This is a genomic window from Streptomyces lydicamycinicus (genome assembly GCF_000829715.2).
GTDB classification, from domain to species: Bacteria; Actinomycetota; Actinomycetes; order Streptomycetales; family Streptomycetaceae; genus Streptomyces; species Streptomyces lydicamycinicus.
The window spans coordinates 55,178-111,628 of record NZ_BBNO01000011.1; the positions used below are offsets into that span (position 1 = coordinate 55,178).

Below are 56,451 nucleotides of genomic sequence, written 5' to 3' on the forward strand. Positions count from 1 at the left end.
GCGGCCTTCTTGCCCCTCGTGGCTCCGCCGCGACCGCGCAGGACCACACCGGATTCGCTGAGCATCCGGTGCACGAATCCATAGGAGCGGCCGGTTTCCTCGGCCAGCGCCCGGATGCTCGCACCGGAGTCGTACTTCTTCTTCAGGTCTGCCGCGAGCTTCTCGCGCGCGGCGCCGGTTACCCGGCTGCCCTTCTTCAGAGTCTCGGCCACCCGTGCCTCCTCGTGGGAAGTGCGCTCTGGACTCTCATGATCACCCCTCCCCGGCTTCCTGGCCACCCATTCCGCAAGGTCGATACGACATCGTTTGCCGGCGGAGGCCCGAAAACACGGGCCGGAATGCCTGATTCCGGCGGTTTCTGAGGCCGCCCGCGCGCGGCCGCCCGCGAGAAGTGGCAGGTCAGGTGGTGTGCGACCGAAAAGGTGACGGCCGGGCCCCAAGGGCCCGGCCGTAGGCCGCAGACTCGCCGGTGTACGAGCCGTTCTCACTCAGATGATGGATCACACGTCGGCCGAATGATCCATACGGCATGATCCATCCGCCGCGGTCAGGCCAGCGCGACCAGATCCGCGTAGTCCTGGCCCCACAGGTCCTCGACGCCGTCGGGCAGCAGGATGATGCGCTCCGGCTGAAGCGCGTCCACCGCGCCCTCGTCGTGCGTCACCAGGACCACCGCGCCCGTGAAGGTGTGCAGCGCGCCGAGGATCTCCTCGCGGCTGGCCGGGTCGAGGTTGTTGGTGGGCTCGTCGAGCAGCAGCACATTGGCGGAGGACACGACCAGCGTCGCCAGGGCGAGCCGGGTCTTCTCGCCGCCGGAGAGCACCCCGGCGGGCTTGTCGACGTCGTCACCGGAGAAGAGGAAGGAGCCCAGCGTCTTGCGGATGGCGACCAGGTCCATGTCCGGGGCCGCCGAGCGCATGTTCTCCAGGACCGTGCGGTCCGGGTCCAGGGTCTCGTGCTCCTGGGCGTAGTAGCCGAGCTTGAGGCCGTGACCGGGGCGGACCTCGCCGGTGTCCGGTGTCTCGACGCCGGCCAGCAGCCGCAGCAGGGTGGTCTTGCCCGCACCGTTGAGGCCGAGGATGACGACCCGGGAGCCCTTGTCGATGGCCAGGTCGACGTCGGTGAAGATCTCCAGGGAGCCGTAGGACTTCGACAGGCCCTCGGCGGTGAGCGGGGTCTTGCCGCACGGTGCCGGGTCCGGGAAGCGCAGCTTGGCGACCTTGTCGGCGGCCCGCACCTGCTCCAGGCCGGCGAGCAGCTTGTCGGCGCGCTTGGCCATGTTCTGCGCGGCGACGGTCTTGGTGGCCTTGGCCCGCATCTTGTCGGCCTGGGAGTTGAGCGCCGCGGCCTTCTTCTCGGCGTTCGCCCGCTCGCGCTTGCGGCGCTTCTCGTCGGCCTCGCGCTGCTGCTGGTAGAGCTTCCAGCCCATGTTGTAGATGTCGATCTGCGACCGGTTGGCGTCCAGGTAGAAGACCTTGTTGACGACGGTCTCGACCAGGTCGACATCGTGGGAGATCACGATGAAGCCGCCGCGGTAGGTCTTGAGGTAGTCGCGCAGCCAGACGATGGAGTCGGCGTCGAGGTGGTTGGTCGGCTCGTCGAGCAGCAGGGTGTCGGAGTCCGAGAACAGGATCCGGGCCAGCTCGACACGGCGGCGCTGACCACCGGAGAGGGTGTGCAGCGGCTGGCCGAGGATGCGGTCGGGCAGGCCGAGGCTGGCGGCGATGGTCGCGGCCTCCGCCTCGGCGGCGTACCCGCCCTTGGTCAGGAACTCGGTCTCCAGGCGCTCGTACTTCTTCATCGCCTTTTCGCGGGTGGCGCCCTTGCCGTTGGCCATCCGGTCCTCGTTCTCGCGCATCTTGCGCAGCACGGTGTCCAGATCGCGGGCGGACAGGATGCGGTCGCGGGCCAGCACGTCGAGGTCGCCGGTGCGCGGGTCCTGCGGCAGATAGCCGACCTGGCCGCCGCGGGTGACCGTGCCGGAGGCGGGGATGCCCTCGCCCGCCAGCACCTTGGTGAGGGTGGTCTTGCCGGCGCCGTTACGGCCGACCAGGCCGATGCGGTCGCCCTTGGCGATACGGAAGGAAGCGGACTCGATGAGAATGCGGGCGCCGGCGCGCAGCTCAAGGCCGGAGGCGGTGATCACGGGAAAAGCTCCAGGGTCAGGGAGACGGCGGGTTGGACGGACGGTCCGAGGGCGAGCTGCGCCGTCTAATGAACCCAGGGGAGAACTGCCATGGGAGGCAGTCTAACGGCCCAGTGCAAGTCGTTTTCTCCCCCACGTCTTCGGCTGTCCCGCCGTGGGGGTTGCTCGCCGTTTGGTGCCCGCTGCGCGGTGCACCCGCCGTGCACTGCGCTTTGCCTTCGGCCCGCGTTTTCGGCTTTCTCTCCGTTGCGCCTGCGGCGGGCGTTGCCGCTGCGCGGGGCTGTCGGGGTGCGGTGACGGACCTCCGCGGGTGGGGTGCCGGACTGCTTCGCTTTACGTCCGGCACCCCACCCGCTCCGGCCCGTCCCCTCCCGTTGAAGGGTGGGAAGAAGGCCGGTGGGGGTTGGCGTAGGTGGGCCGGTGCACCTCGTAGGGCCCGGTTATGACTGACGGCGGCACGCCCCCACCCACCTGCAGTCACTCCCCCAACGGGAGGGGACGGGCCGGAGGGGCAGGGTGTCCGGACGTAAAGCGAAGCAGTCCGGACACCCTGCCCCGGAGGTCCGTCACCGCACCCACAAACCACCCCGGCCCGCCGCAGGCGCAACGGCGACCAACAACCACGGCGGGAAAGCCGAAAACGTGGGATTCAAACCCCACCCGTGTGGACTTGGAAGGCCGCCCGCCGCACCGCCTTCGCCAGGGCCGGGTCCGGGTGGGCCGCGGCCAGGGCCACCAGTACCTGAACGGTCCTGGGGTGGCCGACGGCGCGGACCTCCTCCAGGAGGCGCGGTACCGAGCCCTGGACCGCCGAGTCGAGGTGCCGGACGAGCAGCTGGGTCTCGCCGTGATCGGCGACGGCCGCCGCGGTGTCCACCCACAGCCAGGTGGATTCCTCGCGGGTGAGCACATCGGGCGCGGTCTCCGGGTCGCCGCCCTCGTGCTCGACCAGCCACAGCAGGGCGTACGGCCGCAGACCCGGCTCGTCGGCGGCGGCCCGTACGGCGGCCTCGGCCGGGGCGCCGACCGCCCGCAGTGCCTCGAAGGCCAGGCCGCGCAGCAGCGCGTCCTCGCCGCGGGCCACGGTCAGCAGCTCCTCGACGGCCGCGCCGACGGAGCGGGCGGCGAGCCAGGCCCGGTATTCGGCGCGGGCCGGGCCCGGGGTGAGCCGGGCGCAGCCGCGCAGCATGGCCTCCGCGGACTGTTCGATGTGGCCGGCCGGGCTCTGCGCGGCCACACAGATCTGCTCCAGCTTGACCCACACCGACCAGTTGCCGAGCGGCGTCAGCTGCGCCTCGGACGCGTCGTGCGCGGCCTCCGCGCCGTCCGGCGGCACCAGCGCGCCGACGGTCCGCAGCGCGTCCAGCGCCCAGTCCAGCAGCGCGGCCAGCGACGCCCCCGCGGCGTCGCCGGCGACCGCGGCCTCGTCGGCGCCGCCCGGGTCCTGGCCGTAGGGGACCTCGCAGCGTTCGGTGCGCAGTTCGGCGACGCGCTGGTCGAGCATGTCGAGCAGTACCGGCAGCCGCACGGGACCGGCCGACAGATGCAGCAGGGACAGCAACTGCGGCAGCGCCTCGACGACTTCGGCGACTATCGCGGGGCCGGCGCCGGCCGGTGCGGGGCGGGCCAGCGACCAGGCGTCGAAGAGCGCGACCCAGCCGCGCAGCACGGCGGTGTCGTCGCGGTCCCAGGCCCGCAGCCGCCAGCCGGGGCGGGCGAGGCCGTCGTGGAGTTCGACGAGGCCGGCCAGCCGGGCCCGGTCCCAGTCGATGCGGACCTGGTGCGGCGTCAGACCCAGGGCCTCGGCGGCGCGTTCCGCGGCGGCCTTCGGCAGCGCTCCGTCGGGACCGGCACGCAGGCTGCCGCCGGCGGCGCCGGCACCGACGCTGTCGGCCCAGCGGGCGAGCCGGGCGGCGCCGGCCAGTACGGCACGGGCCTGGCGGGCCAGTTCCGCGGGCGGCGGCGTGCCCTCGGGCGGGCGGGGCGCCGGGCGCTTGGCCCGGGTTGTCACCGCCCGGCGGGCGGCCGCAACCGGTTGACGGGGGACGAGTCGGAGCCGGGAGTCGCGCGGAGTACGGGACGTCACAGGAGCAGTGTTGCCGCTGTCGGCCCGAAAGCCCAATCGGAACCCGGCTTGCGATCTGCCACGGCCGCGTCACCTAGCCGACCCATCCCTGATGAGGGGAGTTGTCCCCCCGTATACCCGGGAGACACCCGGAAGCCATCGGGGGCGCCGGGCCCGTTGGAGGGGTGGCCCGCGGGAGCCCGCGTCGGTGACCGGCGTCCGGGCCGGGGGCGGCCCGGGCGGTGCTGCATGAGTGGGGTGCGGTGCTACATGAGCGGGGTGAGGAAGCGCCGCAGGGCTTCCTCGTAGCCCGAGGGGTCGGCGTTCCACATCGCGGCGTGCGGGGCGTGCGGGACCGGTTGCAGCGTGACCAGGTCGGCCCGGCGGGCGGCGAAGGAGCGGGACGCGGTCCAGGGGGCGATCATGTCGTCCGGTCCGTGGAAGAGCAGCGTGGGAATCTCCAGCTCGTCCGGGTCGACGGCGTCGGCGGGATGGCCGAGGGGCACTCCGGTGCTGCCCTCGGCGGCGCGTACCACCAGCGGCAACAGGGCCCGCGGGATCCGCCGGGCGCCGGCCAGCGCACGGACCGTGGCGTTCCGGTCGAGGACCGGGGAGTCCAGGACCAGACCGCTGATCCGGTCGCGGAGCGCGGAGTGGGTGGCGGCGCGCAGTGCCATGGTCGCGCCGGTGGACCAGCCGTGGAGGACGACGTTCCGGGCGCCGTAGCGCAGGGCGTAGCGGATCGCCGCGTCCAGGTCGCGCCATTCGGTGTCGCCGAGGTGGTTGACGCCGTCGGCGGTGCGCGGGGCGCCCAGGTCGTTGCGGTAGGACAGGTCGAGGACCGGCAGCCGGTGGCGGTGCAGGAACGGCATGACCACCATGGGGTGTTCGCGGGTGGTGCCCAGGCCGTGTGCGGTGATGACCCAGGTGTCGCGGACGCCGGGGACGAACCACGCCGGGAGGGCGCCCAGTTCGCCGGGGATGTCGACGTCGGCGCAGTCGAGGCCGAGGGCGTCCCGGGGGTTGCCGAGGTGCACCTGGGGGGTGAGCCGCATCCGGTTGCCCGGCCCGAGGGTGCCGTGGGTGACCCGTACCAGGCGGCGGACGACCGCGTCGGCGGGGTGCGGGACGCCGTGGACGACATCGCCGAGCACCGCGTGGCAGCCGGAGCCGGTGAGCCCGTAGGTGCCGGGCCGCAGGGACGCGAAGCTGCGGGTGAGGGCGATGCGCTCCTCGGTGGCGGAGTGCACGGTGAGGCGGGAGTCGCCCGGGAAGGGCTGGTCCGGCGATGGTTTCAGGGCAATGTCACTGGCGTACCGGCCGACCGCCACGGCGGCCGCCCCGGCACCTATCACGGTGATGGCGGCCACGGCCGCCGCAGTACCCAGGCGCACCTCACCAGTGTGCGCAGCGGTGCCGGGGGCGGCCACCGGGCGGAGTCGGGCGGGTGACCGGGCGGGGCGCCGGGTCGCCCCCCCCCGGGCGGCGGACGGGGTACGGGCCGCCGCCCCGAGGCGGGCGGTCAGCCCTGGTCGCGGCCCGGCTGGCCGTAGCCGCGCAGCCGGCCGGCGGCCGCGTCGAGCTGCCCGGCGGACAGCAGGTTCGGCGTACGGCCCGGTACGGAGCTCGCGGCGAGCCACACCCGGCACATCCATTCCAGCTGGGCGGTGCGGTCCAGCGCCTGGTCGAGGCTGTCGCCGTAGGTGATCGTGCCGTGGTTCTCCAGCAGACAGCCGGTGCGGTCGCGGAGCGCCTCGCGCATGTTCGCGGCGAGCTCGTCGCTGCCGTACAGGGCGTAGGGGGCGACGCGGACGGGGCCGCCGAGTGCCGCGGCCATGTAGTGGACCGGCGGGAGTTCGGGGACCAGGGTGGAGACGGCGGTGGCGTACGGGGCGTGGGTGTGGACGACGGCGGTGGCCGTGGTGGTGCGGTAGACCGTCAGATGCATCGGGAGTTCGCTGGTCGGCCGGAGCGCGCCGATGATCTGGCGGCCTTCGAGGTCGACCGCGGTGGTGTCGCCGGGGCCGAGCCGGTCGTAGGGGACGCCGCTGGGGGTGACCAGGACCAGGTCCCTGATGCGGCGCGAGACATTGCCCGAGGTGCCGACGACCAGGCCGTCGGTGACCGTTCGGCGGGCGGTGGCGACCAGTTCGCTCCAGGCGGCGGCGAGGTCGTCGGGGTGGTCCTTCATGGGTCCTCCGGCGCGGTGCGGCGAAAGCGGATGTGGTGCGCGACACCGTACGAGCGGGCCGGGGCACCGTACGCCGTGGGCCCGCCCGCAGGGTATCCGCCATCGGGGGACACCTGCGCGGATGCCGGGGATTGACCTGATTTGAGCCCTCTTGGGCGGCTCGCCCCTTACCGTCGAGGGGGATTCACGACAAGCAGGACCGCGGGGAGCGGCTCGCCGGCGAAGCGCAGGAAGTTCGCCAACGGGTGATGCGGAAGTGACGCCGGAGGCGCCTCCGCGTGAACACTGCGGTGGTGTCACCGACGCGCCCGTCCCAGTTCATCTTCCGTTCACCCGCTCTCCGTACGGTCCCAGCGACACTGACCTTCGAACTGATTGCCTGGGTGAATGGAACACATCACGCTTCTCATCGGGATCGTGATCGTCACGGCCTTGGTGTTCGACTTTACGAACGGCTTCCACGACACGGCCAACGCAATGGCCACCACCATTTCCACCGGGGCATTGCGACCCAAGACCGCGGTGGCGATGTCGGCAGTCCTCAACCTCGTCGGCGCGTTCCTGTCCGTGGAGGTGGCCAAGACCATCTCCGGGGGGATCATCGACGAGAGCGCCGGCATCAGACCTGAAGTGATCTTCGCCGGCCTGGTCGGCGCGATCGTCTGGAACCTGCTGACCTGGCTCGCGGGTCTCCCCTCCAGCTCTTCCCACGCCCTCTTCGGCGGTCTGATCGGCGCGACCCTGGTGTCCGTCGGCACCAACGGTGTGCACGGCGACGCGGTCGTGATGAAGGTCCTGATCCCGGCGGTGGCCGCCCCGATCGTGGCCGGCCTGGCCGCGATGGCGGCGACCCGGCTCACCTACCGGCTGACCCGCAACCGCGACGAGGCGGACACCGCCAAGGGCTACCGCGCGGGGCAGATCGCCTCCGCCGCCCTGGTCTCCCTCGCCCACGGCACCAACGACGCACAGAAGACGATGGGTGTGATCACGCTCGCGCTGATCACCGGCGGAGTGGTCGCCCCGCACGCCGACCCGCCGCTGTGGGTCATCGCCTCGGCCGGTGTCGCCATCGCGCTCGGCACGTACCTGGGCGGCTGGCGGATCATCCGCACGATGGGCAAGGGCATCACCGACATCCAGCCGCCGCAGGGCTTCGCCGCCCAGACCGGCGCCGCGGCCACCATCCTGGCCTCCTCCCACCTCGGCTTCGCGCTCTCCACCACCCAGGTCTGCTCCGGCTCCGTGATGGGCTCGGGCCTGGGCCGCAAGGGCGGCGTGGTGCGCTGGTCCACGGCCGGCCGGATGGTCCTGGCCTGGGGCCTGACGCTGCCGGCCGCCGGTGCGGTCGCCGCGGGCGCCGCGTTCCTCGCCGGTCAGGGCGACTGGGGCGTGGCGGCGGTGGCGGTCCTCGGACTGGGCATCTGCGGCGCGATCTGGGCCGCCTCCCGGCGCAAGCCGGTCGACCACACCAACGTCAACGAAGGTCCCGCCGCCGAGCCGGTGGGCGTGGTGACCGCCGCGCTGCGCAGCGTCTCCCCGCCCCCGGCGGGCCAGCAGACCCCGGCGGCCGACGCCCCGGAGGCCGACGCCGCTCCTGCCGACGCCCCGGAAACCGCCGGGATTCCGGCTCAGGCGTCCGGCACCGACACCTCCACCACCCCGCGTGCCAAGGCCGCGACGGTCACCCGCTAGCTGTCATCCCTTAAGGAACACTCCATGAGCATCGACTGGGCAGCTCTCGGCCAGGTCTTCGGCGTCACCCTCGTGGTGACGGTCGGGATCGTGGGCCTGTTCACCGTCGGCATCGCCGGCACGTCCCGCAAGGCGGGCCAGGAGGGTGCGGCCGCCGCGGTCGCCGTACCGGGCGCGGGCGCACGGGCCGGCGCGATGGCCGCCTTCGGCCTCTGCGCGGCGGCGGTGGCCTATGGCATCTATCTGATCGTGGCCGGCTGACGCCGCCGCCACGACGGACCGGGCGAGGCGCCCGGCGGATTACGGCATCAGCCGTCGTCCGCCGGGCGCCTCGTTCGTTGTTCGCCCCGGCCGCCGAGCGCGTCATCGGCCTCCCGGGCCAGCCGGTCGGCGATGGCGGTGCCGCCGGTGCCGTTGAGATAGGCGGACACCCCGATCTGTACGACCTTGCTGAAGGTCTGGTAGTGGGCGCTGCGCGGGCGCGGTGCGGCCGCCATCAGCGCCGCGTGCAGGGTGCGGGGGTCGGGCCGGGGCTCCGGGCGGCCCGTGGCGCCGTGCTCACCGCGTTCGGCGTCGTCGGGCGGCAGCGGGCAGTGCGGTGCCGTGGCCGCCTCCCGGTAGGCCGAGTCGCGGGTGGCCGCGAACCCCCGCTCCAGCAGACAGCGTTCGCTGCCGGGGCCGGTCAGCGCCTCGATCAGGGACCGGGCGCCGGCCGGCCGCGTGCTTCCGGCCGCGAGGGCGAGGTTCTGCCCGCCCAGCACGGACATCCGCTTGCCGTCGCTGGGGCGGGCCGGCAGCTGGGTGACGTCGAACTGCTCGCCGGGCGTGAGCTTCTCGGCGACCGAGGCGTATTCGACCGGCCAGTTGCGCATGAACAGCGCGCGGCCGTCGGCGAACCAGCGGCGGCTCTCCGTCTCGTCCATCGTGGTGGCCTCGTGCGGCATGATCGAGTCGAGCCGGAGTTTGAGGTCGGCGATGCCCTGCTGGAGCGCGCCGACCTGCTCGCCCTTGGTGAAGCTGGTGGCGTCCGGGTCGCCGCCGTTGACCCAGGCCGACTCCAGGGTGTTGACGGTCAGCCCCTCGTAGGGCCGCAGCTGGGCGACCATGCCGTACATCCTGGGCCGCTGCTTCTTGTGGCCGGTGGCGGCGTCCCGGGCGGCCTCGCGGTTGTAGGCCTGCGCCACCTCGGTCGCCACGTCCTTCAACTCGCCCCAGTTGGACGGGGCGCCGTGGCCGTACGCGCGAAGGATGTCCTTGCGGTAGTAGAGCAGCCCGGCGTCGGTGTTGAAGGGCACCCCCCACACCTTGCCGTCGTACTCCACCGTCTTGGCCACGCTGTCGAGGAAGTCGCCGTCCAGGGCCGTGGCCCAGGGGCGGATCACGCCCGCCTCGGCGAACTCCGCGGTCCAGGCGACATCGAGGTTGAGCACGTCGTAGCCGCCGCTGCCGGACTGGCCCGCCGCCAGCAGCTGGCTGCGCTGGCCGTCGGCGGTGTCCGGGAGTCTGACGATGCGGACCGTACGGCCGGTGCGCCGCTCCCAGTCGTGGATCAGGTCCTGGCGGACACCGGAGCTGCTGAGGTCGCTGCCGGTGGCGAGGACGATCGCACCCTTCTCCGGGACGAGTTGCTCCCCGGGTGTGCAGCCGCTCGACGCGAGCGTCAGGGCGAGGCAGGCCAGGGCGGCGGGTGCGGCGGTGCGTGGCGCGGTCATCGGTCCCCCTTCGTGGCCGTGCCGATGGAGGCGATCCGTCCGGCCAGGGTGTCGACGGCCTGCGGGCCGCCGGGCACACACTGGCCGTGGGAGGCGTCGGCCAGCCGCTGGAGGGCGAAGGTGTCACAGCCGTTCTTGCCCAGCGCCAGCGCCAGGACGGGCACTTCGGGCCCCTCCTCGACGAGGGTGCCGAGGGTCCGCTCCACGCCCGCCGCGCGCTCCGGGCCCGCGCCGTCGTCCTGGTCGAGGATCAGCACGATGGCCTTGTTGGTGGCCGGGGACTTCTTCATCCGGCGCACCGCGCGGGTCAGCGCCTCCTCCATCGCGGCACCGTGCTCGACCAGTTCACCGCCCGCGATCCGGTCCAGTGCGGCCCGGCCCGGTGCCGGGTCGGCGCTGCCGGGCGGGACGAGCTCGCGCACCGCGTCGGCGTCGGTGGGGTGCGCGCGGTCCGGGAAGGCCCACAGGCCGTAGGTGTGGCGTGCGCCGACCATCTCCAGGACACGCCCGGCCGCGCGCAGGGCGGTCGGCAGCCGGCCGCCGTCGGCCATGGAGGTGGAGGTGTCGAGGAGGATCAGCACCTGACTGGACTTCTGGGCCTTGTCGTAGCCGTCCAGCACCTGGGACACCTGGTCGGGGTGCGCTCCGAAGGGAACGGTGGGGGCGAGGAGGCTGACGTCCGCGCGGCTGTCGAGCAGCGGTGAGCCCGCCCCCGGGCCGGTGCCGTGCACACCGCGGTAGCCCTGGGCGGTGAGGGTGCGCTGGCCGCCGTCCGCGGCACGCAGCCAGGTCGCGAAGCGGGCCACGGCGTCCTGCCGTGGGGTGGCGTCCCTGGTGCCGTGCCAGTCGACCCGGATCAGGGGGTGGTCGAGGGCGGGGGCGTGCCGGGGGTAGTAGGCGACGTAGCGGTTGCGGAGCGGGAGCGGGGCGTCCAGGGCCGGGCAACTGCCGGTGGCGCGGCCGAGGTTGTAGTCGGCGAGGGACTTCTCCGACACCAGCGGCGCGGACTTCGTACGGTCGACGGAGCCGGCGGCGTCCGCGTCGGGGCGCAGCGAACACAGCAGTTCGGTGCTGCCCGCGTACTGGCTGCCGGGGGCGGACAGCCGCTCCTCGGCGTGCCGGGCCAGGGTGGGGTCGGGCGCGCCGGAGGAGGCGGCGTCCGAGCCGTCGTGGGCTAGGTAGAGGCCGAGGGTGTGCAGCAGTCCGGTGCCGGACAGCACCGGGCTCGGCCGCAGCAGCCGGAGGTCGCGGTGGGTGCGGTCGGTTCCGGTGAGCAGTTCCCGCCAGGAGGCGCCGGCCGGTTCGACGTCGTCCAGCCGCCGGTGTGCCGGGATGCCGACGACCAGGGGCGTGTAGGCGACCGGGGCGCTGTAGTGCAGGGTCGCCGGGGAGCCCTTGGCGGGCATCCCGCGGCGGGCCTCGTAGTAGTCGGCGGTGGATTCGGGGATCCAGATGTCGGGCTGGGGTCCGGGCCGGTAGAGGGGGTCGATGCCCTTGTCGTCCGGCCCGTCCTTGCCGGAGCCGTGGGCCTCGCCCTGCCAGCGGTCGGCGGCGGCGAAGCCCTGGTCGACCTGGTCCTTGGCGGCGGAGTAGACGGTGATCTGGGCGCGCCGGCAGCCGTCGGGGAGGTCGCCCTCGCCGTCGAGGGGCCGGGTGTTGGCGGCGGACATCTCGTAGTCGAAGGCCGCCTGGCGCAGCGCGGGTTCGGCCTCGGGGGCGGTGAGCAGCCGCAGTTCGAGGGCGGGCGGGCAGGCTTCGGCGCCGCCCGGGAGGTTCAGCAGGACGACGCCCGCGGTGGCCGGTACGGCGATGATCGCCAGCACCATCAGGATCCGGAACCAGTGCCGGAAGGAGGTGTTCAGCCGGCGCCGTAATCGGATCCGCAGCGGGGTGGGCGGCCGGATCCCGGGGGTGGCGAAGGACAGGATGACGTCGTCGACGGTGTTCTGCTTGGCCGAGCGGGGCTCCCAGACGTCGCCCATCGGGGTGCGCTCGCCGGCCAGTTGGTTCCGCAGCTCCCGGACGAGGTCCTCGAAGGTGACGAACCGCTTGCCGGGGATGCCCTGTTCCAGGATCTGCCGCAGGGCGCGGGTGAAGACACTGCCGCCGGTGGGCTCCTCGCCGCTGAAGATCCGGCGGTTGGGCTGTGCGGCCATCAGCAGCGAGGTGGGGGTGCGGCAGGCGTGGAAGGCCTCTCCGGCGTTGCCGGCGTAGCAGCACTCCAGGACGATCACGATCCGGTCGGCCCGCGCGTTGTCCAGGTAGGACAGTACCGTGTCCTGCCAGGAGACGGTTTTGTGCCGCCGTTCCGAGGCACCGACCATGAGCTGGAGATTGCCGCCGTCCCGGCCCACCCGGCCGTGGCCGGAGAAGTACACCAGCAGCAGCCCGCGGGCCTCCTGGACGACGGCGTCCAGGGCCTGTTCGACCTCCCAGGGCTCCTGGGGCCGGCAGATGACGACCTCGCCCTTGGTGAAGAGGTCGGTGCCGGGGGCGAGCAGGACGCGTTCCAGTTCCCCGGGGTTGTCCCGCACCGCGGGGAGCGGCCGCAGGTGGCGGTAGTCGTCGACGCAGATCAGCAGCGCCCGGTTGACCTTGCCCCGTGCGTCGTATTCGGACATCCGGCTCAGTCCCCGGCGGTGCTGCCGCCCTCGTTCGCCGGGCTGCCGGGATCGGGGCGTTCGGGGGCCGCGGCGCCCGGTCCCGGTTCGCCCAGTGCGCGCAGCTCGCCGTCCCCGCCGCCGACCGCCACGGCGGGCCGTTCGCCGGTGTCGCGTTCCTCCCTGCGGCGGCGCAGCCATTCGCGCAGGGCGATGCCCAGGCTCTTGGTGATCTCGGCGGCGACCGCGCCGACGACGACGAGGATCAGGTCGTCGACGCCGATGGCCATGTCGCCGGGGCCGTCGTCGCGCTCCTGGGCCGGGCGCAGCTCCCAGTCGTGCGACCGCCGGTTCAGCCAGGGCTCGCGCTCCAGCCACGCCTTGAGGTCCTCGACGTCCTGGTCAGGATTGTTCGTGCCCGTGATCCTGATACGGATCTCGTGACGGTCAGCGCGCTGCGGCATCCCCCGGCCCCCTTCCGGCGGCCCCTTCGCCGCCGTGCACCAGATAGTGACGCGGGATCAGGTGCGCGGGCAACCGTCCGTGACCCCTCAGCCACGCTGTGGCGTGCGCCACAGCGCCTGCCACAGGGCAGCGTCGCAGGTCAAGGGTGAGTTGACGGCGTTCGCGGGGCGTGGTGGACTGCCGGAGCCATTCGGCGACAGCAGAGGAAGTCCGGTGCGAATCCGGCGCGGTCCCGCCACTGTCACCGGGGAGCGTTCCTCCAGCGAAGGCCACGGTCCGCCTCGCATACGTCCGATGACGTACGCGGGACTGGAAGGCCGGAGGACACGCCGATCCGGGAGCCAGGAGACTCTGGTCGCCGACACGTCGAGCCAGGGCGCGGACCCTGAGTGAGGACATACCGCCATGCCCGGCCGCCCCTTGAGATCGCCACTGCCCGCCGCCGCAGGGCTCCTTCGGGGCCGGGCGGGACGTCACGGACGCACCCGCACGGCGGTCTGACCCGATGCGCGGCGACCACGCGGGATATGTGTGCGGCGCGGCCCTCGGCTTTCTCGGCGACCTGATCGCGGCGGATCCTCGGCGCGGCCATCCGGTGGCCGCGTTCGGCCGGGCCGCGGGTGCCGTCGAACGCCGGCTGTGGCGTGACCACCGCGGTTACGGGGCGACTCACGCCGTGCTGTGCGCGGGCGGGGCCGCCGCCGGTGCCGCGCTGCTGGAGCGCGCAGTGCGGGGCTCGGCTTCCGCTTCTTTGCTGTCGCTCCGTGGTGGCGCCCGGGTCGCGCTGACCGCGGCAACGGTCTGGGCCGTGCTGGGCGGCACCTCGCTCGGCCGGGAGGCACGGGCCGTCGGCGGAGCGCTGACGGCGGGTGACCTGGACGTGGCCCGGGAGCGGCTGCCGCATCTGTGCGGGCGCGATCCGCAGGCGCTGGACGGGCCGCAGATGGCCCGTGCGGTGGTGGAGTCGGTCGCCGAGAACACCTCCGACGCGGTGGTGGGCGCCCTGGTGTGGGGCGCGCTGGGCGGGGTGCCCGGTCTGGTGGCGTTCCGCGCGGTGAACACCCTGGACGCGATGGTGGGGCACAAGTCGCCGCGCTACCGCCGCTTCGGCTGGGCCGCGGCCCGGCTCGACGATCTCGCCGGCTGGCCCGGCTCCCGGCTGACCGCCGCGCTGACCGTGCTCGCGGGCCCCGACCGGCGCGGTGCGCTGCGGGCCTGGCGGGCGGACGGCGGGGCGCATCCGAGCCCCAACGCGGGCCCGGTGGAGGCGTCGTTCGCGGGTGCGCTGGGCGTACGGCTGGGCGGCACGCTGGCGTACGGCGGGCGGGTGGAACACCGTCCGGTGCTCAACGGCGCGGCGCCGCCGGTGGCGGTGCCGGACATCGAACGTGCGGTGCGGCTCTCCCGCCGGGTGAGCGCGCTGGCACTGCTGACGACGGTGGCGGCGCGGGCGGCGGTCGGCGTGGCACGGGCGGCGGTCGCTCGTGGGGCCGGGGGGCGCGGGTGTGAGGCGGGACCGGTACGCGGGCGTAAGGCGGGAGCGGTATGAGGCCGTCCGTTTTTTCCCCGCCGCCCACCCCCCTTCGGGGGGTGGGCGGGTGTAGTGACCCGAAGCCCAGGAGGAGGACCCGGTGAACGGGCGGTTGAAAGCAGCCGGCGGGGCGGTCGGCGGTGGCCTGTTGGTGGCCGGTACGACGTCCGACGCCGGTAAGAGCGTGGTGACGGCGGGGATCTGCCGCTGGCTGGTCCGGCAGGGCGTCCGGGTGGCGCCCTTCAAGGCACAGAACATGTCGCTGAATTCGTTCGTCACGCGCGAGGGCGCGGAGATCGGACGGGCCCAGGCGATGCAGGCCGCCGCGGCGCGGGTGGAGCCGACCGCGCTGATGAACCCCGTCCTGCTCAAGCCGGGCAGTGACCGCAGCAGCCAGGTGGTGCTGCTGGGGAAGCCGGTGGGTGAGCTCAGCGCCCGGGGGTACTTCGGGGGGACGTCGCAGGGTGAGGCGCAGTACGCGGGCCGCCGGGAGCAGTTGCTCGGCACGGTGACCGACTGCCTCCAGGAGCTGCGGCGTACCCATGACGCGGTGATCTGTGAGGGCGCGGGCAGTCCCGCCGAGATCAATCTGCGGCGTACCGACATCGTGAACATGGGCCTCGCACGGGCCGCCCGTATCCCGGCGGTCGTGGTCGGTGACATCGACCGCGGCGGGGTGTTCGCCTCGTTCTTCGGCACCACCGCGCTGCTGTCCAAGGAGGACCAGGCGCTGGTCGCCGGGTATCTGGTCAACAAGTTCCGGGGCGATGTGACGCTGCTGGAGCCGGGCCTGGAAATGCTGCGCGGCCTCACGGGGCGGCAGACGCTGGGCGTCCTGCCGTTCGCGCACGGCCTCGGCATCGACGAGGAGGACGGCCTGCGGGTGTCGCTGCGCGGCGCGGTGCGCGAGAGCGTGGTGGCTCCGCCGCACGGTGCGGATGTGCTGCGGGTGGCGGTCTGTGCCGTACCGCTGATGTCGAACTTCACGGACGTGGACGCGCTGGCCGCCGAACCGGGCGTGGTGGTGCGGTTCGTGGACCGGCCCGAGGAGCTGGCCGACGCCGACCTGGTGGTGCTGCCGGGAACCCGCGGCACGGTCCGGGCGCTGGCGTGGCTGCGGGAGCGCGGCCTGGCGGACGCGATCGCCCGGCGGGCCGCCGGGGGGCGCCCGGTGCTGGGCATCTGCGGCGGCTTCCAGATGCTGGGCGAGCGCATCGAGGACGAGGTCGAGTCGAAGGCGGGCGTGGTCGACGGGCTGGGCCTGCTGCCCGTACGGGTGCGGTTCGCGGCGGAGAAGACGCTGGCGCGGCCGGTCGGTACGGCGCTGGGCGAGCCGGTGGAGGGGTACGAGATCCACCACGGTGTCGCCGAAGTGACCGGCGGGGACGAGGAGTTCCTGGACGGCTGCCGGACCGGCTCCGTATGGGGCACGCACTGGCACGGGTCGCTGGAGAGCGACGGCTTCCGCCGGGCCTTCCTGCGGCGGGTCGCGGCGGACGCGGGCCGGGCGTTCGTCCCGGCCCCCGACACCCGTTTCGGTGTGCTGCGTGAGGAACAGCTGGACCGGCTGGGCGATCTGATCGAGGAGCACGCGGACACCGCCGGGCTGCTGCGGCTGATCGAGGAAGGGGTGCCGGAGGGACTGCCGTTCGTGCCTCCGGGAGCGCCATGAGGGGTACGCACAGGACGGATCCGGAGCTCGACGGCGACGTGGAGGACGACACAGCATGACGACCGCGCACAACACGACCCCGCAGTACCCCTTCACCGCGGTGGTCGGGATGGACGATCTGCGGCTCGCGCTGCTGCTGAACGCGGTGAGCCCCGCGGTCGGCGGCGTGCTGGTCCGCGGCGAGAAGGGCACCGCCAAGTCCACCGCCGTCCGGGCACTGTCGGCGCTGATGCCGGCCGTGGACGTGATCAGCGGCTGCCGCTTCGCCTGCGCCCCGGCCGCGCCGGACCCCGGCTGCCCCGACGGGCCGCACGGGACGGGCGGCGTCGAGGAGCGCCCGACGCGGATGGTCGAACTCCCCGTCGGCGCCTCCGAGGACCGGCTGGTCGGCGCGCTGGACATCGAGCGGGCGCTGTCGGAGGGCGTGAAGGCCTTCGAGCCGGGCCTGCTGGCGGACGCGCACCGCGGCATCCTGTACGTCGACGAGGTCAATCTGCTCCATGACCACCTCGTGGACCTGCTGCTGGACGCGGCCGCCATGGGCGCCTCGTACGTGGAGCGCGAGGGGGTCTCCGTACGCCACGCGGCCCGTTTCCTGCTCGTCGGGACGATGAACCCCGAAGAGGGCGAGCTGCGGCCGCAGTTGCTGGACCGGTTCGGGCTCACGGTCGAGGTCGCCGCCTCGCGCGAGCCCGACGAGCGGGTGACGGTCGTCCGGCGCCGGCTGGCCTACGACGCCGATCCGGCCGGTTTCGCGGCGGACTGGGCGGCCGAGGAGGACGCGCTGCGCGGGCGGATCGCCGCGGCCAGGGAGCTGCTGCCGCGGGTGACGCTGGGCGATGCGGCGCTCCGGCAGATCGCCGCGACCTGCGCCGCGTTCGAGGTGGACGGGATGCGCGCGGACATCGTGATGGCGCGCACCGCGACCGCGCTGGCCGCGTGGGCGGGGCGGACGGACGTCCTGGAGGAGGACGTGCGGCAGGCGGCGCTGCTGGCGCTGCCGCACCGCCGGCGCCGCAACCCCTTCGACGCCCCCGGCCTGGACGAGGAGAAACTCGACCGGACGCTGGAGGAGTTCGGCGCGGACGAGGACACGGACGGCGACGACGATCCGGAGCCGGACGGTCCGGACGGCGGTCCCGACGGGGGCGGTCCGGACGGCGGGGGCCCGGAGGGCGGCGGGCATCCGCCACAGGACGGCGGGCCGGCGGAGGCGCCGCTTCCGCCGGAGGCCGAACTCCCCCACCAGCAGGAGCGGGAGGCTCCGCAGACTTCGCAGGCCCCCGAGCCCGCGCCCGAGCCGGAGAGCGCGCCTCAGGGGGGCGCGGCCGGGGAGAAGGCGGCGGTCGGGGCCACCGAGCCGTTCCGTACCCGGCGGCTGGATGTGCCGGGCCTGGGCGAGGGCGCGGACGGCCGCCGCTCCCGGGCCCGTACCGCCCACGGCCGGACGACCGGCGCCCGCCGCCCCCAAGGCGCCCTGGGCAAGCTGCATCTGGCGGCTACCGTGCAGGCCGCGGCGCCGCACCAGCGGGCCCGCGGTCGCAGCGGGCGGGGGCTGGTGGTGCGCCGGGACGATCTGCGCGAGGCGGTACGCGAGGGGCGGGAGGGCAATCTGGTCCTGTTCGTCGTGGACGCCTCCGGTTCGATGGCGGCGCGGAAGCGGATGAGCGCGGTCAAGGGCGCGGTGCTCTCGCTGCTGCTCGACGCCTACCAGCGGCGCGACAAGATCGGCCTGATCACCTTCCGCGGCACCGGCGCCGAGCTGGCGCTGCCCCCGACGTCCTCGGTCGAGGCGGGTGCGGCACGGCTGGAACAGCTGCCGACGGGCGGCCGTACGCCGCTGTCCGAGGGCCTGCTGCGGGCCCATGAGGTGCTGCGGGTGGAGCGGATGCGGGATGCCTCGCGGCGGCCGCTGCTGGTGGTCGTCACCGACGGCCGGGCGACCGGCGGCCCGGAGCCCGTCGTCCGGGCCGCCCGCGCCGCCCGGCTGCTGGCCGGTGAGGGCACCGCGTCGGTGGTCGTGGACTGTGAGGCGGGCCCGGTGCGGCTGGGTCTGGCGGGCGAGCTGGCCCGTGAGCTCCAGGGCACCGCGATCACCCTCGACGAACTGCGCGCGGACAGTGTCTCCGCGCTCGTACGGACCGTGCAGGGCAACAGGAAGGCCGCGTAATGCCGCAGGGACAGCCGTCCGTCGTACCGAACGACGGGCTCACCACCCGCCAGCGCCGCAACCGTCCGCTGGTGTTCGTCCACACCGGCCAGGGCAAGGGCAAGTCGACCGCCGCCTTCGGGCTGGCGCTGCGCGCCTGGAACCAGGGCTGGCCGGTCGGGGTGTTCCAGTTCGTGAAGTCGGCGAAGTGGAAGGTCGGCGAGGAGCGGGCGCTGAAGGTGCTCGGGGAGTCCGGTGAGGGCGGCACCGTCGCCTGGCACAAGATGGGCGAGGGCTGGTCCTGGGTCCAGCGCGACATCGCCTCCAGCGAGGACGCGGCGCGCGAGGGCTGGGAGCAGGTCAAGCGGGATCTGGCCGCGGAGACCTACAAGCTGCTGGTGCTGGACGAGTTCGCCTATCCGCTGAAGTGGGGCTGGATCGACACCGAGGAGGTGGTGTCGGTGCTGCGCGACCGCCCCGGTACGCAGCATGTCGTCATCACCGGGCGGAACGCCCCCGAGGCGCTGCTGGACTTCGCCGATCTGGTGACGGACATGACCAAGGTCAAGCACCCGATGGACACCGGCCAGAAGGGCCAGCGGGGCATCGAATGGTGAACAGGGAGCACAGCGCGTGAGCAGCGGGTCGATTCCGCGGCTGGTGATCGCCGCACCGTCGTCGGGCGCGGGCAAGACGACGGTGGCCACCGGCCTGATGGCGGCGTTCGCCGAGGCCGGGCTCACGGTGTCGCCGCACAAGGTGGGTCCCGACTACATCGACCCCGGCTACCACTCCCTGGCCACCGGCCGCCCCGGCCGCAATCTGGACGCCTATCTGTGCGGTCCTGACCGGATCGCGCCGCTGTTCCTGCACGGTGCGGCGGGCGCCGATCTCGCCCTCGTCGAGGGCGTGATGGGGCTGTTCGACGGGGCGTCCGGAATGGGCGAGCTGTCCTCGACGGCGCATGTGGCGAAGCTGCTGCGGGCGCCGGTGGTGCTGGTGGTGGACGCGTCCTCGCAGTCCCGGTCGGTGGCCGCGCTGGTGCACGGCTTCGCCTCCTGGGACCCGGAGGTACGGCTGGCCGGGGTGATCCTCAACAAGGTCGGCTCGGACCGCCACGAGGAGCTGCTGCGGGAGGCGATGGACTCCTCCGGTGTGCCGGTGCTGGGCGCCCTGCGCCGGGACGGACGGGCCGGTACGCCCTCCCGGCACCTGGGCCTGGTGCCGGTCGCCGAACGGCGGGCCGAGGCGGTGGAGTCGGTGGCCGAACTCGCCGCGCGCGTCCGTGCGGGCTGCGATCTGGAGGCGCTGTTGGCGCTGGCGCGTACGGTGCCGGAGCTGCCGGACGCGGCCTGGGACCCGGCGGCGCACCTCGCACCGGCCGAAGGGGCGGCCGCCGCCCCGGAGAAGCCGCTGATCGCCGTCGCGGGCGGCGCCGCCTTCACCTTCTCGTACGCCGAACACGCCGAGCTGCTGACCGCCGCGGGCGCCGAGGTGGCCCCGTTCGACCCGCTGCGGGACGAGCAACTGCCGCCCGGCACCCAGGGGTTGGTGATCGGCGGCGGCTTCCCCGAGATGTACGCGCCGGATCTGTCGGCGAACGCCCCGCTGCGCGCCGCGGTGGCCGCCCTGGCCGCCTCCGGGGCGCCGGTGTCCGCCGAGTGCGCCGGGCTGCTGTACCTCTCCCGGTTCCTGGACGGGAAGCCGATGTGCGGGGTGCTGCCCGCCGAGGCCCGGATGACCGAACGGCTCACCCTCGGCTACCGCGAGGCGGTGGCGCTGCGGGACAACGCGCTGGCCGCGGCCGGCACCCGGGTACGCGGCCACGAGTTCCACCGCACGGCGCTGGAGCCGGGCGCGGGCGCGGACCCGGCGTGGGGGCTGACGCATCCGGAGCGGCGGGTCGAGGGCTTCGTGGCCGGCGGGGTGCATGCCTCGTATCTGCATGTGCACTGGGCCGCCGAACCGTCGCTGGCCGGGCGCCTGGTGGCGAGCGCGGCACGGAGCGCGGGGGTCCCGGGTGGCGGCCGATGACCGGCGTACGGCCGGTGGCCGGCGGCAGGCACCCGGGCCGGGGCACCGGTCACCGGCCGGGGGCCCCGGCCACCGACGGGACGGGCGGGCCCACCGCGCTCCTGGAGGGGCGGCCCGGCCGGATCGCCTCCGGCCGGGGAGCCCTCGCGGTATGACGCGCCGGGTCCCCGACGAGACCGGCGGTGCCGCGGCGCCGCTGGTCGTCGGGGTGGGGGCGCGCCGCGGTGTGCCGCTGTCCGAGGTGCTGGAGCTGATCGCGGCCACCCGTGCGGCGGCGGGGTGTTCGGACCGGCCGGTCGTCGCGCTGGCGACGGTCGCGGCCAAGGCGGCGGAGCCGGGCCTGATCGGGGCGGCCCGCCGGCTGGGGGTGCCGTTGCGGTCGTTCCCGGCGGCGGCCCTTGCGGCGGTGCCGGTGACCGGTCCGTCCAGCGCCGCGGCGGCCGCCGTCGGGACGCCGAGCGTGGCCGAGGCGGCGGCGCTGCTGGCCGCCGGGCCGGGCGCGGAACTGCTCGCCGACAAGCGGAAGTCGGCGCCGCGGGGCCGGCCGCCCGGGGCGACCTGCGCGCTGGCCGGGCCCGCTGTAACGGAGAGCGGTGCCCTTACCGCTGGTAGGGAGGGAGCGGCCACCGACCGCTCTTCCGCTGCGGATATCGTCATGACCTCCCCCAACCCGCCCCGCCGTGGCCCGGATCGGTGGACGGCGGTCGTCGGCGACCCGGCGCCCGGCAGCGGACCCACCGGTACCAAGGAGACCTAGTGACGACCTCTCCCGCACTGCTCATCGCCGGTCACGGCACCCGCGACGAAGGCGGGGCCGACGCCCTGCGCGCCCTGGTCCGTCTGCTCGCCGAACGCCACCCCGAGGTGCCGGTCGCCGGCGGGTTCTTCGGCGTCCCGGACTCGCCGCTGCCGCTGACCGACGCCGTCGACGGGCTCGTCGGGCGGGGCGCGGACCGGCTCGCCGTCATACCCCTGCTGACGGCCCCGACGGGCCCGGTCCCGGAGGCGCTGCCCGCGGTGCTGGCGCGGGCGAGCGAGCGCCACCCGGGGCTCACCCATGTCTGCGGCGCCGAACTGGGGCCGCACCCCAAGCTGCTCGACGTACTGGAGCGGCGGCTGGACCAGGCACTGGGCAGCGGCGCCCGCAAGCCCGCTGACCGGGCGCGCACCACGGTGCTGCTGGTGGGCCACGGTACGACCGATCCGTACGCCAATGCCGAGGTCGCGCGGGCCGCGCGGCTGCTGTGGGAGGGGCGCGGCTTCGCGGGCGTGGAGACCGCGTTCGTCTCGCAGGCGGCACCCGACGTCCCGGCGGGCCTGGACCGGTGCCGGGCGCTGGCGGCCACGGCGGGCCCCGGCGGACCGGGCCGGATCGTGGTGCTGCCCTACTTCCTGCTGCCCGGCGGCCCGGTGGAGCGGCTGCACATGCAGGCCGAGGGCTGGGCCGCGGCACACCCCGGCACCGATGTCTTCGGCGCGACGGTGATCGGCCCGGAGCCCGAGGTGGCCGACGTGATCATGGAGCGCTACCGCGCGGCGGTGGCGGGCGAGCCGCCGCTCGGCTCCGCGCCGTGCGCCTGCCGGGCGGCGGCGGAGGACGCCCGGCAGGCGCACGGTGCGGCATGGCAGGGCGCCTCCCTGACCGCGGGCGCCGGGGAACGGTGAGCATGCCCCCGCACACCGCGGCCGCCCCGCTCCCGGACCCCGGCCCGGCCGCCGGGCACGAACCCGATCTGCGGCATCACGGCGACGCCGAGGTACGGGGCGCGGACGCCGGGCTGACGGATCTGGCGGTCAATGTCCGTACCGGCACTCCCCCGGCCTGGCTCAAGGCCCGGATCGCCGCGTCGCTGGACGGTCTCGCCGCGTACCCCGACGGCCGTGCGGCCCGCCGGGCGGTGGCGGCGCGGCACGGGCTGCCCACCGACCGGGTGCTGCTCACCTCGGGGGCCGCCGAGGCGTTCGTGCTGCTCGCGCGCGCCCTGCCGGCCCGCCGTCCGGTGGTGGTGCATCCGCAGTTCACCGAGCCCGAGGCGGCGCTGCGGGACGCCGGACACGCGGTCGGGCGGGTGCTGCTCGACGCGCGGGACGGTTTCCGGCTGGACCCGGCCGCGGTGCCCGAGGACGCCGATCTGGTCGTCGTCGGCAACCCCACCAACCCCACCTCGGTCCTGCACCCCGCGGAGGTGCTGGCCTCCTTGGCGCGGCCGGGCCGGACGCTGGTGGTGGACGAGGCGTTCATGGACGCGGTGCCCGGTGAGCGGGCGGCGCTGGCCGGGCGCACGGATCTGCCGGGGCTGGTGGTGCTGCGCAGCCTCACCAAGACCTGGGGGCTGGCCGGGCTGCGGATCGGCTATGTGCTGGCCGACCCGGAGACCGTCGCCGCCCTGGAGCGGGCCCAGCCGCTGTGGCCCGTCTCCAGTCCCGCGCTGGCCGCCGCCGAGGCGTGCTGTACGCCGCGGGCGCTGGCGGAGGCGGCCACGGCGGCCGAGGGGATCGCCGTGGACCGGGACCATCTGCTGGCCCGGCTGGGCGAGTTCCGGCAGCTCCGGGCGGCGGGGCCGGCGGCGGGCCCGTTCGTGCTGATCCGGCTGCCGGAAGCGGACCGGGTGCGGGCCGCGCTGCGGGACCGCGGCTTCGCGGTGCGCCGTGGTGACACCTTCCCCGGCCTGGGCCCCGACTGGCTGCGGCTCGCGGTGCGCGACCGGGCCACGACGGACCGCTTCGTGACGGCGCTGGGCGAGGTGCTCGGGTAGGGCAGACGCGACGGTCTCCCGCGGCCCGACCGCGCTTTCGCGGGGCTTCCGGGCGAGGGTGGGGTGTGCCGTACGGTCCGCGGCCCGTACGGCACACCCCGGGCCGTACGCCGCGCGCGACGCCCCCACAGCACCGGCGCGGCGTACGGGGTCGGTCAGCCGCGGCCCTCGGGTGCGGCGCTGCGGCGCCGGCGGGCGAAGACCATCGCACCGGCGCCCGCGGCGAGCAGCAGCCCGGCGCCGCCGGCGAGGTACGGGGTGGCCGAGCTGCCGCCGGTCTCCGCGAGGTTCTGGGTGCTGGGCCCGGAGCCCGTCCGGGACACCTCGGTGCCCTTGCCGCCGGCCGGCTCGGTGCCGCCGCCGGTCTGGCCGCCGCCGGTCCCGCCGGAGCCGTTGTCCTCGGGCGCCTTGCCGCGCGGCGTGGTGCAGGTGGCCTTGGCCAGCGTGACCCGGCCGTGCACGTCGGCGACGTTCAGCTTCAGCGGGTTGACGGAGACATCGAGGTCGAGGGCGGTGGCCGCGGCGCCCTTGGACGTGACGTTCTTCTTGGACAGGTCGAGCCGCACCTGGCCCACCCCCGGCACCTTGACCTTGGTGGTGCCGCCCGCGGTGAGCGTGACCTTCTGGCCCAGGACGCGCACGGTGCCCAGCACGTTCGACTCGGCCCGGGGCCGTGCGCCCGCCGCACAGACCGCCTTGGCGGTGACCTGCTGGACCTCGATCACGGACAGCAGCGGCAGACCGGGCAGATGCACCTTCGCCCGCACGAGGTTGGCGTAGCCCTCGGCCGCACGGCGGTCGGCGGTGGCCCGCGCGGTCGCGGCGTCGGCGCGCAGCACGCTGAACGGCCTGCCGTGGTCGATGCCGTCGAGCTTGACGGTGAGCGCGGTCTTGTTGGCCGAGGCGGGGGCGTGCACCTCGTTGAGGGCGACGTTCAGCGGGACATCGACCGTCTTGTTGAGCAGCCCGACGTTCACGCCGGTGCGCAGCACGACCGCGTCGGCGGTGCCGCGGGCCGTGCCATGGTCTCCGGTGGCATGCGCGGGGACGGCGCCGAGGAGGACGGCGGGACCGGCCGTGAGCGCGGTGGCGACGAGGGTCGCGGCGAGGCGTCGGGGCATGCCGAAGGAGCTGGTGGGACTGGTGGACACGTGTGTGGAACCCTCACAGGAGAAATGGAGCCGCCGGTCGCGCCAATGGGGGACATCGCGCGGGCCGACGGCATCGACCCGCACATCGTGTCCGTACCGAGGGTGAACGGGCAGCCACGTGGCGTCAGTTCATCCCAATGGGTGGTTTCCGTGCCTGTATTCGATTCCTGCGACACGGGGCACCACCGGCGCCCCAGCCGCCCCACCTCCCGGGTGACCCGCGTTGACCGGGCCGGTTCACCGGGTCACCCCGGCGGCTACCCCACGATCCGCCCCCGCAGCACCACCCGGCGCGGTGCCGCCAGCACCCGGACGTCCGCGCGCGGATCGCTCTCGTAGACCACCAGGTCCGCCGGGGCGCCCTCGGTGAGGCCGGGGCGGCCGAGCCAGTCCCGGGCGCCCCAGGTGGTCGCGGAGAGGGCCGCCACGGCGGGCAGACCGGCCCGGGTCAGCTCGACGACCTCCTCGGCGACCAGACCGTGGGCGAGCGAGCCGCCGGCGTCCGTACCGGCGAAGACGGGCACTCCGGCGTCGTAGGCCGCCCGGACGGTGTCGTAGCGGCGGTCGTGCAGGCGCCGCATGTGGTCCGCCCAGCGCGGGAACTTCGCCGCGCCCCCGTCCGCGAGCCGCGGGAAGGTGGCGATGTTGACGAGCGTGGGAACGATGGCCACACCGCGCTCGGCGAACAGCGGGATGGTCTCCTCGGTGAGCCCGGTGGCGTGCTCGATGCAGTCGATACCGGCCTCGACGAGCGGGGCGAGGGTGTCCTCGGCGAAGCAGTGCGCGGTCACCCGGGCGCCCAGCCGGTGGGCCTCGGCGATGGCGGCCTCGACCGCTCCCCGGGGCCAGCAGGCCGCCAGATCGCCCGTGGAGCGGTCGATCCAGTCACCGACGAGCTTGACCCAGCCGTCGCCGCGGCGGGCCTCCTGGGCGACATAGGCGACCAGGTCCTCCGGCTCGATCTCGTGCGCGTAGTTGCGGATGTAGCGCTTGGTACGGGCGATGTGGCGGCCGGCGCGGATGATCCGCGGCAGGTCCTCGCGGTCGTCGACCCAGCGGGTGTCGGAGGGGGACCCGGCGTCGCGGATCAGCAGGGTGCCGGCGTCACGGTCGGTGAGCGCCTGCTTTTCGCTGGTGGGGGCGTCCACCGGGCCGTGGGCGTCCAGGCCCACATGGCAGTGGGCGTCGACCAGGCCCGGCAGGGCCCAGCCCGTCACGGTGGTGGCATCCCGTGCCATCACCGGCCGGTCGAAGGTCACCCGGCCGCCGACCACCCACAGCTCGTCGCGCACGTCGTCCGGTCCGACGAGGACCCTCCCCTTGAGGTGCAGCACCGCACCTTCACTCATGGACGTCATACCGGCACTGTAGGCGGCGTGGCACGGCGGGTGGCCGGGGCGGTCGCGCCGGGTGCGCGGTCACCTTTCCCCGGCCGTTTCGCGGGGCACCGGGCGCCCGCAAGGACTTTTCCGCCGGGACTTTTCTCCGTGCACTCTCCGTGTGGCTTCCGCCACCCGCGCCGCACGGTTCTCCGCGCGTTCCCGGCAACTCTGCGTACGTTTCGCGCAACCTTCCGGCAGATCGCCTCGCGCATGTTCTCGCGGGTCTTGTCACGGTGTTGCCGCACAGGTTTCCATGGGCCTGCGCCAGACCTTCCGGCGGCGAATTCCCAATTCCTCAGAAGTACAGCTTCCCGTATTCTTCTGCCCGCTTTTCCGCAGCTCAAACGCCAAGATTTTGCTAGTGGCAAGTTCCGTAATTCGGACGGATCTCATGGGCGTTACGGAGCTGTGACCGACTACACAACGTGTCCGTTTCGCCCCGAACTTCCTGGTCAAATCGGGACATCTCGCGGTGGCATCGCGCGTACGGGCGCCCCCGCGCGATAACACATCTCGGCCGCTTCCGTAACCCCTGCTCGCGATGCAATTTCCTTTTTCCCTGGGTAAATTTAATTCCCATGACCGCCGCACAAGCAGACCATGCAGGTGCCCGAAGCGATATCAGAGAATTTCCGGAGGGCTTCAAGCTCGACACCCCACGCGTGGAGGACGGAGCCGCGATCTGGCGCATCGCCCGCGACTCGAAGGCGCTGGATCTCAACTCCTCGTACAGCTACCTCCTGTGGTGTCGCGACTTCGCCGCCACCTCCGTCGTCGCGCGCGACGCGGAGGGCGAGCCGGCCGCCTTCATCACCGGATACCTCCGCCCGGAGCGCCCGGAGACCCTCGTCGTCTGGCAGGTCGCCGTCGACGACGCGCACCGTGGGCAGGGACTGGCGGCCGCACTCCTGGACGGGCTCGCCGCCCGGGCCAGGGACGAGCTGGGCGTACGTTTCGTCGAGACCACCGTGACCCCCGACAACACCGCATCCAACCGGTTGTTCGCGTCCTTCGCCGAGCGGCACTCAGTGCCTCTCAAGAGCGAGGTGCTCTTTGACGCGGGGCTGTTCCCGGAGCAGGGCCACGAGCCGGAGGTGCTGCACCTCATCGGCCCGTTCGAGCCACCGGCCCGCACGGGGCACTCCTGACGCACCCAGGACCGCGCGGCGACGACGCCGCAGCGGTCATGCGGGACCCGGCACCACACCCCCGTGACACCGCCGGCACCGCCCAGCCCCCTACAGACTTCTCATCCTTTCGCCACTCATCTCCCAGGAGCATGCTGTGACCATCACCCAGCCCGATCTGAGCGTCTTCGAGACCGTGGAGTCGGAGGTGCGCAGCTACTGCCGTAGCTGGCCCACCGTCTTCGACCGTGCGCAGGGCAGCCGCATGACCGACGAGGACGGCCACACCTACCTCGACTTCTTCGCCGGGGCCGGGTCGCTCAACTACGGCCACAACAACCCGGTCCTCAAACGCGCCCTGATCGACTACATCGAGCGGGACGGCGTCACCCACGGCCTGGACATGTCCACCACGGCCAAGCGGGCCTTCCTGGAGTCGTTCCAGAACATCATCCTGCGGCCCCGTGACCTGCCCTACAAGGTCATGTTCCCGGGCCCGACGGGCGCCAACTCCGTCGAGGCGGCGCTCAAGCTGGCCCGTAAGGTCAAGGGCCGCGAGTCGATCGTGTCCTTCACCAACGCCTTCCACGGCATGTCGCTGGGCGCCCTCGCGGTCACCGGTAACTCCATGAAGCGGGCCGGCGCCGGTATCCCGCTGGTGCACGGCACCCCGATGCCGTTCGACAACTACCTCGACGGCACCTACCCGGACTTCCTGTGGTTCGAGCGGCTGCTGGAGGACCAGGGCTCCGGTCTGAACCGGCCCGCGGCCGTGATCGTCGAGACGGTCCAGGGCGAGGGCGGCATCAACGTCGCCCGTGCCGAGTGGCTGCGCGCCCTCTCCGAGCTGTGCGAGCGCTGGGACATGCTGCTCATCGTCGACGACATCCAGATGGGCTGCGGCCGTACGGGTGCCTTCTTCTCCTTCGAGGAGGCGGGCATCGTGCCGGACATCGTCACCGTCTCGAAGTCCATCAGCGGCTACGGGCTGCCGCTCGCGCTCACCCTGTTCAAGCCTGAGCTGGACATCTGGGAGCCGGGCGAGCACAACGGCACCTTCCGCGGCAACAACCCGGCCTTCGTGACCGCCGCCGCGACGCTGGACACCTACTGGGCCGACGGCCAGATGGAGAAGCAGACTCTCGCCCGCGGTGAGATCGTCGAGGCACACCTGAAGGCGATCGCCGAGGAGCACCCGGACACCATCGTCGAGTACCGCGGCCGCGGTCTCGTGTGGGGTCTGGAGTGCACCCCCAAGCCCCTGGCCGACAAGATCGCAGCCCGCGCTTTCGAGCTGGGCCTGCTGATCGAGACCTCCGGCCCGGAGAGCGAGGTCGTCAAACTGCTCCCCGCACTGACGACCACCCCCGAGGAACTGGACGAGGGACTCCGCATCCTCGCCCGCGCGGTCCGCGACTGCGCCTGATCGGCCCAACGGCCCCAGAGATCCTTACCGTTCCACAGAAAGGCACCGAGTCACCGTGATCGTCCGATCCTTCAAGGACATCGAAGGCACCGACCGCCACGTCAAGGCCAAGTCCGGCACCTGGGAGAGCAAGCGCATCGTGCTCGCCAAGGAGCGCGTCGGCTTCTCGCTGCACGAGACCACGCTGTACGCCGGGACCGAGACGTCGATGTGGTACGCGAACCACATCGAGGCCGTACTCTGCGTAGAGGGTGAGGCCGAGCTCACGAACGATGAGACCGGCGAGAAATACACCATCACGCCGGGCACGATGTACCTGCTCGACGGGCACGAGAAGCACACCATGCGGATCAAGGAGGACTTCCGCTGCGTGTGTGTCTTCAACCCGCCCGTCACCGGCCGCGAGGACCACGACGAGAACGGGGTCTACCCGCTTCTCACCGAACCGGAGTCTGAGCCCGAGACGGTCTGAGGCGCCGCCCGCCCGCTGCCCCGTCCGGCAGCGCCCAGGAGGCACGCACACGCACGTAAGCCAGATTCCGTACGAGAGGAGAGGAAGGCAACACCATGACCACCGCACCCGAGCGCACCGCCGACCTGTACCCGACCCGTGGGACCGCTGAGGTCATCACCCCGCGGAAGGACCCGGTGGTGTGGTCGCAGCCCGGAACGGCCGGCCCCTTCGAGCCGTCCGAGCTGAGCGACTTCGAACGCGACGGCTTTTTCGCCATCGGGGAACTGCTCACGCCGGAAGAAGTCGCGGTGTACCGCGCCGAACTGGACCGGCTGGTGCTCGACCCGACGATGCGCGCCGACCCGCGCTCCATCGTCGAGCCGAAGTCACAGGACGTACGGACCGTGTTCGAGGTGCACAAGATCAGCGAGGTGTTCGCCAAGCTGGTCTCCGATCCGCGGGTGGTCGGGCGGGCCCGCCAGATCCTCGGCTCGGACGTGTATGTCCACCAGTCGCGGATCAATGTGAAGCCGGGCTTCGGTGCCTCCGGCTTCTACTGGCACTCCGACTTCGAGACCTGGCACGCCGAGGACGGGCTGCCGAACATGCGCACGGTGTCGGTCTCGATCGCGCTGACGGAGAACTACGAGACCAACGGCGGCTTGATGATCATGCCCGGCTCGCACCAGCACTTCGTGGGCTGTGAGGGCGAGACGCCGAAGGACAACTACAAGCGGTCACTCCAGATGCAGGACGCGGGCATCCCGTCGGACGAGGTCCTGACGAAGATGGCGGACAAGCACGGGATCCGCCTCTTCACGGGTCAGGCCGGCTCGGCGACGTGGTTCGACTGCAACGCGATGCACGGCTCGGGCGACAACATCACGCCCTACCCGCGCAGCAATGTCTTCATCGTCTTCAACAGCGTGGAGAACGAAGCGGTGGAGCCGTTCGCGGCACCGGTCCGGCGCCCGGAATACATCGGGGCCCGCGACTTCACTCCGGTGCGTTAGGGGACGTTCGCACCGGTGGCGCGGCCGCCGCACAGCAGGTCTGTGCGGCGGCCGCGCCGTGTTCACCGGCCGGTGCGCGGGGCCCCACCGGGCGCCCGCACCCGGCGGCCGGTTCCTCAGGCCTCCAGCGCCGGGTAGTCGAGGTAGCCGGAGTCGTCACCGCCGTAGAAGCTCGCCCGGTCCGGGGTGTTGAAGGGGCCGCCGAGCGCCAGCCGCCGGGGCAGATCGGGGTTGGCGAGGAACAGTGCGCCGTACGCCAGCAGATCGGCCTCGCCCTCCTCGACGAGAGACAGCTCCTCGGGACCGGTGGGCCGGCCCTCGGTGGCCGGGTTGAGCAGGAACGTCCCGCCGAAGCGCTTGCGCAGCCGGGCCAGCAGCTCCAGGTCGAGCACATCGCAGGTGTGCAGATAGGCCAGGCCCAGCGGGGCGACGGCCTCGACCACGGCCGTGTAGGTGGCCTCCGGCGCGGGCTCGTCGATGTCGTTGAAGGGGTTGCCGGGCGACAGCCGCAGACCGGTGCGGTGCGCACCGGCCGCGGCGGCGACGGCCTTGACGACCTCGATGGCGAAGCGGGCGCGGGCCTCGTCGGAGCCGCCCCAGGCGTCCGTGCGCCGGTTGGTGTTGGGCGCCAGGAACTGGTGGATCAGATAGCCGTTCCCGCCATGGAGCTCCACACCGTCGAACCCTGCCTCCAGGGCGTTGCGGGCCGCGGCCGCGAACCCCTCGATGGTCCGGTGGATCTCCTCGTCGGTCAGCTCGCGCGGGGTGACGAAGTCCGTCGGGCCGTCCTGGGTGAAGCCCTGGCCGGCCGCGGCGACCGCGGAGGGCGCGGCGGGCACCAGGCCGTCGGGCAGCAGCACCGGGTGACCGATACGGCCGCCGTGCCACAGCTGGGCGAAGATCTTGCCGCCCGCGGCGTGCACGGAGTCGGTGACCCGGCGCCATCCGGCGACCTGCTCCGGGGTGTGCAGTCCCGGAGTGAGCGGGTAACCACGGCCGACCGGCTCGGTCTGCGAGGCCTCGGTGATGATGAGTCCGGCGGAGGCCCGCTGGGTGTAGTAGCGGACCATCGACGGGGTCGGGACGCCCTCGGCGGTGGCGCGGTTGCGGGTCATCGGGGCCATGACGAGGCGGTTGGCGAGCGGGGTGCCGGCGAGGTCTATCGGGTCGAACGCGGTGGTCACTGGGGGCCTTTCCCTGCTGTCCGGAACAAGATCGTTGCCCATTACATCAGCTGCCGTACGCCCCCACCCGCCCCCTGTTCCCCGGCCGCGCTACCCCAGCAGGGCCAGCAACCGGTCCACGTCATCCGTCGAGTTGTAGAGGTGGAAGGCCGCGCGGAGCAGCCCGCCGCGCACCGAGATCCGCACCCCCGCCGCGGCGGCCCGGTCCTCCGCGTCCGCGATCCCGGGGGTGGAGACGATCGCCGAACCGGGCGCGGGCCGCGGCGTCAGCCCCCGCTCGGCCAGCCCCGCACGGTAGTGGTCGGCGAGCGCGGTGTTGTGGGCGTGGATGGTCTCCAATCCCAGCTCCTCCAGGAGGCCGAGGGACTGCTCGGCGCCGACGTAGGAGAAGTACGCGTACGGTTCGTCGAAGCGCCGGGCGGTGCCGGCCGGCTGGATCAGCCCGTAGTTGGACTCGCCGATGTCCTCCCCCGCGACCCAGCCCGCATGCAGCGCGGCCGGCCACTCCTCGCCCCGCCCGTAGTCCCCGCCGAACACCATGAAGGTCACCCCGCGCGGGCACAGCAGCCACTTGAACGCCCCGGCGACGACGAAGTCGAAGTCGGCGGCGCGCAGCGGCAGCCAGCCGGCGGCCTGGGTGATGTCGAGGTAGGTACGCGCCCCGTGGGCCCGGGCGGCCTCGCGCACCGCCGCCATGTCGGCGATCCGGCCGTCCAGCGACTGCACGGCACTGAAGGCGACCAGCGCGGTGCCGGGGCGCACGGCGTCGGCGAGCGCCTCCAGCGGCACGGTGCGCAGCTTGATGCCCGGGTGGGCGGCGAACGGATTGACCAGGGAGCTGAAGTCGCCCTCGGGGGCCAGTACTTCGGCGCCCTCCGGGAGCGTGGCGGCGACGAACGCGGACTGCACCGAGACCGAACTGCCGAGGGCGACCCGCTCGGCGGGCACGTCCAGCAGCCGGGCGAAGGCGGCGCGGGAGGCGGTGGCGGCGGCGAAGTAGTCGCGGCCCATGGTGCCGTAGGAGGCGGACTCCTCCAGGGCCGCGCGCAGGGCGTCGGCGCTGCGCCGCGGGAGGAGTCCGCTGGAGGCGGTGTTCAGAAAGGTCGTCTCGGGCACGAATTCGGCCCCGCCGAGTGGCTCACGTCGATGCATGTCCCCACTCTGCTCGGCCCCGCACGCCACGTCCATGGCGCAGGTGCTCGGCCGGCCCGCAACAGCTCCTTATCGGCGCAGGTCACGGGGGTGCGGGCGGACCGGCCCCGGTTCACTTCCCGGGCACGGCGCAGCCGTCGTCCCCGCACACCCCGGCGTCCCCGCCGTCCCCGGCCGCCCGGAGCGGTTCCGCCCCGTCGGCGTACGCACGCTCCAGGGCCTCCCGGAAGACCTCGGCGGGCTGCCCGCCGGAGATGCCGTACCGGCGGTCGATGACGAAGAACGGCACCCCCGTGGCACCCAGCTCCGCGGCCTCCCGCTCCTCGGCGCGCACCTCCTCCGCATACGCCTCGGGGTCGGCCAGCACCCGCGCGACCTCCTCGGCGGGCAGCCCCGCACCGACGGCGGTCACACGGAGCACAGCGGGATCACCGAGCCGCCTGGCCTCGGCGAAGTTGGCCCGGTAGAAGGCATCGAGCAGCGCCTCCTGGACACCGTGCTCCCGGGCGAGGTGCAGCAGCCGGTGCAGAACGAAGGTGTTGCCGTGCATCCGGTCGGACCGGTACGCCAGCCCCTCCCCCGCCGCCGCCTCGGCGACCCGGGCCTCCATCGCCTCGGCCTGCGCCCGGCTCACGCCGTACTTCGTGGCGAGCATCTCGACCACCGGGATGTCGGTGGCGGCCGGCGCGTTCGGATCCAGCTCGAAGGAGCGGTGCACCACCTCGACCCCCTCCCGGTGCGCGAAGGCCGCAAGCCCGGCCTCGAAGCGGGCCTTGCCGATGTAGCACCAGGGACAGGCGATATCGGACCAGATTTCGACGCGCATGAGCTGACTTTCCTCGGGGTGGACGTGCGGGGGTGCAACGTCGGTGGGCGGCGGGCTATTCCGTGGGTACCGTCCCGGCATGACCTCGTCACAAGGATTTCTCGGGTTCTGGGAGACGACCGGGTCCGCCAAGACCTTCACCCACCCGCTCGACCCGGCGCTGCTGGACGCGTATGTGCCGCGGAGCGCGCGGGTGCTGGACTACGGATGCGGCTACGGGCGGCTGACCGCCGAGCTGGCCGGGGCCGGGTACCGCGCGGTGCGTGGGGTGGATGTCTCGGCGGCGCTGATCGCGCGGGGGAAGCGGGAGCATCCGGAGCTGGAGCTGCTGCGCTGTCCCGGTTTTCCGCTGCCGTTCGGGGACGGTGCTTTTGATGCGGCGCTGCTCTTCGCGGTGCTGACCTGTGTTCCCCGGGACGCGGACCAGACGGCGATCGTCGGGGAGCTGGGGCGGCTGGTGCGGCCGGGCGGGGTGCTGTATCTGAGCGATGTGCCGTTGCAGGGGGATGCGGTCAACCGGGAGCGGTATGCGCGGTTCGCGGAGCGGTACGGGACGTACGGGGTGTTCGAGACGCCCGACGGCGGGGTGTTCCGGCACCATCCGCCGGAGCGGCTGCGGGGGCTGGTGCGGGAGGCGGGCTTCTCGGTGGTGAAGGAGCGGGAGGGGTCGGTCGCCACGCTGGACGGCCGGACGGCCGAGCGGCTTCAGATCATCGCCCGGCGGGAGCCGGTGCACCCGGAGCCGGTGCCGCCGGAGGTGTCGCGAGGTCCAGCGTCAGGGTGAGGTGGGTGGCGTCCGGAGCGGGGCGGCGGTCCGGGTCGGGGCGCCAGCCGAGCCGGGTGTAGAACGCGCGGGCACGGTGGTTGTGCCAGAGCACGTCGAGGACGGCCCGGGAGAAACCCGCCGCGCGCCAGGCCCGGAGGCAGGCGCCGTGCAGGGCGCGGCCGACGCCGGTGCCCCAGTGGCCGGGGTCGACATGGAGCTGCTGGAGGGTGACGGCCGGCCGGTGGTGGTCGGCGCGGTGGCGGTAGGAGGCCGCACCGACCACCGTGCCGTGCCGGGCGGCGCAGAGCGCGAGGGTGTCGCCCCGGCTCAGGTCGCGTGACCAGGCATCGTGCCGGCGGGCCCGTTCGGCAAGGACGTCGAAGGGCAGGTCCGGGAACCGGGCGCGGTGGTAGGCGGCGCGGGCACCGGTGTGCAGGGCGGCGATCGCGGCCAGGTCGACGGCGGTCGCGGCACGGACCTGGAGGGCGGCGTCGGCAGCGGGGCGCACGGCCGCTATGCGCCCTCGGCGCGGCCGTCGACCCGGCGCGGCAGACCGAGCGGGTTGTCCTCGCGCAGCTCGGGCGGCAGCAGCGCCGGCGGGGTGTCCTGGTAGGCGACCGGGCGCAGCCAGCGTTCCACGGCGCTGCCGCCGACGGAGGTCGAGGTGGAGGTGGTGGCCGGGTAGGGGCCGCCGTGGTGCTGGGCGGGGGCGACCGCGACGCCGGTCGGCCAGCCGTTGACGACCACCCGGCCGGCGAGCGGGGTGACCTCGGCCAGCAGCCGGGCGCCGCGGCCCGCGGCATCGGTGCCGGCGCTCTCCGCCTCGCCGAGCTGAAGGGTCGCGGAGAGGTTGCCGGGGAGCCGGGCGAGCACGGCCCCGATCTCGGCCTCGTCGGTGTAGCGGGCGACGACGGTGACCGGGCCGAAGCACTCCTCCAGGAGGAGGTCGTGCGGCCCTTCGGCGGCCAGGTGGGCGGCGGGCACGGCGAGGAAGCCGGCGCTGACGGTGTGCTCGCTGCCCGCGCCGGGGGTGACCGGCGCGTGGACACCGGGCAGCGCGGCGCGGGTGCGGACCCCGTCGAGGAATGCCTCCCGCATCCGGTGGTCGAGCAGCACCCCGGCCTCGGTGTCGCTGACCGCCGCGGTCAGCGCCGTCAGCAGCCGGTCGCCGGTCTCGCCGCCGGGCGCCAGGACCAGGCCCGGCTTGACGCAGAACTGGCCCACGCCGAGGGTCATCGACCCGGCCAGCCCGGCACCGATCTGCTCGGCGCGCTCGGCGGCCGCGGCCTCGGTGATCACGACGGGGTTGAGGCTGCCCAGCTCGCCGTGGAAGGGGATCGGGTGCGGGCGGGAGGCGGCCGCGTCGTACAGGGCACGGCCGCCGCGCACCGAGCCGGTGAAGCCGGCCGCGCTGATCAGCGGGTGGCGCACCAGGTCGATACCGGCCTGGAAGCCGTGCACCAGATTGATCACGCCCTCCGGCAAGCCGACCTCTCTGGCGGCGCGGTGCAGCAGCGCGGCACACAGCTCGGAGGTCGCCGGATGGTCCGGGTGTGCCTTGACGACGACCGGGCAGCCGGCCGCGAGGGCGCTGGCGGTGTCGCCGCCCGGTACCGAGAAGGCGAGCGGGAAGTTGCTGGCGGCGTAGACCGCGACGGGACCCAGCGGGATCTTGTAACGGCGCAGGTCGGGCCGGGGCGGGGTGAGCCCGGGGTCGGCGTGGTCGATCAGTACGTCGAGGAACGCGCCGTCCTCCACCAGGTCCGCGAAGGCCCGCAACTGGTAGGTGGTGCGGGCGAGTTCACCGGTGAGCCGGCCGGGGCCGAGCGCGGTCTCGGCGTCGGCGGCCTCGATGACCGCCTCGCCCGCCTCGTCGAGCAGATCGGCGGAGCGGCGCAGCAGGGCGGCGCGTACGGTGCGGTCGGCCAGCGCACCACGGGCCGCGTGTGCCGTGCGGACCGCGGTGTCCACCTCGTCGGCGGTGGCCTCCACCGCAACCTGTTCCCGTTGCTTCCCGGTTCGGGGGTCGACACTCCAGACTGGTGCCGCTGCTGTCGCTGCCACCGTGCATTCCTCCCGGGCGATGCTGCCGAGTCGTTCCGCGCCTTGCCGCACACCGGATCACGTTCGATATCGTGAACGCCGTCCCAGATGATGAACAACAAGCGGGACTCTATGGCGGTCCGAACAGAGGGGTCAAGGGCGATGTCAGCTGCCGAAACCGGTGGATCGCAGGTCAAATCCGCGGTGCGGACGGTGGAGTTGCTCGAGTACTTCGCGGGTCGTCCCGGTATGCACAGTCTTGCCTCGGTCCAGGAAGCGGTCGGCTACCCGAAGTCCAGCCTCTACATGCTGCTGCGCACCCTCGCCGACCTGGGCTGGGTCGAGACCGACGCGACCGGCACCCGCTACGGCATCGGGGTGCGCGCCCTGCTCGTCGGCACCTCGTACCTCGACGGCGACGAGGTGGTGGCCGCGGCCCGGCCGACGCTGGACCGGCTCTCCGACGACACCACCGAGACCATCCACCTCGCCCGGCTCGACGGCACCAACGTCGTCTATCTCGCGACCCGGCAGTCACAGCACTACCTCCGCCCCTTCACCCGCGTCGGCCGGCGGCTGCCCGCGCACTCCACCTCACTGGGCAAGGCGCTGCTCGCCACGTACACCGACGAGCAGGTCCGGGCGATGCTGCCGCCCACCCTCGACCGGCTGACCGAGCACACCCTCACCGACCGCGAGCAGCTGATCGAGGAGCTGCACGCGGTACGCGAACAGGGCTATGCGGTCGACCGGGAGGAGAACACGCTGGGCCTGCGCTGCTTCGGCGTCGCGATCCCCTACCGCACCCCGGCGCGGGACGCGATCAGCTGCTCGGTGCCGGTGGCCCGACTGGCCCCGGGGCACGAGCAGATGATCAAGGAAGCCCTGTTCGACGCCCGCGACCGGCTGACGCTGGCGACCCGGCGGCTGTGAGGGGGCGCCGGAGCGCTGACGATCCTCCTCCCCCGTACGGCGGAGGAGGATCGTCAGCGCGGCCGAGGCCCTGCGGTCCGGCCGCCGGAAGACTGGACGCCATGAGCACCCGGATCGCCACGGCAGCCGCCCCGAAGCCACCCCCACCGCCGATGAGCGGCACTTACGCTGTGCGGATGAGCGTCGGGACGAGGGTGGCGGGGGCCGGGACCCGTTTCCTCGCCGTACGCGAGGCCGCGCGGTGCCGCTGATGGGCCGGCGCTGGATCCATCTGGTTCTGGGCGGCGCGCTGTTGATGCCGTTCTTCCTGCTGACCTCGGTCGTCGTGCCGCTGGTCGTGGACGGCGCCGACCCGTTGCGCGACGTGGGCTGGCAGTTCGTCGCGTTCGGCGGTGCGCTGCCGCTGGCCGCCCTGGCCGCGCTGCTCTTCCCGCTGCTGCGGCCGCTGGAGGTGGCCGCCGTACGGTCGCTGTGCGGGGTGCCGGCGGAGTGGCTGGCCGAAGGGCCGGCGGTCTCCTGGGCGGCGCGACGGCGCACGGCGCTGTGGTTCGTGGCGCATCTGCTGGCCGGGGGGATCGTCAGCGGCATGACGCTGTCCGCGCCGCCGGCCGCGGTGGTGCTGCTGTTGCTGCCGTTCGCCGACCCCCTGCGGCACACCGCTCTGGGGGTGCCGGACCTCTTCCACGGCGTGCTGGGCCCGCTCGCGGGGCTGGCGCTGCTGGCTCTGGTGGTGGGCACGGCCTGGGGGGCGGGGGTGCTGCTGGGCCGCGTCGCCCCCGTGTTGCTGGGTCCCACACCCGCCGACCGGCTGGCAGCCGCCGAGCGCCGGGCCGCCGAGCTGGCGTCCCGCAACCGGCTGGCCCGCGAGCTGCACGACGCGGTCGGACATGCGCTGAGCGCGGTCACCCTCCAGGCGGGCGCGGCCCGCCGGGTCCTGGACACGGACCCGGAGTTCGCCCGCCGGGCGCTGGCCGCCATCGAGGAGACCACCCGCCACGCGGTCGCCGAACTGGACACCGTCCTGGGCCTGTTGCGCGAGGAGGACGGCAGCGATCCGGCCGCGCCCGCGCCCACGCTGGACGGCCTGGAGGCGCTGCTCGGCCGCACCCGGGCGGCGGGCGTACCGGTCGAGGCGACGGTGGAGGGCCCGCTCGCGGGGTTGGCGCCGGTGGTCTCCCGGGAGGCCTACCGGATCGTGCAGGAAGGCCTCAGCAACGCCCTGCGGCACGCCGGCCCGGTGCCGGTCCGGCTGCATCTCGGCGTCCGGGAGGGCGAGTTGCTGATACGGGTGGAGAATCCGGTAGCGGGGGCGGTGGCCGGTGCGGCGGCCCGGCCGGGCGGGGGCCGCGGGCTGCGCGGGATCGCCGAGCGCGCACGGCTGCTGGGCGGGGCGGCCACGGCGGCGGAACGGGAGGGCGTATGGCGGCTGACGGCCCGACTGCCGCTGACGGGGACGGGCATGGGCACACAGGCAGAGACGGGGACGGGCAAGGGCGCGCGGGCAGAGACAGGGACGGGGACGGGGGAAAGGTGAGCGGGCGGCGGATGGCACACGACCGACGGCCGGAAACGGGGAGCGGCGCGGCGGATGGAGCACGGCGGCCGGGCGGGACCGGGGAGCGGGTGGCGGATGGAGCACGGCCGACAACCGGGAACGGGGGCGAGCGGGGCATGACCACGACGCAGGACGACGACCGGCGGGCCCATGACGGGGACGTCCCTCGCCCCCTCCGTATCGTGCTCGCCGACGACGAACAGATGGTGCGCTCGGCGCTGCGCGCCATCCTGGGCGCCGAGGGCGATATGGAGGTCGTCGGCGAGGCGGCGACCGGCGCCGAGGCGGTACCGCTGATCCGTGAACTGCGCCCGGACATCGTGCTGATGGACGTCCGGATGCCGGAGATCGACGGGATCCGGGCGACCGAGCAGGTGCTCGCCGGGATGGACCGGCCGCCGCGCATCATCGTGGTGACGACCTTCGAGAACGACGCCTACGTCTATGACGCGCTGCGGGCCGGTGCCAGCGGTTTCCTGCTCAAGCGGTCCGGTGTGGAGGACCTGGTACAGGCCGTACGGCTGGTGGCGCGCAGCGACTCGCTGCTGTTCCCGGCCGCGGTGCGCCGACTGGCCGCCCGGCACGCGGCACAGCGCGCCGCGGACGACGCGGTGCGGACGCTGCGGGCCCGGCTGTCGGAGCGGGAGCGGGCGGTACTGCGCCTGATGACGGCCGGCATGACGAATGCCGAGATCGCGGACCGGCTGGGGGTGGGCCCGGCGACGGTCAAGACACATGTGGCGGGCGTGCTCGCCAAACTCGGCGTACGGGACCGGACCCAGGCGGTCATCGCCGCGTACGAGTGCGGGTTCGTCCGGCCGGGGTGAGGGCTGGGGCGTGGGGGCGGGGTCGGCCGGGCGAGGGGTGAGGGGCCCGTACGGGAGGCCCGTAGGGGGTGAGTGGGCCCCCGGATTCCGACCTGCCCCGTGGGCCCGGGCAGGAGACGGGCTGCGTCCCGGAGTTGTCCCCGATGCCGACGCGGCGCGTCCCCTACGGTGCCGGCCGCAGCACCGAAGCACCGCCACCGCCACCGCCACCGCCACCGCCACCGCCACCAACGACACAGGAACGCGAGACCGCACTCTCACCCACCACCCTCCACCCCCTCCGCCACCAGCCCCAGGCCACGTTCGACCAGCTCCGCCAGCTCCTTCACATGTGCAGGAGACGGTTCGCTGAGCGGTGACCTGACCGGGCCGACGTCCCGGCCGCGCATGCGTACGCCCGCCTTGACGAGCGAGACGGCGTAGCCGTGGCCCTGGGTGCGGAGTTCGGCCAGGGGCCGGTAGAAGCCGTCGAGCAACCGCTGCACGGTGGTGTCGTCGCCGGTGTTCAGCGCGCGGTGGAAGGCCAGCGCGATCTCGGGGGCGAAGGCGAAGACGGCGGAGGAGTAGCGGTGGACGCCCAGGGCCCGGTAGGCGGGGGCGGTGAGTTCGGCGGTGGGCAGGCCGTTGAAGTAGCGGAAGTCCTCCTCGGGGACCTCGGTGCGGACGGTGCTGATGATGCGCTGGAGCAGATCGAGGTCGCCCACCCCGTCCTTGAGGCCGATGATGCCGGGGGTCCGCGCCAGGGCGGCGACGGTGGCGGGGGCGAAGACGGCGTTGTCGCGCTGGTAGACGATGACCGGGAGCGGGGTGGCGGCGGCGAGTGCGGTGTAGTGCGTCAACAGGCCCTGCTGGCCGGGGACGACGAGATAGGGCGGCAGGGCGAGCAGCCCGTCGGCGCTCGCGGCGTGCGCCAGCCCGGCGAACTGCACGGCGAGCGCGGTGCCGTAGCCCGTGCCGGCGATCACCGGGACCCGGCCCGCGGCCTCCTCGACCGCGGCCGCGACGCAGTCCGCGAACTCCCCGGGGGTGAGCGCAGGGAACTCGCCGGTGCCGCAGCAGGCGAAGACGGCGGCCGCGCCCGCGTCGATGCCGTCGCGTACATGGGCGCGGAAGGCGGCCGGGTCCGGGGCGCCGTCCGGTCCGTACGCGGTCACGGGGAAGAACAGCGGTCCGTCGAGGCGGTCGGCGAGCCGGGAGTGCCTCCCGGCGGTGACGGGGGGGAGGGGCTGAGGTCACGGGCGCTCCCTGGCAGGCCTGTGCACGTTCATGATTGGCGCCCATATTTCTGAACGGCGCCACGCCAGGGTAGCCGCACCGCACCGGCCACGGTCCCACAACCGCCGTGCGACAAGCCGTTTCACACCACCCGTCAAGCGTCTTGACCGGCCAAGATCCGGCTTTCTACGGTCGTTGTCCATCCATCTGAATGACGTCCGCACCCGTGGCCTTGCCGCTCGGCCGGAGGAGTCGCCGCCCATGACCGCACCCCGCACCGTCCTGCTCACCGGCGCCGCCGGCGGCGTCGGCACCCTGATGCGCGCGCTGCTGCCGCCGTACGGCTACCGGCTGCGCCTCTTCGACCAGCGGCCCGTCGACGGCGAACCGGACGCGATCACCGCCGAGTTGGCCGATACGGAGGCGCTGCGCGAGGCGATGGACGGGGTCGACGCGATCGTCCACCTCGCCGGTATCTCCCTGGAGGCCCCGTTCGAGAAGATCCTGCGCGCCAATATCGAGGGCACCTACCGCCTTTACGAGGCGGCGCGCGCGGCAGGGGTCCGCCGGGTCGTCTTCGCCTCCTCCAACCACGCCGTCGGCTTCACCCCGCGCCCCGCGGACGGCTCCGGCGCCATCCCCGTCGGCACGCCCCGCCGCCCCGACACCTACTACGGCCTGTCCAAGGGCTTCGGCGAGGACCTCGCCTCGCTCTACTGGGACCTGCACGGCATCGAGACCGTCTCGGTCCGGATCGGCTCCTGCTGCCCGGAGCCGACCTCGGTACGGATGCTGTCGATCTGGCTGAGCCCGGCCGACTGCGCACGGCTGCTGGACGCCGCGCTCACCGCGCCCGGCGTGGGCCACACCGTCGTCTACGGCTCCTCCGCCAACACCCGTCTGTGGTGGGACCTGTCGACCGCCCGCGCCCTGGGGTACACCCCGCGGGACGACTCCGAGCCGTACGCGGCGGAGCTGATCGCCGCCCAGGGCGCCCTGGATCCCGGCAACCCCGCCCATGCCCGTCTCGGCGGATCCTTCTGCACCGACCCGCCCCGGTGGCCGCACTGACCGTCGTGCCCCACGGCCGTACCGGTCACCACACGGGACATGCCACGGAACCCGTGTCGCCCACCAGGCGTCCTCGTCTACGTACCGAATCTTCCGCGCAGGAACGAGGAACGCATCATGGGCATCGTCAGCTGGCTCGTACTCGGGCTGATCGCGGGCGTCATCGCCAAGGTTCTGCTGCCGGGACGGGACCCGGGCGGGGTCATCGGCACGACCCTGATCGGCATCGTGGGGTCCTTCATCGGCGGCTGGCTCTCCACCAAGTTTCTGCACGAGCCGATCCCGAAGGACTTCGGCGAGCCGAGGATGTGGGTCGCCTCGATCGCCGGGGCCCTGGTCCTGTTGATCGCCTACCGGCTGCTCTTCGGCAACTCCCGCGAACGCCGGTGAACGGGCCGGGCGGCCATCCGGCCGCAGGTAATGGAACCGCAAAGGCGCGCCGATCGTTGAGCCCGGCATGACCGCTATGACTCCTGGCTCGAACCTCCCGCTCAGTGCCGTGCGGGTGGCGGTGGACGTCACCGCCCCCGTGCGGCTGGACGTCTCGGGCCTGCTGCTGGCCGCCGACGGCAAAGTGCGCTCCGACGACGACTTCGTGTTCTACAACCAGCCCGCCGGGCCGGGCGTGACGCACTCCGCGGCGGCCGGCGGCGGCGACACCATCACGGTGGACACCGCCGCGGTGCCCGACGGCATCGAGAAGATCGTGGTCACCGCGAGCCTGGACACCCCCGGCGCGACCTTCGCCGGCACCGAACCGACCGGCACGGTCCGCAATGCCGACGACGGCAGCGTCCTCGCCTCCTTCACCCCGCCGCAGCTCGGCACCGAGACCGCGCTGGTGGTCGTCGAGATCTACCGGCGGGCCGGTGCCTGGAAGGTGCGCGCGGTCGGCCAGGGCTACGCCAACGGCCTGGCGGGGATCGCCACCGACTTCGGCGTCAGTGTGGAGGAACCGGCCGCACCGGCCACACCGGCCGCCGCCCCGCAGGCGCCCCCCGCTCCCCCGGCCGCGGCCCCGGCGCCCGCAGCACCCGCAGCACCCGCGGGCCAGTGGGGACCGCCCACCGGCGCCCCGGCCCCGGTCGCACCCCCGGCTCCCGCCGCTGCCGCCCCGGCCGCCGCCCCGGGCAAGATCAACCTCGACAAGGGCCGCGTCAGCCTCCAGAAGAACCAGACCGTCTCCCTGGTCAAGGGCGGCCGTCCGCTGCTCAGCTCGGTGCGGATGGGCCTCGGCTGGGAGCCCGCCTTCCGCAGCAAGAGCATCGACCTGGACGCCTCGGTCATCGCCTACGGCCCGGACCGCAAGAAGGTCGACAACTGCTTCTTCGGCAAGCTGATGATCCTGGGCGGCGCGATCCAGCACTCCGGCGACAACCTCACCGGTGAGGGCGCCGGTGACGACGAGGCGATCACCGTCCACCTGGGCGGGCTGCCCCCGGAGGTGACGGGCCTGGTCTTCGTCGTGAACTCCTTCTCCGGCCAGAAGTTCTCCGATGTCGCCAAGGCATACTGCCGGCTGCTGGACGCCCAGAGCGGCGAGGAGCTGGTCCGCTTCGACCTCACCCACTCGGAGCCCCGTACGGGCGTGCTGATGGCCAAGCTCATCCGCCAGTTCTCCGGCGAGTGGGAGATGACCGCGATGGGCGAGTATGTCGACGCCCGCACGGTCCGCGGCATGATCAAGCCGGCCGCCCAGGCGCTGTGAACCGGCGGCCCCCGCTTCTCTGACGGCCCCGCCGCCGTCAGGGAAGCGGGCCGCCGCGCCTCCTCCACGCGGCACCGGCCCCGCCACCGCGCGAGCCGTTCGGAGGGCTCCGCCGGCCCCGCGCGGCCACTTCCCCGCGGCACCATCGCCGCGACGCCCCCTCCCGCGGCGCCGCCGCCGACGGATGCCCTTCCCTGGTGCGTCGACGGACCGGGATCGAGAATTGTTGTCGTCCGTGACGTCGAGCCCGGCAACCTCTCCTCCCCCGGCCACAGGCCCCCGGATCCCGCCCTCTCCGCCACGCCCTGCCGCCTCGCCCCGTCACGGCAGAGCCCGTCACGGCATGTCCCCCACGGCACGCACGAGGAGCGTTCGATGACGCAGCAGCCGCCGCCGGCCGGCCCCGCGGACCCCCCGGACGGCCCAGCGTCCCCGGACCTTCCGGAACGGGTCGCGCGGGTCTACGGCGAGTTCGACCTCAGCACCGTCCCCGCCTTCGCCGGCGGCTTCATCAATTTCGGGTACTGGACGGGTCTGCCCGGCCCGGCGGACCGCAAGCTGACCCGGGCCGACCGGGTGCGCAGCGAGGAGGACCTCTACCGCCTGGTGCTGGGAACCTTCGACCGGACGCGGGGCCGCACCGCCCTGGACGTCGGCTGCGGACGCGGGCTGGGCTGTGCGCTGGCGCTGCGGGAGTTCGGACTGGAGCCGGTCATCGGGCTGGACGCGCACCCCGACCAGATCGCCCGTGCCCGGGAGACCAACGCGGACCTGCTCGCCGCGTTGGGGGACTCCCCCGGCCGGCTGGAGTTCCTCCTGGGCGCGGCCCAGCGCATCCCGCTCCCCGACGGCTGTGTCGACTGTCTGTTCTCGGTCGAGGCGGCGCAGCACTTCCGCGATCTGCCCGGTTTCGCCCGGGAGGCCGCGCGGGTGCTGCGCCCCGGCGGCCGGCTGGCGCTGACCACCTTCTTCGCCCGCACCCGGGCGGCCGCCCGCGCCCTGCCCGAGCTGCTGCCCCCGTACGCCGACGGCCTGGACGTCCCGCATGTGGTCGACGAGGTCGCCGCGACACTGACCGCGGCGGGGCTGCGGGAGGTGCGGGTCCGGCCGATCGGCGACGGGGTCTGGGAGCCCTACGACCGCTATATGGCCCAGCAGCCGGAGCTCCACGACGACGAGTGGCCGCGCCGCTATCTGACGGCGTATGAGACCGGTCTGCTGGACTACTACCTGCTGACGGCGGCGGGCGGCTGAGCCGCCGCCCGCCGTGCGGCTACCGCTGCCGCTGCCACGGCCCGGTGATGGCCAGCATGATGCCGGGCTCCTGGATGTTGGCGAACAGCGTCCGCCCGTCCGGGGAGAACACCGGCCCGGTGAACTCGCTGAACTCGGGCTCGGCCGCGGTACCGATGTTGAGCTCGTTGCGTGCGATCGGGTAGGTCCGGCCGTCGTCGGTGGCCCCGAAGAGGTGCTGGACGCCCTCGCCGTCCTCGGCGATGATCAGCCCGCCGTAGGGCGAGACGGTGATGTTGTCGGGGCCGTCGAGCGCATCGTCCTTCGACGGGTCGGGGTTGACGCCCAGCAGCACCTTCAGCGTCAGCGTCCGCCGCCGGGGGTCGTAGAACCAGACCTGGCCGTCGTGCTGGACCGGGCTCTCGTCACGGGCGTACGAGGACACCACGTACGCGCCGCCGTCCGCCCACCACAGGCCCTCCAGCTTGCGGGCGCGGGTGATCTCGCCGTCCTTGAACTGCTTGCGCACCGAGACGTTACGGGCGTCGCGGTCGGGGACCTCGACCCAGTCGACGCCGTAGACGGTGCCGGTCTTGGTGGCGCGGGAGAGGTCGTCGACGAACCGGCCGCCGGAGTCGAAGCACTTGAACGCCTCCAGTACGCCGGAGTCGGCGGCGAGGGAGCGCAGCCGGCCGCGGCCGTGGCGGAAGCCGTGCGGCGGGGTCCAGCGGTAGAAGAGGCCGTTGGGGCCGGAGGCGTCCTCGGTCAGGTAGAGGTGGCCGCGCTTGGGGTCGACGACGACGGCCTCGTGGGCGTAGCGGCCCAGCGCCTTGAGGGGCTTGGGGTCGCGGCCGGCGCGGCGGTCGTGGGGGTCGACCTCGAAGACATAGCCGTGGTCCTTGGTCATGCCGTGCTCGCCGGCCTTGTCCTCGGTCTCCTCGCCGGTGAGCCAGGTGCCCCAAGGGGTGGTGCCGCCCGCGCAGTTGGTGGAGGTACCGGCGATGCCGACCCACTCGCCGACCGGGCTGCCGTCCTTGGCGACCTCGACGACGGTGCAGCCGCCGGACGCCGCCGGGTCGTAGACCAGTCCTTCGGCCAGCGGCACCGGGTGCGGCCAGTCGGCGCGCGGGCCCTTCAGCTCGTGGTTGTTGACCAGGAGGGTGGTGCCGCGGGGGCCCTCGAAGGTGCCGGTGCCGTCGTGGTTGGAGGGGGTGGACTCACCGCTGTCGAGCTTGGTGACCCCGGTCCGGGTGATGATCCGGTACGAGAACCCGGCGGGCAGCGCGAGGATGCCGTCCGGGTCCGCGACCAGCGGGCCGTAGCCGATGCCGGATCCGTCCGCCGCGCCCTCCTGGCCGCCGTCCGGTGCCTCGGCGCCGATGGCTCCGGGCGCGGTGGCCAGCACGCCGACGCTGCCGGCCAGGGCGACCCCGGCACCGGTGAGGGCGGAACGCTTGGCGAAGTCTCTGCGGGTGAGCGGCATTGTCATCTCCTGGATGGCCGGATTCTTCTCCCCTTGCCTGCGGGCACACGCTCTCGTGCGCCATCGAACTCCAGTTGAACGCGATGCGACATCCGGGAAGCGGTTGGCACGCGGCGGCGCCTCCCCGGCCGTCGGGCGGCCGCCCGGAGAAACAGACCGCGGCACAAAGGCGTGTCCGGCGGACCGGGGGCGCCCCCGGTCCGCCGGACATCCCCCGGGTGCACCGTCCGGGTCCGGCCGTGCGGTGTGCTCAGCCGGACTGTCGCGAGCGCGCCTTGAACGCGGCCTTACGCGCCTCCTTGGCGGCCTTCTTGTCCGGGTGCAGCCGGCCCATGGCCTCCAGGACGTCGGCGGTGGCCGGGTGGTCCACCCGCCAGGCGGTGTCGAAGAACCCGCTGTGCTGTGCGGTCAGGCCCTGTACCAGGTCGCGCAGCTCGGTCGTGGCCTCGTCGGCGCTGTCCAGCTGGGCCGCGAGGGTGTCCACCGTCAGCCAGAAGACCATCTCCTGGGACGGCTCGGGGATGCCGGACAGCGCGCGCTCGGCGAGCCAGACCCGGGCCAGGCCGCCGAGCTGCCGGTCGTCGAGCACCTCGCGCAGCGCGGCCTCGGCGTCCGGCGAGACCAGCGAGAGGGTCTGCTGGGCGGCGAGCCGGCGCCGCGGGGCGCGCTCGTCGTCCCCACGGGCGGCGGTGAGCAGGTCCCGGGCGGCGTCCAGGGGCGTACGGGCGGCGAGCCAGAGCTCGGACTCGGCCTGGGCGAGCGCTTCGCGGTAGTCGGGCAGCTCGTCCAGGAGGACATCGGCGCCCTTGTCGGTGAGGTCGCCGACCGCGGGGGCGTGTACGCCCGCGTCCAGCATCCGCGCGCGCACGGCGTAGACACCGAGCGGGGTGAGGCGGACCAGACCGTAACGGGAGACGTCCTCGTCGGTCAGCGGATCGGCGGAGGTCCCCCCGGGCTTCTGGGGGAGGGCCGTCTCGCCGTCCTCGTCCAGCTCCTCGATGAGGGCCTCGTCGACGGGCTGGTAGGCGACCAGGCCGATCGGCTCCAGCACCCGGAACTGGTCGTCCAGACGCATCATCGCCTCGGAGACCTCTTCGAGGACATCGTCCGTGGGCTCGTCCATATCGTCCGGGACGATCATGGAGGCGGCCAGCGCGGGCAGCGGAACCTCCTGGTCAGGGCGCTCGTTCAGGGCCGTGAGCAGATAGAGGTTGCCGAGGATGCCGTCCAGCAGCTCGGCCTCCTCCTCGGGGTTCCAGTCGAGCGCGTCCAGGTCCAGTTCGCCGCCCTCGGTGAGCTGGTCGGCGAGGTCGGCGAGGTCGGGGGCGGCCGCGTCGGCGAGCACGGTCTCCATGCCGCCGAGCCAGATGTCGAGGACGTCCTGCGGGCTGCCGGAGGTGAGCAGGCCCAGCTCCTCACCGGGGGTGGCGATCCCGGCCGCGGCGTCGTCGGGCAGGTCGGCGCCGTCCTCGCTCTCCTCGGTCTCCGCGATCTCCACGAGACCGGTGTCCACCGCGAGCTGCCAGGCCTCGGCGGCGTAGGCGGGGCCGTCCTCGTCGCCGGCCAGCCCGAGGTGTTGGGTGGCGGCGGCCAGTGGCTCCGCCAGGATCTCGCCGCCGACGCCGACCGGCACGCCGCGCTCCGCCCAGCGGGCGAGCTTCGCGGCGCGGGCCATCAGGGGGGCGCTCAGCGCGTCCCGGGCCAGTTCCGCTTCGGAGTGCAGCCGCACCGGCGGCAGGGTGGGGCGGTCTGCGGACATCGGGTGCTCAGCTCCTCGGACGGACTACGGCTGGGGTACCTCCCAGCGGTAGCTGGGGAGTGCGCCGCCCAAGCGTAGACGGAATTCTCCGTATCTCGGACGGTTCACCCCCGCGCCCCCTTCTGGTTACCCGCAGAAGCTTGACAACTCCCTTGTGTGCACAAGAGATTGACGCAGATCGACGCGCGTAGCGTGCGCCGGTCCCGCTTCGTTTCGACGTTGCCCCAGCCACCCCCCAAACCCTCGGAGGCATGCATGCCGTCCCGTCGCTCGCTCCGCAGACCGGTCACCGTCGCCGCGGTGGTCTGCGCCGCCCTGGCCGGCGGACTGCTGACCGCCACCCAGTCCGCCTCGGCGGCCGGCGCCCGGATCCACGACATCCAGGGCAGCACCCGAATATCCCCGCTGGCCGGACAGCAGGTCAGCGAGGTGCCCGGTACGGTCACCGCGATCCGCTCGTTCGGCTCGGCACGCGGCTTCTGGGTGCAGGACCCGCACCCGGACCGCGATCCGGCCACCAGTGAGGCGGTCTTCGTCTTCACCGGCAAGGAGACACCGAAGGTCACGGTCGGTGACGCGATCACCTTCTCCGGCACGGTCAGCGAGTACTACCCCGGCGGCAAGGACGCCGGTCTCCAGTCGGTCACCGAGATCACCGACGCGACCTGGAAGACGGTCTCCGCCGACGCCCCGCTGCCGGCCGCTTTCACCCTCAAGCCGGCCTCGGTGCCGAACCGTTACGCCCCTGACGCGGGCGGCAAGAGCATCGAGTCCCTGAAGCTGCGCCCCGGCTCGTACGCCCTGGACCGCTACGAGTCGCTGGAGGGCATGCGCGTCGCGGTGTCGAACGCGCCGGTCGTCGGGGCGACCAACCCCCATCACGAGCTGTGGGTGACCGCCGAGCCGAAGCGCCACCGCACGGCCCGCGGCGGCACGCTCTACGGCTCGTACGCGGACCCCAACGGCGGCCGGGTCAAGGTCGCGTCGCTGATCCCGTTCGCGCAGCAGCCGTTCCCGGTGGCCGATGTCGGTGACGCACTGACCGGCACCACCGCCGGGCCGCTGGACTACGACAGCTTCGGCGGCTACACGCTTCAGGCCACCGAGCTGGGCAAACTCGCCGACAAGGGCCCCGAGCCGGAGAAGACCCGCAAGCAGAAGTCCGACGAGCTGGCGGTGGCCACCTACAACGTCGAGAACCTCTCCCCCAGCACCCCGCAGGCCAAGTTCGACCGGCTGGCCAAGGGGCTGGTGGAGCACCTCGCCACCCCCGACGTGGTCGCGCTGGAGGAGGTCCAGGACGACAGCGGCACCAAGGACAACGGTGTGGTCACCGCCGGGGAGACCCTCAAGAAGCTGACCGAGGCGATCAAGGCGGCCGGCGGCCCGGCATACGAGTGGCGGCAGATCGACCCGGCCAACGACCAGGACGGCGGCCAGCCCGGCGGCAACATCCGGGTGGCGTTCCTGTTCAACCCCGAGCGGGTCTCGTTCACCGACATCAAGGGCGGGGACGCCACGACACCGGTGAAGGTGGTCGACGACCACGGCAAGGCCACGCTGTCCGCGTCCCCGGGCCGGATCGCGCCGGCCGACCCGGCGTGGAAGACCAGCCGCAAGCCCCTGGTCGGCCAGTTCTCGCTCAAGAGCCGCCCGGGGAGCCGGGTGTTCGTGATCGCCAACCACTTCAACTCCAAGGGCGGCGACCAGGGGCTGGACAGCCGCTTCCAGCCGCCCGCCCGGAGCTCGGAGACCCAGCGCACCGCCCAGGCCGGGCTGGTGAACACGTTCGTCAAGGAGCTGCTGGCCAAGGACCCGAAGGCCGCGGTGGTGGTGGCCGGTGACCTCAACGACTACCAGTTCTCGCCGGCCCTCAAGGCCCTCACCGCCGGGGGTGTGCTCACCGACCAGGTCGACCGGCTGCCGGCCGCCGAGCGCTACGGCTATGTCTACAGCGGCAATTCGCAGGTGCTGGACCACATGCTCACCAGCCGCCGGCTGACCCGCGCCGACTACGACATCGTGCACCTCAACGCCGAGTACGCCGACCAGGCCAGCGACCACGATCCGCAGGTGCTGCGGATCCGCCCGTAGCACGGCGGAAGGTCACCGCACGTGACTCCCCCGTCACCCGTCCGGCCCACGTCCGGGGGCCAACTGCCACCGGGGGTGCGGTACTGGGCAGGTAAGCACCATTCGGCGAGACATAGGGAGTCATCATGCCGAAGTCCCAGAACCGTAAGTCGGGCAACAAGGACCGTGCCGCCGAGCGGCGCGCCGACCAGCGGAAGCCGAAGTCGTCGGAGGAGTCCGCTTCCGAGCGGACCCAGGACCTGAAGCGTTCGCGGAATGGCCTGACTGGCGCGTGATGGGCCTGTGATGCCCGAGCGGCCGTCGCACCTGAGGGTGCGGCGGCCGCTTCACGTTTCCGGGCCCCGCTGGCGTAGCGATGCTTAACAAACCCACCAGCACAACTAAGTGGACGTGAATTATGAGGCGCCCTCACACTCCTGGCATGACCACCCTGACCGCCCCCCGCACCGCCGCACCGCCCTTCGGGCGCACCGCGGCCGCCATGATCACCCCGTTCACCGCCGACGGCGCGCTCGACCCGGACGGCGCGCAGCAACTCGCCACCCGCCTCGTCGACGACGGCGGCTGCGACGCACTGGTGCTGAGCGGCACCACCGGGGAGTCCCCGACCACGTCGGACGCCGAGAAGGAGACCCTGCTGCGGGCCGTGGCCGAGGCCGTCGGCGACCGGGCGCGGATCATCGCGGGGGTCGGCACCAGCGACACCCGGCACACCGTCTCCCTGGCCCGCGACGCCGAACGGGCGGGCGCCCACGGCCTGTTGGTGGTCACGCCGTACTACTCGCGGCCCACCCAGGAGGCCGTCGGCCATCATCTGCGGACGGTCGCGGACGCCACCGGACTGCCGGTGATGCTCTACGACATCCCGGGCCGCACCGGCACCGCGCTGAGCACCCGGACCCTGCTGCGGCTGGCCGCCCATCCGCGGATCGTGGCGGTCAAGGACTGCGGCTACGACCTGCTGAAGACGGCGAAGGTGCTGGCCGCGACGGACCTGGCCTACTACGCGGGCTGCGATGAACAGATCCTGCCGCTACGGGCCCTCGGCGGCGCCGGCTGCGTCAGCACGGTCGCCAATGCCGCACCCCGGGCGGTGCGCGCCGTACTGGACACCTATGACGCCGGCGACACGGCCGCGGCGGCCCGCCGTCAGCTCGCCCTGGTCCCGCTCATCGAGGCGGTGACCGGCGGGGAGACCCCCGGCACGGTCACCACGAAGGCGCTGCTCCAGCACCTCGGGCTGCCCGCGGGACCCGTGCGCGGCCCGCTGCTGGCGGCGGACGCCGAGCTCACCAGCCGGCTGGTGGACGCGCTGCGGACGACCCTGGACCGGACTGCTGATGCGGATACCGCGGTGCCTGCGGGTGTCCCTGGTTAGGCGGGTAGGGGGCGGGCGGCGGCCCGAAGCCGCCCGGCGCGCCCGGCTGCCCGTACGGAGCCGCGGTCTGGTCCGGGCCGGCGGCCGCCTCGCCCGGCGCCGGCCCGGACGGCTCGTCCGGGCCCGGCACCAGGTCGCGGACGAGCAGCGTCGCGCCGGCGACCGCGCCCGGCATCAGCACCACCGCGACGAACGGGATCAGGAACAGCAGCACGATGGGGGTACCGAAGCCGACCGCGAGCGCCTTGCGGCCGCGCAGCAGTCGGAGCCGTTCGCGCACCGGGATCTCCCGGCGCTGCATGGCCACCGAGGTCAGCTCGACGGCGAGGAAGAAGCCGGAGACACAGAAGCCGATCGCGGGGATCACGGTCTGCCCGATGAACGGGACGAACCCGAGGACGAACAGCAGGATGCCGAAGCCGGCGGCCCGCAGCAGCACATGCACGCTGTCCCGCAGCGCGATCCAGATCTCCTGCCACAGCGGCCGGTCCGGGGACGGCGGGCAGTGCCCCTCGGACTCCTCGACCTTCTCCGAGAGCGACTCGTAGAAGGGGTCGCCGATCAGCAGGGTGACCGCGGTGAACGTCAGCACCGAGAGCATCAGCCCGCCGGCGAACAGCAGCCCCACGAACACCCCGCGCAGCAGCCCCCGCCAGGGCTCGTCCCAGCCGTCGGCGAACGGCGTCGCCCAGGCCGCGATATCGCCGGACCAGATGGCCAGCACGGTGAGCACCGCGGCGTACAGCACCAGGGCGATCAGCGCCGGAATCAGCCCGAATCCCCACCACCGGCCGTGCTGGGCGACCCAGCGCTGCCCCTTGCCCAGATACCGCATCCCCGCTACAAGATCACGCATGGCGCAAAGCTTATCGGCGGGCGGCCGGGCCGGGGAGCGGGGTGGCGACAACAACGGCCCGGCGGGACGCCCGCCGGGCCGTGGTGTGACCGTGACCGCTCAGTTGTGGCTGTGCAGCACCTCGTTGAGGCCGCCCCAGTCCGCCTTGTTCGGGCGGGCCTCGACGGCGCCGGTGGTGGAGTTGCGGCGGAAGAGGATGTTGTCCGCGCCGGAGAGCTCCAGGGCCTTGACGATCTGGCCGTCGGGCAGCGTGACCCGGGTGCCCGCGGTGACGTACAGACCGGCCTCGACGACGCACTCGTCGCCCAGCGCGATACCGATACCCGACTCGGCGCCGAGCAGGCAGCGCTCGCCGACCGCGATGATCTGCTTGCCGCCGCCGGACAGGGTGCCCATGGTGGAGGCGCCGCCGCCGATGTCGGAGCCGTCGCCGATGACCACACCCGCGCTGATCCGGCCCTCGACCATGGAGGTGCCCAGCGTCCCGGCGTTGAAGTTGACGAAGCCCTCGTGCATGACCGTGGTGCCGGCCGCGAGGTGCGCGCCCAGCCGCACCCGGTCGGCGTCCGCGATCCGCACGCCGGTGGGCGCGACATAGTCCGTCATCCGCGGGAACTTGTCGATGCCGGTGACCATCAGGTGCAGCCCCTCGGCGCGGGCGTTCAGCCGTACCGTCTCCACCCGGTCGACGGCCACCGGGCCCAGCGAGGTCCAGGCGACGTTGGACAGCAGGCCGAAGACGCCCTCCAGGTTCTGCCCGTGCGGCTTGACCAGCCGGTGGCTGAGCAGGTGGAGGCGCAGATACGCGTCGTGGGCGTCCAGCGGCTTGTCGTCGAGGGAGGCGATGACCGTGCGGACGGCGACGACCTCGACCTCGCGGACCGGGTCGGGACCGATCGCCTTGAGCACGGCGGCGCCCAGCAGTTCGGTGGCGCGCTCGTCGTCGAGGCGCTCGGTGCCGGCGGGGCCCAGGCCGTCGGCGGCGGCCAGCTCGGGTGCCGGGAACCAGGTGTCGAGAACGGTGCCGTCGGAGGTGACGGTGGCGAGCCCGGCGGCGACGGCGCCGGTCGTACGGGAGGTAGCAGCTTCGGTCATGTTCGAAACCTAACCGGAGGGCGCCCGCCGAGGCGAACCGGTCTCAGCGATCGGGCCGGTCCGTAGGGTCGCACCACCGGGTTCGTACGGGTGCACAAGGCGCGCGCCGCCGGGGCCGCCGCTCAGCCCAGCACCCCGGCCAGCCCGGCCCGTACCGACGTGGGGTCGAAGGGCTGCCCGGTCAGCAGATGCTGGAGCGTCAGCCCGTCGGTGAAGGCCACCACGGCCCGCGCGGTCCGGACGTCGCCGATCCGCTGTCCGAGCAGCCGCACCATCTCGTCCAGGCACTCCGCGGCGATCGGCCGCACCGCCTCGTGCCGCAGCGCCGCCAGATACAGCTCGTACTCCAGCACCATCCGCGAGCGGTCCCCGCTCAGCGTCTCCTCGACGAGCCGAGCAACCTCGTCGGTGAGCGGCACCGCCGGATCGATCCCGTCGGCCCAGCGCGTGAAGTCGGCCAGCCACTCGCCGTTGACCTGCCGCAACGCTGCGACCAGCAGTTCGTCCAGGGTCGAGAAGTGGTATGTGGTCGAGCCGAGCGGGACATCCGCCGCGGCGGCCACCGAGCGGTGGCTGAGCCCGGCGATACCGCGCTCGCCCACCACGGTGATCGCCGCGTCGATGATCCGCTGCCGCCGGTCCGGGTCGTAGCGCCGGCCCATCAGTGCGCCCCGCCCAGGTTCAGCACCACGACACCCGCGATGACCAGCAGCACCCCGAAGATCTTCAGCGCACTGGTGCTCTCCCCCAGGAAGGCCATCCCGATCGCGGCGATCAGCGCCGTGCCGACACCGGCCCAGATCGCGTAGGCGGTGCCGACGCTCATCGTCCTGAGCGTCTGCGCGAGCAGGAAGAAGGCGAGCAGGTAGCCCGCCGCGGTGTACAGCGACGGCCACAGCTTGCTGAAGCCGTCGCTGTATTTCATCGCGGTGGTCGCGAGGACCTCGGACAGGATCGCGCCGGCGAGCATCAAAGGGGCCATGCGTACGAGCGTACACAACGTTGCGTACGGGCGTACATATCCCTGCGCGGGCCCCGGAACGCCGAAACGGCCGTGCCCGCCAGTGGTGACTGGCAGGCACGGCCGTAGCGCTGAGGAGATCTCGTCAGACGTTGAAGCCCAGCGCGCGGAGCTGCTCGCGGCCGTCGTCGGTGATCTTGTCCGGGCCCCACGGGGGCATCCAGACCCAGTTGATCTTCAGTTCGTTGACGATGCCGTCCGTGGCGGACTTCGCCTGGTCCTCGATGACATCGGTCAGCGGGCAGGCCGCGGAGGTCAGCGTCATGTCGATGGTGGCGATATTGGCCTCGTCGACGTGGATGCCGTAGATCAGCCCCAGGTTGACGACATCGATGCCCAGCTCGGGGTCCACGACGTCGTACAGCGCCTCGCGGACCTCCTCCTCGGAGGCGGGCTTCGTGGTGGTCGGGGTGTCGGTCATGCGGTCTTCGCCTCCTCGGAGAGGGCCTTGGCCGTGGCGTCCTTCCAGGCCATCCAACTGAGCAGCGCGCACTTCACACGCGCCGGGTACTTCGAGACACCGGCGAACGCGACCGCGTCCTCCAGCACCTCCTCCATGGCGTCATCCGGCTCGACCTGCCCCTTGGACTGCATCAGCTCCAGGAACGTCTCCTGGATCTTCTGCGCCTCGCCGAGCTCCTTGCCGACCAGGAGGTCGTTGAGCACCGACGCGCTGGCCTGGCTGATGGAGCAGCCCTGGCCCTCGTAGGAGACATCCTCAATCGTCGCGCCGTCGAGCCGCACGCGGAGCGTGATCTCGTCACCGCACGTGGGGTTGACATGGTGCACCTCGGCGTCGCCGTCCCGAAGACCGCGCCCATGGGGGTGCTTGTAGTGGTCCAGGATGACGTCCTGGTACATGGAATCCAGCTTCACGGCTCAGTCAGTCCTCGTCCTCATCCGCTGTGCTTGTTAACCGGCTGTGTCTGTTTAACCGAAGAAGTTGCGGACGTGCTCCAGGCCCTCGACCAAGGCGTCGACCTCGGCGGGCGTGGAGTACAGATAGAACGACGCTCGCGTGGTCGCGGGAATTCCGTAGCGCAGGCAGACCGGCCGTGCGCAGTGGTGACCCACCCGGACCGCGATGCCCTGCTCGTCCAGCACCTGGCCGACGTCGTGGGGATGGATGTCGCCGAGCGTGAAGGAGATCGTCGCCCCGCGGTCCTCGGCCGTGCTCGGGCCGATGATGCGCAGGTCGGGGACCTCCAGCAGCCGCTTGACGGCGTACTCGGTGATCGCGTGCTCATGCACGGCGATGTTGTCCATGCCGATCGAGGTGAGGTAGTCCACGGCCGCGCCGAGGCCGACGGCCTGGGCGATCGGGGGCGTACCGGCCTCGAACTTGTGCGGGGCGGGCGCATAGGTCGAGGAGTGCATCGAGACGGTCTCGATCATCTCGCCGCCGCCGAGGAACGGCGGGAGGTCCTCCAGCAGCTCCTGGCGGCCCCAGAGGACGCCGATGCCGGTCGGGCCGCACATCTTGTGGCCGGTGAAGGCCACGAAGTCGGCTTGCAGCGCCTGCACGTCCAGCACCATGTGCGGGGCGGCCTGCGAGGCGTCGATGCAGACCAGCGCGCCGACCTCCTGGGCGCGGCGGATGATCGTCTCGACCGGGTTGACGGTGCCCATGATGTTGGAGACCAGCGTGAAGGAGACGATCTTCGTCTGCTCCGTGATGACCTCTTCGATGTTGGACAGGTCGAGACGGCCGTCGTCGGTGATGCCGAACCACTTCAGCTTCGCGCCGGTGCGCTGCGAGAGCAGCTGCCACGGGACGATGTTGGAGTGGTGCTCCATCTCCGTGATGACGATCTCGGTCTCGCGGTCCACGCGGTAGGGCTCATCGGCCCAACCGAGCATGTTGGCCACGAGGTTGAGCGACTCGGAGGCGTTCTTGGTGAAGATCACCTCGTCGCGGCTCGGCGCGTTGATGAAGGCGGCGACCTTGTCACGGGCGCCTTCGTACAGCGCCGTGGCCTCCTCGGCGAGCACATGCACGCCGCGGTGGACGTTGGCGTTGTGACGTTCGTAGTAGGCGTTCAGGGCGTCGAGGACCTGGCGCGGCTTCTGGGAGGTCGCCGCGTTGTCCAGGTACACGACCTTCTTCCCGTCGTGGACCTGGCGGTCCAGAAGGGGGAAGTCCTTACGGATCGCCTCTGTGTCGAGGAGGCCCGGCAGCTGTGTCACGCGGTTGCGCCACCCTTCGTGTATGCCTCGTAGCCCTCGGCCTCGAGCTTGTCCGCGAGCTCCGCGCCACCGGACTCGGCGATCCGGCCGTTGGCGAAGACATGGACCTGGTCGGGCTTGATGTAGCGCAGGATGCGCGTGTAGTGGGTGATCAGCAGGGTGCCGACCTCGCCGGTCTCGCGGACGCGGTTGACGCCCTCGGAGACGGTGCGCAGCGCGTCGACGTCGAGGCCGGAGTCGGTCTCGTCGAGGATCGCGATGGCCGGCTTGAGCAGCTCCAGCTGGAGGATCTCGTGGCGCTTCTTCTCACCGCCGGAGAAGCCCTCGTTGACGTTGCGCTCGGCGAAGGCGGGGTCCATCTGGAGGCGCTGCATGGCCTCCTTGACCTCCTTGACCCACAGCCGCAGCTTGGGGGCCTCGCCGCGGATCGCGGTCGCGGAGGTGCGCAGGAAGTTGGAGACCGAGACGCCGGGGACCTCGACCGGGTACTGCATGG

At 73.0% G+C, this 56,451-nt stretch carries 50 protein-coding genes, 1 pseudogene and 1 riboswitch (2 of these 52 only partly in view); of the genes and pseudogenes, 25 read left to right on the plus strand and 26 right to left on the minus strand.

Annotated features, from left to right (window positions below; all coding sequences use genetic code 11):
• The 5 genes from TU31_RS33140 to TU31_RS33160 form a co-directional block, all read right to left on the minus strand.
• On the minus strand, positions 1-212 hold the 5' portion of the coding sequence (locus TU31_RS33140; RefSeq protein WP_006606369.1) for a helix-turn-helix domain-containing protein. Its footprint begins 10 nt before the window's first position; only the first 212 of its 222 coding nucleotides appear in the window; its start codon is at positions 210-212; the stop codon falls past the left edge of the window.
• A gap of 335 nt (positions 213-547) precedes the next feature.
• Complete coding sequence (locus TU31_RS33145; RefSeq protein ID WP_042161602.1) at positions 548-2,146, minus strand: ABC-F family ATP-binding cassette domain-containing protein; 1,599 nt, start codon at positions 2,144-2,146, stop codon at positions 548-550.
• 649 nt (positions 2,147-2,795) lie between these two features.
• Entirely contained in the window at positions 2,796-4,232 is a 1,437-nt protein-coding gene (locus TU31_RS33150; RefSeq protein ID WP_078886091.1) for a hypothetical protein, read from the minus strand.
• A gap of 245 nt (positions 4,233-4,477) precedes the next feature.
• Positions 4,478-5,605 carry an alpha/beta hydrolase gene (locus TU31_RS33155; protein ID WP_042161606.1) on the minus strand — a complete coding sequence of 376 codons (1,128 nt, stop codon included), beginning with the start codon at positions 5,603-5,605 and terminating at the stop codon, positions 4,478-4,480.
• A 128-nt stretch (positions 5,606-5,733) separates the two neighbouring features.
• The gene (locus TU31_RS33160) at positions 5,734-6,402 is read right to left on the minus strand and encodes a class II aldolase/adducin family protein (RefSeq protein WP_042161608.1); all 669 of its coding nucleotides are present in this window, start codon (positions 6,400-6,402) and stop codon (positions 5,734-5,736) included.
• A 387-nt stretch (positions 6,403-6,789) separates the two neighbouring features.
• Here TU31_RS33160 and TU31_RS33165 point away from each other — a divergent pair, with 387 nt between their 5' ends.
• A complete protein-coding gene (locus TU31_RS33165) occupies positions 6,790-8,097 on the plus strand; it encodes an inorganic phosphate transporter (RefSeq protein ID WP_042161610.1) in 1,308 nt (435 codons plus the stop codon).
• Positions 8,098-8,121: 24 nt separating this feature from the next.
• On the plus strand, positions 8,122-8,358 hold the full coding sequence (locus tag TU31_RS33170; RefSeq protein ID WP_042161612.1) for a hypothetical protein: 237 nt from the start codon (positions 8,122-8,124) through the stop codon (positions 8,356-8,358).
• A gap of 47 nt (positions 8,359-8,405) precedes the next feature.
• Here TU31_RS33170 and TU31_RS33175 read toward each other — a convergent pair whose 3' ends face one another.
• The 3 genes from TU31_RS33175 to TU31_RS33185 are packed head-to-tail and all read right to left on the minus strand — an operon-like array spanning position 8,406 to position 12,873.
• Entirely contained in the window at positions 8,406-9,809 is a 1,404-nt protein-coding gene (locus TU31_RS33175) for an extracellular solute-binding protein (protein WP_042161614.1), read from the minus strand.
• Positions 9,806-12,430 (minus strand): VWA domain-containing protein, encoded by a 2,625-nt coding sequence (locus tag TU31_RS33180; protein ID WP_042161616.1) that lies wholly within the window; start codon positions 12,428-12,430, stop codon positions 9,806-9,808. The genes TU31_RS33175 and TU31_RS33180 overlap by 4 nt, the downstream gene beginning before the upstream one ends.
• Before the next feature lie 5 nt (positions 12,431-12,435).
• Positions 12,436-12,873 carry an effector-associated constant component EACC1 gene (locus tag TU31_RS33185; protein WP_042161618.1) on the minus strand — a complete coding sequence of 146 codons (438 nt, stop codon included), beginning with the start codon at positions 12,871-12,873 and terminating at the stop codon, positions 12,436-12,438.
• Between the two features lie 203 nt (positions 12,874-13,076).
• Positions 13,077-13,226, plus strand: a riboswitch (cobalamin riboswitch).
• A gap of 153 nt (positions 13,227-13,379) precedes the next feature.
• Here TU31_RS33185 and TU31_RS33190 point away from each other — a divergent pair.
• The 8 genes from TU31_RS33190 to cobC all read left to right on the plus strand — a co-directional run bounded on the left by TU31_RS33190 (position 13,380) and on the right by cobC (position 23,016).
• Positions 13,380-14,423, plus strand: coding sequence for a cobalamin biosynthesis protein (locus tag TU31_RS33190; protein WP_042161619.1), 1,044 nt, complete (start codon positions 13,380-13,382; stop codon positions 14,421-14,423).
• A gap of 82 nt (positions 14,424-14,505) precedes the next feature.
• Complete coding sequence (locus TU31_RS33195) at positions 14,506-16,077, plus strand: cobyric acid synthase (protein WP_042161620.1); 1,572 nt, start codon at positions 14,506-14,508, stop codon at positions 16,075-16,077.
• A gap of 55 nt (positions 16,078-16,132) precedes the next feature.
• Positions 16,133-18,247 carry a putative cobaltochelatase gene (locus TU31_RS33200; protein WP_042161621.1) on the plus strand — a complete coding sequence of 705 codons (2,115 nt, stop codon included), beginning with the start codon at positions 16,133-16,135 and terminating at the stop codon, positions 18,245-18,247.
• Entirely contained in the window at positions 18,247-18,843 is a 597-nt protein-coding gene (cobO, locus tag TU31_RS33205; RefSeq protein WP_042161622.1) for a cob(I)yrinic acid a,c-diamide adenosyltransferase, read from the plus strand. Before TU31_RS33200 ends, cobO begins: the two co-directional genes overlap by 1 nt.
• 16 nt (positions 18,844-18,859) lie before the next feature.
• Positions 18,860-20,260, plus strand: coding sequence for a cobyrinic acid a,c-diamide synthase CobB (locus tag TU31_RS33210; RefSeq protein ID WP_042161624.1), 1,401 nt, complete (start codon positions 18,860-18,862; stop codon positions 20,258-20,260).
• Positions 20,261-20,411: 151 nt separating this feature from the next.
• Positions 20,412-21,017, plus strand: coding sequence for a cobalamin biosynthesis protein (locus TU31_RS33215; protein WP_063770849.1), 606 nt, complete (start codon positions 20,412-20,414; stop codon positions 21,015-21,017).
• Positions 21,017-21,925, plus strand: a complete 909-nt coding sequence (locus tag TU31_RS33220) for a sirohydrochlorin chelatase (protein WP_042161627.1) — start codon at positions 21,017-21,019, stop codon at positions 21,923-21,925. Before TU31_RS33215 ends, TU31_RS33220 begins: the two co-directional genes overlap by 1 nt.
• A 2-nt stretch (positions 21,926-21,927) precedes the next feature.
• Positions 21,928-23,016 (plus strand): Rv2231c family histidinol phosphate aminotransferase CobC, encoded by a 1,089-nt coding sequence (gene cobC, locus TU31_RS33225; RefSeq protein ID WP_042161629.1) that lies wholly within the window; start codon positions 21,928-21,930, stop codon positions 23,014-23,016.
• Positions 23,017-23,171: 155 nt separating this feature from the next.
• Here the strand turns inward: cobC and TU31_RS33230 are convergent, their stop codons facing one another.
• A complete protein-coding gene (locus TU31_RS33230) occupies positions 23,172-24,137 on the minus strand; it encodes an SCO1860 family LAETG-anchored protein (protein WP_042161825.1) in 966 nt (321 codons plus the stop codon).
• Positions 24,138-24,424: 287 nt separating this feature from the next.
• Entirely contained in the window at positions 24,425-25,516 is a 1,092-nt protein-coding gene (locus TU31_RS33235; protein WP_042161631.1) for an amidohydrolase family protein, read from the minus strand.
• A gap of 611 nt (positions 25,517-26,127) precedes the next feature.
• Here TU31_RS33235 and ectA point away from each other — a divergent pair.
• The 4 genes from ectA to thpD all read left to right on the plus strand — a co-directional run bounded on the left by ectA (position 26,128) and on the right by thpD (position 29,569).
• Positions 26,128-26,697: a diaminobutyrate acetyltransferase gene (gene ectA / locus TU31_RS33240; protein ID WP_042161633.1), complete on the plus strand. Its 570-nt coding sequence runs from the start codon at positions 26,128-26,130 to the stop codon at positions 26,695-26,697.
• Positions 26,698-26,833: 136 nt separating this feature from the next.
• Complete coding sequence (ectB, locus tag TU31_RS33245) at positions 26,834-28,102, plus strand: diaminobutyrate--2-oxoglutarate transaminase (RefSeq protein WP_042161636.1); 1,269 nt, start codon at positions 26,834-26,836, stop codon at positions 28,100-28,102.
• A gap of 55 nt (positions 28,103-28,157) precedes the next feature.
• Entirely contained in the window at positions 28,158-28,574 is a 417-nt protein-coding gene (locus tag TU31_RS33250) for an ectoine synthase (protein ID WP_018091828.1), read from the plus strand.
• Positions 28,575-28,669: 95 nt separating this feature from the next.
• Complete coding sequence (gene thpD, locus TU31_RS33255) at positions 28,670-29,569, plus strand: ectoine hydroxylase (RefSeq protein WP_042161640.1); 900 nt, start codon at positions 28,670-28,672, stop codon at positions 29,567-29,569.
• A 116-nt stretch (positions 29,570-29,685) separates the two neighbouring features.
• Here thpD and TU31_RS33260 read toward each other — a convergent pair whose 3' ends face one another.
• The 3 genes from TU31_RS33260 to TU31_RS33270 form a co-directional block, all read right to left on the minus strand.
• Positions 29,686-30,753: an alkene reductase gene (locus TU31_RS33260; protein ID WP_042161642.1), complete on the minus strand. Its 1,068-nt coding sequence runs from the start codon at positions 30,751-30,753 to the stop codon at positions 29,686-29,688.
• A gap of 90 nt (positions 30,754-30,843) precedes the next feature.
• Positions 30,844-31,905, minus strand: a complete 1,062-nt coding sequence (locus tag TU31_RS33265; protein WP_042161827.1) for an aminotransferase class V-fold PLP-dependent enzyme — start codon at positions 31,903-31,905, stop codon at positions 30,844-30,846.
• A gap of 112 nt (positions 31,906-32,017) precedes the next feature.
• Positions 32,018-32,731 carry a DsbA family oxidoreductase gene (locus TU31_RS33270; protein ID WP_042161644.1) on the minus strand — a complete coding sequence of 238 codons (714 nt, stop codon included), beginning with the start codon at positions 32,729-32,731 and terminating at the stop codon, positions 32,018-32,020.
• Between the two features lie 79 nt (positions 32,732-32,810).
• Between TU31_RS33270 and TU31_RS33275 the strand changes: the two genes are divergently transcribed.
• Positions 32,811-33,515 (plus strand): class I SAM-dependent methyltransferase, encoded by a 705-nt coding sequence (locus tag TU31_RS33275; RefSeq protein WP_042161646.1) that lies wholly within the window; start codon positions 32,811-32,813, stop codon positions 33,513-33,515.
• Here TU31_RS33275 and TU31_RS33280 read toward each other — a convergent pair.
• Positions 33,442-34,005: a GNAT family N-acetyltransferase gene (locus TU31_RS33280; RefSeq protein WP_042161648.1), complete on the minus strand. Its 564-nt coding sequence runs from the start codon at positions 34,003-34,005 to the stop codon at positions 33,442-33,444. The two genes, TU31_RS33275 and TU31_RS33280, sit on opposite strands and share 74 nt — an antisense overlap.
• A 5-nt stretch (positions 34,006-34,010) precedes the next feature.
• The gene (locus TU31_RS33285; protein WP_078886092.1) at positions 34,011-35,561 is read right to left on the minus strand and encodes an aldehyde dehydrogenase (NADP(+)); all 1,551 of its coding nucleotides are present in this window, start codon (positions 35,559-35,561) and stop codon (positions 34,011-34,013) included.
• A gap of 141 nt (positions 35,562-35,702) precedes the next feature.
• Here TU31_RS33285 and TU31_RS33290 point away from each other — a divergent pair, with 141 nt between their 5' ends.
• The 3 genes from TU31_RS33290 (at position 35,703) to TU31_RS33300 (ending at position 38,855) form a co-directional block, all read left to right on the plus strand.
• Positions 35,703-36,473: an IclR family transcriptional regulator gene (locus TU31_RS33290; protein ID WP_042161652.1), complete on the plus strand. Its 771-nt coding sequence runs from the start codon at positions 35,703-35,705 to the stop codon at positions 36,471-36,473.
• A 250-nt stretch (positions 36,474-36,723) separates the two neighbouring features.
• Positions 36,724-38,007 carry a sensor histidine kinase gene (locus TU31_RS33295; RefSeq protein ID WP_245698954.1) on the plus strand — a complete coding sequence of 428 codons (1,284 nt, stop codon included), beginning with the start codon at positions 36,724-36,726 and terminating at the stop codon, positions 38,005-38,007.
• Between the two features lie 137 nt (positions 38,008-38,144).
• Positions 38,145-38,855, plus strand: coding sequence for a response regulator transcription factor (locus TU31_RS33300; RefSeq protein ID WP_042161654.1), 711 nt, complete (start codon positions 38,145-38,147; stop codon positions 38,853-38,855).
• Positions 38,856-39,112: 257 nt separating this feature from the next.
• Here TU31_RS33300 and TU31_RS33305 read toward each other — a convergent pair.
• Positions 39,113-40,045: pseudogene (locus TU31_RS33305) on the minus strand (5-dehydro-4-deoxyglucarate dehydratase); the annotation flags it as partial.
• 286 nt (positions 40,046-40,331) lie between these two features.
• Here TU31_RS33305 and TU31_RS33310 point away from each other — a divergent pair.
• From TU31_RS33310 to TU31_RS33325, 4 genes are all read left to right on the plus strand, one after another.
• Positions 40,332-41,141 (plus strand): NAD-dependent epimerase/dehydratase family protein, encoded by an 810-nt coding sequence (locus TU31_RS33310; protein ID WP_042161659.1) that lies wholly within the window; start codon positions 40,332-40,334, stop codon positions 41,139-41,141.
• A 117-nt stretch (positions 41,142-41,258) separates the two neighbouring features.
• On the plus strand, positions 41,259-41,531 hold the full coding sequence (locus tag TU31_RS33315) for a GlsB/YeaQ/YmgE family stress response membrane protein (RefSeq protein ID WP_042161662.1): 273 nt from the start codon (positions 41,259-41,261) through the stop codon (positions 41,529-41,531).
• A gap of 76 nt (positions 41,532-41,607) precedes the next feature.
• Positions 41,608-42,849 carry a TerD family protein gene (locus TU31_RS33320; protein WP_042161664.1) on the plus strand — a complete coding sequence of 414 codons (1,242 nt, stop codon included), beginning with the start codon at positions 41,608-41,610 and terminating at the stop codon, positions 42,847-42,849.
• A gap of 375 nt (positions 42,850-43,224) precedes the next feature.
• Positions 43,225-44,103: a class I SAM-dependent methyltransferase gene (locus tag TU31_RS33325; RefSeq protein ID WP_042161666.1), complete on the plus strand. Its 879-nt coding sequence runs from the start codon at positions 43,225-43,227 to the stop codon at positions 44,101-44,103.
• A gap of 19 nt (positions 44,104-44,122) precedes the next feature.
• On the opposite strand, the gene TU31_RS33330 is transcribed toward TU31_RS33325, so the two are convergent.
• Positions 44,123-45,565 (minus strand): alkaline phosphatase PhoX, encoded by a 1,443-nt coding sequence (locus tag TU31_RS33330; RefSeq protein WP_042161668.1) that lies wholly within the window; start codon positions 45,563-45,565, stop codon positions 44,123-44,125.
• 250 nt (positions 45,566-45,815) lie between these two features.
• On the minus strand, positions 45,816-47,324 hold the full coding sequence (locus TU31_RS33335; protein WP_042161670.1) for a hypothetical protein: 1,509 nt from the start codon (positions 47,322-47,324) through the stop codon (positions 45,816-45,818).
• 255 nt (positions 47,325-47,579) lie between these two features.
• On the opposite strand from TU31_RS33335, the gene TU31_RS33340 reads away from it, so the two are divergent.
• The 3 genes from TU31_RS33340 (at position 47,580) to dapA (ending at position 50,796) form a co-directional block, all read left to right on the plus strand.
• The gene (locus TU31_RS33340) at positions 47,580-49,418 is read left to right on the plus strand and encodes a DUF8508 domain-containing protein (protein WP_042161671.1); all 1,839 of its coding nucleotides are present in this window, start codon (positions 47,580-47,582) and stop codon (positions 49,416-49,418) included.
• A gap of 125 nt (positions 49,419-49,543) precedes the next feature.
• Positions 49,544-49,693: a hypothetical protein gene (locus TU31_RS39265; RefSeq protein ID WP_167536074.1), complete on the plus strand. Its 150-nt coding sequence runs from the start codon at positions 49,544-49,546 to the stop codon at positions 49,691-49,693.
• Positions 49,694-49,839: 146 nt separating this feature from the next.
• Positions 49,840-50,796 (plus strand): 4-hydroxy-tetrahydrodipicolinate synthase, encoded by a 957-nt coding sequence (dapA, locus tag TU31_RS33345; RefSeq protein ID WP_042161672.1) that lies wholly within the window; start codon positions 49,840-49,842, stop codon positions 50,794-50,796.
• Here the strand turns inward: dapA and TU31_RS33350 are convergent.
• The 8 genes from TU31_RS33350 to sufC form a co-directional block, all read right to left on the minus strand.
• Entirely contained in the window at positions 50,708-51,652 is a 945-nt protein-coding gene (locus TU31_RS33350) for an EI24 domain-containing protein (RefSeq protein WP_045867348.1), read from the minus strand. The genes dapA and TU31_RS33350 overlap by 89 nt on opposite strands.
• A 99-nt stretch (positions 51,653-51,751) precedes the next feature.
• Entirely contained in the window at positions 51,752-52,747 is a 996-nt protein-coding gene (gene dapD, locus TU31_RS33355; RefSeq protein ID WP_042161675.1) for a 2,3,4,5-tetrahydropyridine-2,6-dicarboxylate N-succinyltransferase, read from the minus strand.
• Between the two features lie 122 nt (positions 52,748-52,869).
• The gene (locus TU31_RS33360) at positions 52,870-53,409 is read right to left on the minus strand and encodes a TetR/AcrR family transcriptional regulator (protein WP_042161677.1); all 540 of its coding nucleotides are present in this window, start codon (positions 53,407-53,409) and stop codon (positions 52,870-52,872) included.
• The gene (locus TU31_RS33365; protein ID WP_042161679.1) at positions 53,409-53,729 is read right to left on the minus strand and encodes a DMT family transporter; all 321 of its coding nucleotides are present in this window, start codon (positions 53,727-53,729) and stop codon (positions 53,409-53,411) included. The genes TU31_RS33360 and TU31_RS33365 overlap by 1 nt, the downstream gene beginning before the upstream one ends.
• Before the next feature lie 124 nt (positions 53,730-53,853).
• Positions 53,854-54,189 carry a metal-sulfur cluster assembly factor gene (locus TU31_RS33370; protein ID WP_018091854.1) on the minus strand — a complete coding sequence of 112 codons (336 nt, stop codon included), beginning with the start codon at positions 54,187-54,189 and terminating at the stop codon, positions 53,854-53,856.
• Positions 54,186-54,644, minus strand: coding sequence for a Fe-S cluster assembly sulfur transfer protein SufU (gene sufU, locus TU31_RS33375; protein ID WP_030411905.1), 459 nt, complete (start codon positions 54,642-54,644; stop codon positions 54,186-54,188). Before sufU ends, TU31_RS33370 begins: the two co-directional genes overlap by 4 nt.
• Positions 54,645-54,698: 54 nt before the next feature.
• On the minus strand, positions 54,699-55,955 hold the full coding sequence (locus TU31_RS33380; RefSeq protein ID WP_042161682.1) for a cysteine desulfurase: 1,257 nt from the start codon (positions 55,953-55,955) through the stop codon (positions 54,699-54,701).
• Positions 55,952-56,451, minus strand: partial view of a Fe-S cluster assembly ATPase SufC gene (sufC, locus tag TU31_RS33385; RefSeq protein ID WP_042161683.1) — the 3' portion only. Its footprint extends 265 nt past the window's final position; 500 of the gene's 765 nt are visible here — the last part of the coding sequence; its start codon lies beyond the right edge, outside the window — the gene reads right to left on this strand; the stop codon is at positions 55,952-55,954. Before sufC ends, TU31_RS33380 begins: the two co-directional genes overlap by 4 nt.

Bases quoted from the DNA above. Each gene is read 5' to 3' on its own strand.
- TU31_RS33160 (WP_042161608.1), bottom strand. From the start codon at position 6,402: ATGAAGGACCACCCCGACGACCTCGCCGCCGCCTGGAGCGAACTGGTC.
- TU31_RS33165 (WP_042161610.1), top strand. From the start codon at position 6,790: ATGGAACACATCACGCTTCTCATCGGGATCGTGATCGTCACGGCCTTG.
- TU31_RS33170 (WP_042161612.1), top strand. From the start codon at position 8,122: ATGAGCATCGACTGGGCAGCTCTCGGCCAGGTCTTCGGCGTCACCCTC.
- TU31_RS33175 (WP_042161614.1), bottom strand. From the start codon at position 9,809: ATGACCGCGCCACGCACCGCCGCACCCGCCGCCCTGGCCTGCCTCGCC.
- TU31_RS33180 (WP_042161616.1), bottom strand. From the start codon at position 12,430: ATGTCCGAATACGACGCACGGGGCAAGGTCAACCGGGCGCTGCTGATC.
- TU31_RS33185 (WP_042161618.1), bottom strand. From the start codon at position 12,873: ATGCCGCAGCGCGCTGACCGTCACGAGATCCGTATCAGGATCACGGGC.
- TU31_RS33190 (WP_042161619.1), top strand. From the start codon at position 13,380: ATGCGCGGCGACCACGCGGGATATGTGTGCGGCGCGGCCCTCGGCTTT.
- TU31_RS33200 (WP_042161621.1), top strand. From the start codon at position 16,133: ATGACGACCGCGCACAACACGACCCCGCAGTACCCCTTCACCGCGGTG.
- cobO (WP_042161622.1), top strand. From the start codon at position 18,247: ATGCCGCAGGGACAGCCGTCCGTCGTACCGAACGACGGGCTCACCACC.
- TU31_RS33215 (WP_063770849.1), top strand. From the start codon at position 20,412: ATGACGCGCCGGGTCCCCGACGAGACCGGCGGTGCCGCGGCGCCGCTG.
- cobC (WP_042161629.1), top strand. From the start codon at position 21,928: ATGCCCCCGCACACCGCGGCCGCCCCGCTCCCGGACCCCGGCCCGGCC.
- TU31_RS33230 (WP_042161825.1), bottom strand. From the start codon at position 24,137: ATGCCCCGACGCCTCGCCGCGACCCTCGTCGCCACCGCGCTCACGGCC.
- TU31_RS33235 (WP_042161631.1), bottom strand. From the start codon at position 25,516: ATGAGTGAAGGTGCGGTGCTGCACCTCAAGGGGAGGGTCCTCGTCGGA.
- ectA (WP_042161633.1), top strand. From the start codon at position 26,128: ATGACCGCCGCACAAGCAGACCATGCAGGTGCCCGAAGCGATATCAGA.
- thpD (WP_042161640.1), top strand. From the start codon at position 28,670: ATGACCACCGCACCCGAGCGCACCGCCGACCTGTACCCGACCCGTGGG.
- TU31_RS33265 (WP_042161827.1), bottom strand. From the start codon at position 31,905: ATGCATCGACGTGAGCCACTCGGCGGGGCCGAATTCGTGCCCGAGACG.
- TU31_RS33270 (WP_042161644.1), bottom strand. From the start codon at position 32,731: ATGCGCGTCGAAATCTGGTCCGATATCGCCTGTCCCTGGTGCTACATC.
- TU31_RS33275 (WP_042161646.1), top strand. From the start codon at position 32,811: ATGACCTCGTCACAAGGATTTCTCGGGTTCTGGGAGACGACCGGGTCC.
- TU31_RS33290 (WP_042161652.1), top strand. From the start codon at position 35,703: ATGTCAGCTGCCGAAACCGGTGGATCGCAGGTCAAATCCGCGGTGCGG.
- TU31_RS33295 (WP_245698954.1), top strand. From the start codon at position 36,724: ATGGGCCGGCGCTGGATCCATCTGGTTCTGGGCGGCGCGCTGTTGATG.
- TU31_RS33300 (WP_042161654.1), top strand. From the start codon at position 38,145: ATGACCACGACGCAGGACGACGACCGGCGGGCCCATGACGGGGACGTC.
- TU31_RS33310 (WP_042161659.1), top strand. From the start codon at position 40,332: ATGACCGCACCCCGCACCGTCCTGCTCACCGGCGCCGCCGGCGGCGTC.
- TU31_RS33315 (WP_042161662.1), top strand. From the start codon at position 41,259: ATGGGCATCGTCAGCTGGCTCGTACTCGGGCTGATCGCGGGCGTCATC.
- TU31_RS33320 (WP_042161664.1), top strand. From the start codon at position 41,608: ATGACTCCTGGCTCGAACCTCCCGCTCAGTGCCGTGCGGGTGGCGGTG.
- TU31_RS33325 (WP_042161666.1), top strand. From the start codon at position 43,225: ATGACGCAGCAGCCGCCGCCGGCCGGCCCCGCGGACCCCCCGGACGGC.
- TU31_RS33330 (WP_042161668.1), bottom strand. From the start codon at position 45,565: ATGCCGCTCACCCGCAGAGACTTCGCCAAGCGTTCCGCCCTCACCGGT.
- TU31_RS33335 (WP_042161670.1), bottom strand. From the start codon at position 47,324: ATGTCCGCAGACCGCCCCACCCTGCCGCCGGTGCGGCTGCACTCCGAA.
- TU31_RS33340 (WP_042161671.1), top strand. From the start codon at position 47,580: ATGCCGTCCCGTCGCTCGCTCCGCAGACCGGTCACCGTCGCCGCGGTG.
- TU31_RS39265 (WP_167536074.1), top strand. From the start codon at position 49,544: ATGCCGAAGTCCCAGAACCGTAAGTCGGGCAACAAGGACCGTGCCGCC.
- dapA (WP_042161672.1), top strand. From the start codon at position 49,840: ATGACCACCCTGACCGCCCCCCGCACCGCCGCACCGCCCTTCGGGCGC.
- TU31_RS33350 (WP_045867348.1), bottom strand. From the start codon at position 51,652: ATGCGTGATCTTGTAGCGGGGATGCGGTATCTGGGCAAGGGGCAGCGC.
- dapD (WP_042161675.1), bottom strand. From the start codon at position 52,747: ATGACCGAAGCTGCTACCTCCCGTACGACCGGCGCCGTCGCCGCCGGG.
- TU31_RS33360 (WP_042161677.1), bottom strand. From the start codon at position 53,409: ATGGGCCGGCGCTACGACCCGGACCGGCGGCAGCGGATCATCGACGCG.
- TU31_RS33365 (WP_042161679.1), bottom strand. From the start codon at position 53,729: ATGGCCCCTTTGATGCTCGCCGGCGCGATCCTGTCCGAGGTCCTCGCG.
- TU31_RS33370 (WP_018091854.1), bottom strand. From the start codon at position 54,189: ATGACCGACACCCCGACCACCACGAAGCCCGCCTCCGAGGAGGAGGTC.